This is a genomic window from Streptomyces sp. AA1529 (genome assembly GCF_000280905.1).
In the GTDB taxonomy this organism is placed as follows: domain Bacteria; phylum Actinomycetota; class Actinomycetes; order Streptomycetales; family Streptomycetaceae; genus Streptomyces.
In genome coordinates this window covers 1-50871 of the sequence record NZ_ALAP01000060.1, presented here as the reverse complement: position 1 = coordinate 50871, position 50871 = coordinate 1, and the positions used below count along the sequence as shown (strand labels likewise).

The 50871-nt window shown below is 73.4% G+C and carries 31 protein-coding genes and 1 pseudogene; 16 read left to right on the top strand and 16 right to left on the bottom strand.

All coding sequences use genetic code 11. The features are described from left to right. The coding region (locus A949_RS0117885) for an acyl-CoA dehydrogenase family protein (RefSeq protein WP_026004774.1) at positions 1 to 511 on the top strand (511 nt) is incomplete at its 5' end. A gap of 4 nt (positions 512 to 515) precedes the next feature. Here A949_RS0117885 and A949_RS0117880 read toward each other — a convergent pair. Beyond that, entirely contained in the window at positions 516 to 1151 is a 636-nt protein-coding gene (locus tag A949_RS0117880; protein WP_019357394.1) for a TetR/AcrR family transcriptional regulator, read from the bottom strand. A 161-nt stretch (positions 1152 to 1312) separates the two neighbouring features. On the opposite strand from A949_RS0117880, the gene A949_RS0117875 reads away from it, so the two are divergent. From A949_RS0117875 to A949_RS36595, 3 genes are all read left to right on the top strand, one after another. Continuing rightward, positions 1313 to 2284, top strand: coding sequence for a beta-ketoacyl-ACP synthase III (locus A949_RS0117875; protein WP_026004772.1), 972 nt, complete (start codon positions 1313 to 1315; stop codon positions 2282 to 2284). A 236-nt stretch (positions 2285 to 2520) separates the two neighbouring features. After that, positions 2521 to 2994, top strand: coding sequence for a hypothetical protein (locus A949_RS0117870; RefSeq protein ID WP_019357392.1), 474 nt, complete (start codon positions 2521 to 2523; stop codon positions 2992 to 2994). A gap of 37 nt (positions 2995 to 3031) precedes the next feature. Then, entirely contained in the window at positions 3032 to 3289 is a 258-nt protein-coding gene (locus A949_RS36595) for an NUDIX domain-containing protein (protein ID WP_078565462.1), read from the top strand. A gap of 1 nt (position 3290) precedes the next feature. Here A949_RS36595 and A949_RS0117860 read toward each other — a convergent pair whose 3' ends face one another. Both A949_RS0117860 and murJ read right to left on the bottom strand, forming a co-directional pair. Further along, positions 3291 to 4256, bottom strand: a complete 966-nt coding sequence (locus A949_RS0117860; protein ID WP_019357390.1) for a carbohydrate kinase family protein — start codon at positions 4254 to 4256, stop codon at positions 3291 to 3293. A 60-nt stretch (positions 4257 to 4316) separates the two neighbouring features. Next, a complete protein-coding gene (gene murJ, locus A949_RS0117855; RefSeq protein WP_026004771.1) occupies positions 4317 to 5996 on the bottom strand; it encodes a murein biosynthesis integral membrane protein MurJ in 1680 nt (559 codons plus the stop codon). 232 nt (positions 5997 to 6228) lie between these two features. Here murJ and A949_RS0117850 point away from each other — a divergent pair, with 232 nt between their 5' ends. After that, entirely contained in the window at positions 6229 to 7212 is a 984-nt protein-coding gene (locus tag A949_RS0117850; protein WP_019357388.1) for a GlxA family transcriptional regulator, read from the top strand. Positions 7213 to 7354: 142 nt separating this feature from the next. Further along, the gene (locus A949_RS0117845) at positions 7355 to 7957 is read left to right on the top strand and encodes an isochorismatase family protein (protein ID WP_019357387.1); all 603 of its coding nucleotides are present in this window, start codon (positions 7355 to 7357) and stop codon (positions 7955 to 7957) included. Between the two features lie 43 nt (positions 7958 to 8000). On the opposite strand, the gene A949_RS0117840 is transcribed toward A949_RS0117845, so the two are convergent. From A949_RS0117840 to A949_RS0117820, 5 genes are all read right to left on the bottom strand, one after another. Then, positions 8001 to 9119: a metallophosphoesterase gene (locus A949_RS0117840; protein WP_019357386.1), complete on the bottom strand. Its 1119-nt coding sequence runs from the start codon at positions 9117 to 9119 to the stop codon at positions 8001 to 8003. A 71-nt stretch (positions 9120 to 9190) separates the two neighbouring features. Continuing rightward, positions 9191 to 10624 carry an MFS transporter gene (locus tag A949_RS0117835; RefSeq protein ID WP_019357385.1) on the bottom strand — a complete coding sequence of 478 codons (1434 nt, stop codon included), beginning with the start codon at positions 10622 to 10624 and terminating at the stop codon, positions 9191 to 9193. Further along, positions 10621 to 11223 (bottom strand): TetR/AcrR family transcriptional regulator, encoded by a 603-nt coding sequence (locus A949_RS0117830; RefSeq protein ID WP_019357384.1) that lies wholly within the window; start codon positions 11221 to 11223, stop codon positions 10621 to 10623. Before A949_RS0117830 ends, A949_RS0117835 begins: the two co-directional genes overlap by 4 nt. A gap of 33 nt (positions 11224 to 11256) precedes the next feature. Next, positions 11257 to 11700 (bottom strand): ATP-binding protein, encoded by a 444-nt coding sequence (locus A949_RS33775; protein ID WP_019357383.1) that lies wholly within the window; start codon positions 11698 to 11700, stop codon positions 11257 to 11259. Further along, the gene (locus A949_RS0117820; RefSeq protein WP_019357382.1) at positions 11697 to 11939 is read right to left on the bottom strand and encodes a hypothetical protein; all 243 of its coding nucleotides are present in this window, start codon (positions 11937 to 11939) and stop codon (positions 11697 to 11699) included. The genes A949_RS33775 and A949_RS0117820 overlap by 4 nt, the downstream gene beginning before the upstream one ends. A gap of 181 nt (positions 11940 to 12120) precedes the next feature. Between A949_RS0117820 and A949_RS0117815 the strand changes: the two genes are divergently transcribed. Genes A949_RS0117815 through A949_RS0117805 form a run of 3 tightly spaced genes read left to right on the top strand, consistent with a single transcriptional unit; the run spans position 12121 to position 13456 of the window. Beyond that, a complete protein-coding gene (locus A949_RS0117815; RefSeq protein WP_026004768.1) occupies positions 12121 to 12975 on the top strand; it encodes a helix-turn-helix domain-containing protein in 855 nt (284 codons plus the stop codon). Next, positions 12956 to 13177 (top strand): DUF397 domain-containing protein, encoded by a 222-nt coding sequence (locus A949_RS0117810; RefSeq protein WP_019357380.1) that lies wholly within the window; start codon positions 12956 to 12958, stop codon positions 13175 to 13177. Before A949_RS0117815 ends, A949_RS0117810 begins: the two co-directional genes overlap by 20 nt. A gap of 27 nt (positions 13178 to 13204) precedes the next feature. Next, complete coding sequence (locus A949_RS0117805) at positions 13205 to 13456, top strand: DUF397 domain-containing protein (RefSeq protein ID WP_019357379.1); 252 nt, start codon at positions 13205 to 13207, stop codon at positions 13454 to 13456. A gap of 166 nt (positions 13457 to 13622) precedes the next feature. Here A949_RS0117805 and A949_RS0117800 read toward each other — a convergent pair whose 3' ends face one another. Continuing rightward, positions 13623 to 14003: a hypothetical protein gene (locus tag A949_RS0117800; RefSeq protein WP_019357378.1), complete on the bottom strand. Its 381-nt coding sequence runs from the start codon at positions 14001 to 14003 to the stop codon at positions 13623 to 13625. A gap of 182 nt (positions 14004 to 14185) precedes the next feature. Here A949_RS0117800 and A949_RS0117795 point away from each other — a divergent pair, with 182 nt between their 5' ends. The 7 genes from A949_RS0117795 (at position 14186) to A949_RS0117765 (ending at position 21490) form a co-directional block, all read left to right on the top strand. Continuing rightward, on the top strand, positions 14186 to 14752 hold the full coding sequence (locus A949_RS0117795; protein WP_019357377.1) for a YciI family protein: 567 nt from the start codon (positions 14186 to 14188) through the stop codon (positions 14750 to 14752). 107 nt (positions 14753 to 14859) lie between these two features. Beyond that, positions 14860 to 15381: a pyridoxamine 5'-phosphate oxidase family protein gene (locus tag A949_RS0117790; RefSeq protein ID WP_019357376.1), complete on the top strand. Its 522-nt coding sequence runs from the start codon at positions 14860 to 14862 to the stop codon at positions 15379 to 15381. A 5-nt stretch (positions 15382 to 15386) separates the two neighbouring features. Then, positions 15387 to 16475 carry a serine hydrolase domain-containing protein gene (locus A949_RS0117785; RefSeq protein WP_019357375.1) on the top strand — a complete coding sequence of 363 codons (1089 nt, stop codon included), beginning with the start codon at positions 15387 to 15389 and terminating at the stop codon, positions 16473 to 16475. Positions 16476 to 17503: 1028 nt separating this feature from the next. Next, positions 17504 to 17800, top strand: coding sequence for a hypothetical protein (locus tag A949_RS33770; protein WP_019357374.1), 297 nt, complete (start codon positions 17504 to 17506; stop codon positions 17798 to 17800). Between the two features lie 1110 nt (positions 17801 to 18910). Beyond that, positions 18911 to 19777, top strand: a complete 867-nt coding sequence (locus A949_RS39165) for an alpha/beta hydrolase (protein ID WP_019357373.1) — start codon at positions 18911 to 18913, stop codon at positions 19775 to 19777. Then, entirely contained in the window at positions 19764 to 20366 is a 603-nt protein-coding gene (locus tag A949_RS0117770; protein ID WP_019357372.1) for a hypothetical protein, read from the top strand. Before A949_RS39165 ends, A949_RS0117770 begins: the two co-directional genes overlap by 14 nt. After that, positions 20363 to 21490: a methyltransferase gene (locus tag A949_RS0117765; RefSeq protein ID WP_019357371.1), complete on the top strand. Its 1128-nt coding sequence runs from the start codon at positions 20363 to 20365 to the stop codon at positions 21488 to 21490. Before A949_RS0117770 ends, A949_RS0117765 begins: the two co-directional genes overlap by 4 nt. A 63-nt stretch (positions 21491 to 21553) precedes the next feature. Here the strand turns inward: A949_RS0117765 and A949_RS0117760 are convergent, their stop codons facing one another. The 7 genes and pseudogenes from A949_RS0117760 to A949_RS33745 form a co-directional block, all read right to left on the bottom strand. Next, a complete protein-coding gene (locus tag A949_RS0117760) occupies positions 21554 to 22015 on the bottom strand; it encodes an SRPBCC family protein (RefSeq protein ID WP_019357370.1) in 462 nt (153 codons plus the stop codon). A gap of 299 nt (positions 22016 to 22314) precedes the next feature. After that, positions 22315 to 22446, bottom strand: a pseudogene (locus tag A949_RS39160) (branched-chain amino acid aminotransferase); the annotation flags it as partial. A gap of 139 nt (positions 22447 to 22585) precedes the next feature. Further along, a complete protein-coding gene (locus tag A949_RS35620; RefSeq protein WP_019357369.1) occupies positions 22586 to 24058 on the bottom strand; it encodes an RICIN domain-containing protein in 1473 nt (490 codons plus the stop codon). A 41-nt stretch (positions 24059 to 24099) separates the two neighbouring features. Next, a complete protein-coding gene (locus A949_RS33760) occupies positions 24100 to 27519 on the bottom strand; it encodes a hypothetical protein (RefSeq protein WP_051019544.1) in 3420 nt (1139 codons plus the stop codon). Between the two features lie 354 nt (positions 27520 to 27873). Further along, the gene (locus tag A949_RS39760; protein ID WP_037706715.1) at positions 27874 to 28839 is read right to left on the bottom strand and encodes a type VII secretion system-associated protein; all 966 of its coding nucleotides are present in this window, start codon (positions 28837 to 28839) and stop codon (positions 27874 to 27876) included. 35 nt (positions 28840 to 28874) lie between these two features. Continuing rightward, on the bottom strand, positions 28875 to 29360 hold the full coding sequence (locus A949_RS35615; RefSeq protein ID WP_019357367.1) for a scabin-related ADP-ribosyltransferase: 486 nt from the start codon (positions 29358 to 29360) through the stop codon (positions 28875 to 28877). A 218-nt stretch (positions 29361 to 29578) separates the two neighbouring features. After that, complete coding sequence (locus A949_RS33745) at positions 29579 to 50866, bottom strand: lonely Cys domain-containing protein (RefSeq protein WP_272944206.1); 21288 nt, start codon at positions 50864 to 50866, stop codon at positions 29579 to 29581. Positions 50867 to 50871 lie beyond the last annotated feature (5 nt).

The following is a 50871-nucleotide window of genomic DNA, read 5'->3' as shown; positions in this document are numbered from 1 at the left end:
GGCGCTGCCGACGGCGAAGTACTGGGTGACCAAGCGGTGCGTGCCGCTGACGGGCGAGGCGCTGGAGTGCCTGGGCGGGAACGGCTATGTGGAGGAGTCGCCGATGCCGCGGCTGCTGCGCGAGGCGCCGCTCAACTCGCTGTGGGAGGGCTCGGGGAACGTGCAGGCGCTGGACGTGCTGCGCGCGCTGCAGCGCTCGCCGCAGTCGCTGGACGCGTTCCTGACCGAGATCGGGCGGGCGCACGGCGCGGACCACCGGCTGGACGCCGCCGTGAAGGACGTGTTCGCGCAGTTGGCGGACCTGGAGGGGATCGAGGCGCGGGCCCGGCGGCTGGTGGAGCGGATGGCGCTGGTGCTGCAGGGCTCGCTGCTGGTGCGGTTCGCGCCGACGGCGGTCTCGGACGCGTTCTGCGCCTCGCGGCTGGGGGGCGACTGGGGTGCGGCCTTCGGCACGCTGCCCTCGGGCGCGGATCTGGCGGCGCTGGTGGAGCGGGCGCTGCCGCAGGTGTAGCCGCTCAGTTCCGGGGTGCGGTGCCCGCCGGGGGTGCCGCGCCCAGCATCCGGTCCAGGGCCCGGCGGGTGCGGGCCGGCGCGGTGGCGTCGGCGAAGAGCTGGAGTTCCTGGTTGAGTCCCATGTAGAGCCCGTGCAGTTCGAAGGCGAGCTGCTCGGGGTCCTCGCCGCGGCCGAGTTCTCCCACCTCGACGGCGATCCGCAGGTCGTTCACGAGGAGTCGCCGCCCGCGCAGCATGAACCGGGCGACGGTGTCGTGGACGGGGCCGCCGCGGGTGTCGAACTCGACGGAGGCGGCGGTGAACAGGCAGCCGCCGGGGAAGGCCGTGCGTTCCTGTTCCAGGTAGCGGATCCACGCCTCGCAGAAGGCGCGCAGCCGGACCAGGCCGGGCCGCAGGTCGGCGACGGGTTCCCAGACCAGCCGGGTGAAGAGCCCGGAGGCGCCGTGCAGCGCGGCCAGTTGCAGCGCCTGTTTGGTGCCGAAATGGCCGAGCACGCCCGCCTTGCTCATGCCGAGGTCGGTGGCGAGCCGTCCGATCGTCAGCCCTTCCAGCCCCTCGACGGAGCCGATGGCGACGCTGCGCTCGATGATCCGCTCCCGCGTGCGGCGGGCCTCGGCGGCGGACTTGCGTGGGCTCATGTCTCCATCGTATCCGGCCTCCCCCATTTAACTTCCGATCGATCGGTTGCTATATTTCCGGCGCCGGACCCGCATCGAGGGCCTCCGGCGCCGGACGCCCTCCGCGCGCAGCCGCCGGGGTGCGTCCCGGCTCCCTCCGCCGCAACGAGGAGAACAGCACCGTGCCGGGAACCCGCATCGCCGCACTGGGCCACCACCAGCCCGACCGCGTCCTGACCAACGACGACCTGGCGAGCCTGGTCGACACCAGCGACGCCTGGATCCGGCGGCGCACCGGGATCGCCACCCGGCGCATCGCAGCCGAGGGCGAGACGGTCGCCGACCTGGCCGCCCCGGCCGCGGGCAAGGCGCTGGCCGCCGCCGGACTCGCCCCCGAGGACATCGGCCTGGTGGTCCTGGCCACCTGCTCGGCGCGGGACCGCTGCCCCAGCAACGCGGCCCAGGTCGCCCGCGCCCTGCAGATCCCCTCCGCGGTCGCCTACGACCTCGACAACGGCTGCGCCGGCTTCTGCACCGCGCTCGCCTCCGCGAGCCACTCGGTGCGCGCGGGCGCCGCCCGGCACGCGCTGGTGATCGGTGCGGAGAAGATGTCCGACGTCACCGACTGGACGGACCGCAGCACCTGCGTGCTGCTGGGGGACGGCGCGGGCGCGGCGGTCGTCAGCGCCGTCCCGGACGGCGACGCGGTGGCGGAATCCGGACCGGAGGGCATCGGGCCCGTCGAGTGGGGCTCGGACCCGACGCGGGGCGACCTGGTGCGGCTGCTGGACGACTGGCAGCCGCACTTCGCCCAGGAGGGGCAGGCGGTCTTCCGCTGGGTCACCACCGAACTCCCCGCCGTGGCCCGCCGCGCCTGCGAACGGGCCGGGCTGGCACCCGGCGATCTGGCGGGGGTGGTCACCCACCAGGCCAACCTGCGGTTGATCGAGGCCCTGCTGGAGCGACTGGACCTGTCCCCGGACGCGGTGGTCGCCCAGGACGTGGTCGAGTCCGGCAACACCTCCGCCGCCTCCGTGCCGCTGGCGCTGGCCAAGCTGGTGGAGCGGCGGGAGCTCGCACCAGGCGCCCCGGTGCTGCTGTTCGGCTTCGGCGGCGGCCTGTCCTGGGCGAGCCAGGTGGTGCGCTGCCCCTGACGGCGCCTCCGGCGGCGACTGGCAGGATCGGCCCCATGGACGTCGGAACCCCGGCCCTCCCACGCTCGCCCTGAATCGGTTGCCAGAAGAATCGGACCCCACTACTTTGCTGCCGTCGTCAACGGAACGAGAGCAGGAAGCGGGGCGGGGGACGAACAGCTCGTGCGGACTGACCCCCGCAACGTGGCCCATGACGGGACGATCTGACGGAATCTCGGAAGGCAGGAACAGGTCGTATGACGTCAAGTCTGTCGGCCGCGCGGCCAAGCCGCAGCGGCATGGCACTCGTGTCCGTTCTTCTCGGCGCGATCACGTTGGCGGGGTGCGGCTCCCAGCAGCCGGACATGAAGGAACGGGCCGACCTTTGTGACAAGTACTGCGAGCCGCTCTCGAAGGCGGTCGACGACAAGAGGTGCGACGGAGACGACCTCACGTCCGCCCCCTGCGCCGGATGGGTATCCGCAACGCAGTCGGAGCTCGACGCGCTCGCAGAGGCGACCAAAGCAAAGGACCTCTCCGATCGGGAGAGTGAGTCCTTGTCCAAGGCGCTCGGGCACCTGCGGGATTTCGAGAGCAACGGCTGCGTGGCCATGGGTTCGGCAGCAGGTGGTGGCACCATCCCCCTCGACTGCGTGTCCACGGTTCCGCAGGCGAAGGCTGAGATCGTCGGCCTGGTGACCGAGTTGCAGAAAGACGCGTCGACGGCCTGAGAGCGGCGCCGGCGGCAAGCCGGAGCCCGGCGAGAGCCTGCGCGCCGCGCTGGACCGCGAACTGCGTGAGGAGCTGGGCGTCGCGCCGTCGTCCGCCACCCCGCTCACCGAGGTACGGGCGACGGCGGCGCTGGAGGGCGTGCCGATGCGGCTGGTGGTCTTCCGGGCCGATCTGGCCGGACGGCCGGCGCCTGCCGCCGAGATCGCCGCGCTCCGCTGGACCGGCGCGACGGTCGATCCGGGGCTCGGCCTGGCCCCGGCCGTCCGGCACCACGTCCTGCCGCTGGTGGTGTGAGTCAGTCCGCCGCCAGGTCGGCCGCCCAGGGCGGGTTCGCGCCGCGCACCGAGACGACCGCTGCGGCCACCCGGACGCCGAACTCCAGCGCCTCGGTGACCTGCTGCCCGGTGAGGCCGTCCAGTCTGCCGCCGAGTGCCCCGGCCGCCCGCAGTGCGTGCAGGAAGCCCGCCATGAAGGAGTCGCCCGCACCGACCGTGTCCACGACGGGGGTGGGCGGGGTCGGGACGCGGACCCGGGTACCGTCCAGCGAGGCCAGCACGCCCGCGGCGCCGAGGGTGACCACGACCAGCGGCACACCGTCCGCGTGGAAGGCGTCGGCGCCCTCTTCCGGGGTGGCGCCCGGCCGCAGGTGGGCCAGGTCGTCGTCGGACAGCCGCAGGATGTCGGCCGCCGCGCACCAGCGGGGCAGCGCCGCACGGTAGTCGGCGGGCTCGACGAGCAGCGGCCGGACGTTGGGGTCGACCGAGACGGTGGCCCGCTCGCGTATGTCCGTCAGCAGGCGCTCGACAGCCGCCGCGCCGGGCTGCCGGACCAGGGCGAGCGAGCCGGTGTGCAGGCAGCCGACGGGATCGGCGGTGGCGGCGGCGAGTTCGGCGTCGGTCCACTGCCAGTCGGCCGTCCGCTGCGCGTGGAAGGAGTAGTCGGCGCTGCCGTCCTCGGCCAGATCCGCCACGGCCAGGGTGCTGGGCTCGGGCGCGGCGCGTACCGCGGAACCCAGGTCGACGCCGGACTCCGCCAGCCGGGAGGCGAACAGCCGCCCGAAGACGTCGTGCGAGAGCCGCCCCAGGAAGCGGGTCGGGGTGCCCAGCCGGGCCAGCGCCACGGCCGTGTTGGCGGGCCCGCCGCCGGGGAAGACGTCCAGCGCGAGCGGCGCCGGGGCGGCGTCCCCGGAGCTGCGCGGCTCGGTCACGAACGCGTCGGCGACGCACTCGCCCAGCACGGCGATGGGAAGTTCAGCGGTCATCTCGGCCCTTCCGGTCTCACAACTCGGCGCCTCTCCGGCCCTGTCGGCACCACCGTACGGTCACCGGGTCCGGCGGGAGCGGCCCGGCAGGGTCCGCAGCTCCGGCACCCCCAGCAGCCGTCCCAGCACGAGGTAGCCGGCGGCCAGCGCGAGGATGCCGGCCGCCAGGGACAGCGCCGCGGGCAGCGTGCCCCCGCCGAGGGTGCGCCGCACCGCGTCCGCCGCCACCCAGGCGAGCCCCGCGGCCACGGCCGACGCGAGGGCCACCTTCCGGTACGTCCGCGCCAGTCCCCCCGAGCCGTCGAGCGGGCCGGACAGCCTGCGGCGCAGCAGCCGGAGCGTGAGCAGCAGTCCGGCGGCGTAGGCCAGTGCGTACCCGGCGGCCATGCCGGTCACCGCCCAGCGGGGCGGCAGCAGCAGATGGCAGCCGGTGGCCAGGGCGATGTTCACGGCCGCGATGAACGCGGCCGTCCGGAACGGGGTGCGGGTGTCCTCGAAGGCGTAGAAGCCGCGCAGCAGCAGATACTGCGCCGAGAAGGGGATCAGGCCGAGTCCGAACGCCTGGAGCATCTGCCCCAGGGGGCGAGCCGATTCGGCGTCCGCGGCACCGTGTGCGAACAGCAGCGCGGCGATCTGCGGGCCGAGCGCGAGGAAGAGGAAGGCGGTGGGGACGATGACGGCGCCGGTGAGCCGGAGTCCGCGGGCCAGATCGGCGCGCAGGTCCGCGTGCCGTCCCTCGGTCACCGCGCGGCTCATCCGGGGCAACAGCGCCGTCACCAGCGAGACGGTCACGATGGACTGCGGCAGCATCCAGATCGTCTGCGCGTAGGTGTAGGCCGAGTATCCGGCGCCCGCGTCGGGGAGCGCCTGGTCGGCGGTGTTGGCGTAGTTGGTGACGACGGTGAGCGCGACCTGGTTGGCCAGCACGAACAGCAGCGTCCACTTGGCGGCGTGCGCGCTGCGGCCCAGCCCGGTGCCGCGCCAGTCGAAGCGTGGCCGGAAGCGGAATCCGGCGGCGCGCACGAACGGGACCAGCGCGAGGGCCTGCAGGGCGATGCCACCGGTGGTGCCCAGGCCCAGCAGCCGCACCTGGGTGCCGGTGATGTCCGCGACCCGGTCGGGGACGGTCATCATGCCCAGGTAGACGCCGAACATCGTGATGAGGACGACGTTGTTCAGGATCGGGGTCCACATCATCGCGCCGAACTTCTCGCGCGCGTTGAGGACCTGGCCGAGGATCGCGAACAGCCCGTAGAAGAAGATCTGCGGCAGCAGGAAGCGGGCGAAGACGACGGTCAGCTCGAAGGCCTCGTGCTGCGCGGGGGTGTCCCGCATGAAGAGGCCCACGATCTGCGGCGCCGCCCAGACGGCGAGTGCCGTGCCGAGCGCCAGCACGGTGACCACGAGGGTCACCAGCCGCTGCTCGTACGCGCTGCCGCCGTCGGCGTGCGTGGCCCGGGCCCGCACGAGCTGCGGCACCAGTACGGCGTTGAGGGCGCCGCCGATCAGCAGGGTGTAGAGGCTGGTGGGCACGGTGTTGGCGGTGTTGTACGTGCTGGCCAGCAGCCCGGTGCCGAGCGCCGCCGCCTGCAGCACCTGTCGGATGAGTCCGGTGGCCCGCGAGACGACGGTGCCCGCCGCCATCAGCAGCGACGAGCGGGCGAGTCCCGTCCGGCCGGGGGCTGTCGGGGACCCGGGCGCTGTCCGCGCAGCGGCCACCGGCCGCGTTCCGTCTGCCATCCGGACAATCTAAGGGCAGTTGATCACCTTCCGTGAATCATCGCTGGAGGGCATGGGCGGATCCCCGCTCCCGCCTCAGGGACGGGCCGCGCGCTGCATGTGCCCGTGCAACGGTGCCGGGCGGCCGGCGGTCGAACGGGGGCCGGGCGGTCGGCGGCACCCGGCGAGCGAGGGCCGGATGTGACAGAGAACCGTCATTGCGGACATCGGGACCCGCGCCGAGGATGGGGGCATGTCCACTTCTCACCGCGTCGTCATCGCGGTCTTCCCGGATGTCGACCTGCTCGACGTCACCGGCCCGGCCGAGGTCTTCGCGCTGGCCAACCGGGAGAGCGGGGGCCGGGCGGACTACCGGGTCCGGCTGGCCGGACCGGACGCCGAGCCGGTCGCCACCTCCGCCGGGGTGCGGCTGCTGGCCGATCTGACCTTCGCCGAGGTGGGAGCCTCGGTGGACACCCTCCTGGTGCCCGGCGCCGTGGACCTGCACCCGGACGGCCCGGTGGCCCGGGTGGAGGAGCGCGTCGTGGAGTGGGTCAGGGACACCGCGCCGTACGCGCGGCGGATCGCCTCGGTGTGTGTGGGAGCCCATGTGCTCGCGGCGGCGGGACTGCTCGACGGACGGCGGGCGACCACGCACTGGTCGACCGCGGCGCAGCTCGCCGCCGAGCACCCCCGGGTGCGCGTGGACGCCGACCCGATCTTCGTCCGCTCCGGCCGGGTGTGGACCGGTGCGGGCATCAGCACCTGTATGGATCTGGCGCTCGCGCTGGTGGCCGAGGACCACGGCGAGGACCTGGCACTCGCCGTGGCCCGGCAGCTGGTCGTCTACCTCCGTCGGCAGGGCGGCCAGAGCCAGTTCAGCGTGCCGTTGAGTGTTCCGGCCGCCGCCCGGCGGGAGCTCGACGAGCTGCGCGTGTTCATCGCCGAACACCTCGCGGAGGACCTGTCCGCGCCGGTGCTGGCAGGTCGGATGTGCCTGAGCGAACGGCACTTCGCGAGGGTCTTCCGGCAGGAGACGGGCAGCAGCCCGGCGGCCTATGTGGAGGCGGCACGGGTCGAGGCGGCGCGCAGGCTGCTGGAGACGACCGACCGGTCCCCGGCGCAGATCACGGCGGACACCGGGCTGGGTTCGGTGGAGACACTGCACCGCGCCTTCCGCAAGCAGCTCAACACCACTCCGGCCGCCTACCGCCGCCGCTTCCGCACCACGAGCTGACCGCTCGCTCCCGACCACCGCACCACGCGACCACCTCACCACGGACCGCGGATCCCCGAGCACAGCACCCGAGCAGTCGCCGCGCACACGCGCCGCGTCGGCTCCGCCGTGCGCTCCTCCTACCCGAAAGGAACCTTTCCCCATGAACACGTCCACGACTCTGCGTGACGTCATCGGTCTCGACAACACGCTGCCCCGGCTCGGCGACGCCACCGTCCTCATGATCGACTTCCAGCAGACGTACCGCACCGGTGTCATGGCCCTGGAGGGCGCCGAGCCCGCGCTGGCCGCGGGAGCCCGCCTGCTGGCCGCCGCCCGCGAGGCCGGTGCGCCGGTCGTGCACATCGTCAACGACGGCGGCGAGGGCTCGCCCTACGACATCCGTGCCGACATCGGTGCCGTCAGCCCGGAGGTGGCACCCGCCGGGGACGAGCCCGTCGTGGTCAAGCGGTTCCCCGACGCGTTCCGGGACACCGGTCTGCGACAGACCCTGCGCGAGTCGGGCACGGGTGACGACCTGGTGCTGGCGGGGTTCATGACCCACATGTGCGTCACCTTCACCGCACAGGGCGCCTTCAACCTCGGCTACCGGCCCGCTGTCGTCGCCGAGGCGACCGCGACCCGCCCGCTGACCGCACCCGACGGCAGCACCCTGCCCGCCGCCGTGTTGCAGACGGCGAGCCTGACCACCGTCGCCGACCTCTTCGGCACGGTGGCCCCCACGGTGGAGCACCTGGTGCGGTGACCTTCCCGGCCGGTCGCCGGGCAGCCGGCCGCGGTGTCCGCGGTCAGCCGGTCGCGCCCGCGCGGCCGGCCCCGGCGGGCAGCCGGTCGGTGCGGGTGTGCCGGTAGGCGTGGACGGGTTCGCCCGTGCCCGGGTCGAGGGTGTAGGCGTCCAGCACGACCTGCTGCGCGTTGATGGTGAGCAGCATGAAGCCGAGGGTGTCGTAGGCCTCCCAGAACGCCTTGTTGCTCGGCTCGTCGGCCCGGCCCTTGGTCTTGGCCGCGGCGCCGCAGACGATCTGCTGGGTGCCCTGGTACCGCTCCGCGGTGTCCAGGATCTGCAGGGTGTGGTCGTGCCCGCCGAGCAGGAACTCCGCCTTCCCGGCCACGACGTCCTCGTACAGCTCCTTGACGTGCTTGCCGCTGAGGTAGTCGCCGCAGGAGATGCCCTCGTACTCCCCGGCGTTGCGGTGCGTGCCGTTGTTGCGCAGCGGATGGTGCGCGAAGACGAACTTCCAGCGGGCCCGGGAGGCGGCCAGCGACTGCTGGAGCCAGGCGCGCTGTTCGCGCGCGAAGGGACCGTTCCAGTAGTACTCGGGGTCGGTCTGCAATACGTAGGAGGCCAGCGGTGTGGTGTCGATCGCGAAGAACTCCGCCACCGGCTCGTCGGCGCCGCCGGGCACGGCGACCGAGTAGTAGCGGCCGGGCATGTACCAGCGGGCCGAGTGCGCGTGGTAGGCCACCTCGTGGTCGCCGCGCGAGGGCCACCCGCCGCTGCCGGGGATGATGCCGCTGGTGTCGTGGTTGCCGAGCACCATCAGCCAGGGCACGTCGATTCCGGCGTTGGGGCGTTCGAACTTGGACTGGAACTCGTCGTCGGTGTCGCTCTCGGGGCCGTTCTCGTAGATGTTGTCGCCGAGTCCGATCGCCAGGTCCACGCCGCGGCGGGCACACACCGTGCGGGCGGCGTCGGCGACCTGCCACTGGCCGTCCTCGCCGGTGCCCGCGTCGCCGGTGAGCAGCACGGTCAGCTCGGCCTTGTCGGGTATCGGCAGCTTGTCGACCCCGGCGGCGAGCGCCTGCGGCACCGAGGCGCCGCCCAGTACGGCGGCCGCCCCCACCCCGCCGGCTCCCGCGAGCACCGTCCGCCTGCTGACGCCGGTGCCGGTCCCCTGAGTTCCCATGCGTCTCTCCTCGTGTGTGTCTGGCACAGACACCACCCCCTGCGGGTGAAGGTGACATGTACACGGCGCAGCTAAGACTGGGCGCGGCGAGAAACACTGTCAACTCGTCGGTAACCACGAATTCCCCGGTCGGAGCCGAGGTGGACGGCCAGCAGCAGACCGGTGGCGGCCAGGAGCGCCAGCACGGTCAGCGCCGGTCCCATCGCCGTCAGGAACCCGGCGCCCGCCCCGGACCGCCGCGCGGGCGTCCAGAAGGACAGCAGCGTCGTCGCCAGCGCCACTCCCGCCGCCGGCCCGACATTCATCGCCGTCTGCTTCACCCCGCCCGCCACCCCGGCCTGTTCGGCCGGAGCCCGCCCCACGACCACGGACGTGGCCGTCACCAGCACCGCGGCGAACCCCGCGCCCAGCGCGAAGAACGCGACGCCGATCCCGCCCGCCCCGGCGTCCGCACCCAGCCGGGACAGCAACAGCACACCGGCCGCCAGCGACGCGGCGCCCGCCCCCGCCGTACGGCGCGGCCCGCAGCGCCGCAGCAGCACGGCGCACAGCGGCGCGCCGAACACCATCGTGGCGGCGAGCGGCAGCGTGCGCAGTCCGCAGACGAAGGGGTCGAGACCGAGGACGTCCTGGAGGAAGAAGGTCCCCACGAACAGCGTCCCGAACAGCGCCGCCGAGGAGACCACCAGCAGCGCCAGCGCGGGGGCGATGCCGGGCGCACGCAGCAGTCCGGCAGGCACCAGGGGGTGCGCTGCGCGGCGTTCGTGCCGGACGAAGGCGACCGCCGCGACCGCACCACCGACGGCCAGGCAGGCGTTGACCGCCGTCCAGCCGTCCCGGGCGGTGACGACCAGCGTGTGCACCGCACCCAGCAGCGCGCCGCCCAACAGGCAGGCGCCCGGAAGGTCGAGGGCCTCGCGCGGCGAAGGTTCGGGCCGGCCCCGGCGACCGGCCAGCAGCACCAGCGGACCCACCACCGCCGCGGGGACGTTGAGCAGGAACACCGCACGCCAGCCCGGTCCCGCGACGAGCAGCCCGCCGAGCACCGGCCCGCACGCGGCGGCGAGCCCGATCACGCTGGTGCGGACCGCGATCGGCGTCGCCAGCCGTTCGGGCGGGAACACGGCCCGCAGCATGCCGAGCGTGGCGGGTTGCAGCAGTGCACCGAAGACGCCCTGGACGACCCGCAGCGCGACGACGCAGCCGATGCTCCCGCACAGCCCGATCCCCGCCGAGGCCGCCCCGAAGCCGAGCATCCCCAGCGCGAACAGGCGCTGATGCCCGTACCGGTCGCCGAGCCGCCCGGCGAAGACCAGCAGACTCGCGACGGCGATCAGATACCCGGTGCTCGTCCACTGCACCTGCGCGAACGTGGCGCCCAGCTCCTGCTGCAGCCGGGGCTGGGCGACGGTGAGGACCGTGCCGTCCAGCGCCACCACGGCCGCCCCCGTGACGCTGCCGAGGAAGGTCAGTGCCCGCGCCCGGCGCTCCGGCGGCGCGCTCACCCGCCCACCGGGCCCAGATGGGCGTCCAGGGCCGCCTCCAGCACCTCGTCCTGGCCCGCCGCAGTGGCGAGCGGGAGGCTGCGCCAGGCGCCCAGTTGGGCGATCCCGTGCAGGTTCGCCCAGAGCGCTCCGGCCCGGGCCCGCGGGTCGGCCCCCGCACCGTCCCCGCTCTCCCGGCCCGCGCGCACGACGAGGTCCACCAGCACCTCGAAGAGCGGCAGGCTCACCTCCCGCAGTCCCAGCTCCCCGCTCTCCAGCAGGTCGTGACGGAACATCAGCTCGTACATGCCGCGGTGGTCCCGGGCGAAGGCCAGATAGCCGCGGGCCAGCGCGGCGAGCTGGGCGCGCGGGCCCTCCTGCGTCCGGTCGGCCGAGACCTCCCCCACCACGGCCGCCAGTCGGCCGAACCCCTCCCGCGCGATGGCCGACAGCAGCGCGAGATGCGTCGGGAAGTACCGGCGGGGCGCCCCGTGGGAGACCCCCGCATGCCGGGCGATCTCCCGGAGCGAGACCCCCCGGGCCCCCTCAGCGGCGACCAGTTCGACTCCTGCGCGGACGAGTCGCCCGCGCAGCCCGGCGTCCGTGTTCGGTTCATCCATGGACAGTGTCTACCAGGTATTAGTAGACACTGTCTACGCTCCCCGTCGGTCCTCGTTCTCGCAGGCCAGCTCGCACCAGACCGTCTTCGCGTAGGCGCCCTGCTCCACGCCCCAGCGCAGCGCGAGCGAGTCGACCAGCGCGACCCCTCTGCCGGACTCGGCCTCCGGCGCGGCGGCCAGCAGCAGCGGGAGCGGCCGCGGGTCCGGGTCGGTCACCGCGAGCCGCACCCGCTCACCGCCGCACCATGTGACCCGCACGGTCACCGGGACCCCCTCCCCCACGTGCACGACCACATTGGTGAGCAGTTCACCGACGCAGAGCGCCATCGCGTCCGCCGCTCTGCGGGCACCCCACTGCGTGCAGTGCCCGGCCACCTGGTGCCGTACCGCGCCGACATCCGCGGCCCGCGCCAGCAGCGCGAGCGAGAGCGCGGGACGCTGCGGCGCCTCGGCGATCCGCCAGGTCTGGGTCCTCACCCTCCCGCCTGCCTCTCCCCCGCCGCGGTACGCAGCACCGCCGCGAGAGCGCGGGCGGTCTCGACGTTGCAGTTGCCGAGCGAGACGAGCGGGCGGGGCTGCCGTCCGGCATATGTCACGGGATCGACGCCGAGGGACGGCAGCGTGAGCCCGTGCGCGCGCAGCGCCGCGCCCAGTTCCGCAATGCATTCCTCACCTTCGTCGCCGTATTTCGATCGCCCGTACGCACACTCGTTCATGTGTCGCACCTTCCTTGAGCAGTGTGTGACTGACACCCCACACAATGGCCGGAAGGCGGGTAACGTTGCGGCCGATCGGGCTTCCGCAAGCGAACTGCCCATCAGCTACGACCAATTGCGGACCCCCCGGGAATGGCTCCCCAGCGAGCGAAAACAGCCAGCACTCTCTCGGCGGTGAACCGTGCCAGGACCCAAGGACATCGACGGCTCGGCGGGCGTGCCCACCTTCTACGGCAAGGAACTGCGCTGGAAGCGCGAGCAGGCCGGACTGACCCAACCCCAACTGGTGGAGGGCAGCTTCTACGGCCACAGCCACCTGAGCGAGATCGAACGCGGCGAGCGGCGCATGCCGCCGGACCTCGCCGCGCACGTGGACAAGGTACTCAAGACCGACGGCTTCTTCAGCCGCCGCTGCGAGGATGTGCGGAACGCCCGGCGCAGGGGGCACGCCTGGTATTACGAGAAAGCCCTCGAGGCCGAGAAGAGGGCAGACACCATCGAAGTGTGGGGCCCGAACATCCTCCCAGGCCTCCTCCAGACTCAGGCCTATGCCGCATCCGTGGTCCGAGCGACGCATCCCATGGAAACCCCCGACGAAGTTGCCATCAAGGTGAATGCCCGGCTGGCTCGAACCGAACTCTTCGAAACGGATCACAAGAGGCCGCTGTACTGGGTGATCCTGCATGAAGCACTGCTGCGGCTGCCGATCCTCCCGGCGCCGCAGATGGCAGATCAGCTCGAACACATCGCAGCGTTGGCACGACAGCCGCGCATCGTCCCACAGATCCTGCCGTGGAACTCTGGTCCGCATCCCTTCATGATGGGCCCGGCCATGATCATGACCTTCCCCGATGCCCCACCAATGGTCTATACGGAGTCGCTCCACAGCGGAGACACCATCGACGAACCGGCTCTCGTGAAGGAGTACCGGAGGTCTTACGATCTGCTCAGGGCCGCCGCGCTACCGCCGGAGGCGTCCCTGGCCATGATCCAAACAGCGGCAGAGGGCTTCCGAGATGGCGAACACCGAGATTGACTTGCAGCAGGCTGTTTGGCGCAAGAGTTCATACAGCAACGGGAGCGGCGGCGAGTGCGTCGAGGTGGCTGTCGAAACCGTTGACGCTTCCGTCCCGGTCCGGGACACCAAGACAGCACCTCACGGCCCCGTACTCACTTTCCCCACCGCCCAGTGGGCGCACTTCATCAGCACCCTCCACGAGGGGAACGTCAACGCCTGATCTTCCCGCAGCCAGAGGAGCGCCGAGATGACCGGGCAGCCTCACCCCAACTCCACGCAGTGGCACAAGAGTAGCTACAGCAACGGCGACGGAGGCGAGTGCGTCGAGGTCGCCCTCCCGGCGCACGGTGGTCTCGTCACGGTGCGGGACACCAAGGCAGGGCCGGGAGGCCACGTGCTGACGTTTCCCGCGTCGCAGTGGGGGCGTTTCGTGGCGAGGGCCCGCAGTTCGGCGGGTCACGTGGATGTTCTGAGGGAGATCGAGCCGTTCTCCGACTGACCTGGGCAGTTCGCCGAGCCGGTGGCGCTGGTACGCCGCCGCGACGGCGAGGTCCAGCGCCGCCGTCGGTGGGCGACCGCTCCGGTGGGCCGGGGACCGGTAGGGGCAACGGACCGGCACGCACCGCTGCCGGACGTCCGCCGGTCCACCCGGCCCCGCGCCGTCCTCAGCAGGTGATGCGGCGCTCGGCGCTCTCGTAGATGCCGAGGTTGGAGTCGACGGCCACGACCGTCTTGTAGGTGTAGGTGCCGGAGCCCGTGCAGGTCCACCACGCGATCGGCGAGCCGCTGTAGAGCGGGGTCCAGTCCACCTCCTGCCAGCCGTACCAGCGGTGGCGCTGGAGAGAGATCGTGGCGTCTTCGCAGCTGCTGCGGGCCTTGCTGGCCCCGCCGATGACCTCGCTGATGCCCTTGTAGGGCGCCTTGATGTGGTAGCAGCTCCGGTCCCAGTCCGAGGCGGCGGCCGGCGTGGTCGGCATCAGCAGGGTGGCGGCGAAGGCCAGGGCGACAGCGGCGGACGCCTTTCCGGCGAGCCCGAGAGATCTCATGGCAGAAGCTCCTGTCTGCGGTGTGCAGGTAACCGACGGAGGAACTTTGTCATCGGGGCCGGACAGGATCAATACTCACACCAGTACCTGATGCCCCATCAACCTCACCTGCAACAGCCTGTGTTCGCTGTCAGAGTGGCGGCGCATCCGCCCGAGCACCCCTCGCCGTTGCACACTGTGGCATGGAGTTCTTCTGCTACCACCGCGATCGTCCCAGCTCGACCACGCTGCGGTACCAGTTGCTGGAAGAGCACTGGTCCTACATGGACCGCTACGCAGAGGGCCTGATCGCACGTGGCCCGACCCTCGCCGCCGACGGCGAGACGCCCACCGGCAGCGTCCACGTCGTCGACCTGCCGGACCCGGCGGCGGCCCGCGCGTTCGCGTTCGAGGAGCCCAACCAGCAGGCCGGCATCTATCGGGATGTGCTGCTCTTCCGTTGGCGCAATCTGCTCGGACGCACGATGTGGGAGTTTCCCGGTGGCCGTACGGGCGGCAACCGGTATCTGGTGCTCGGCCTGGGCCCGGCCCGAGGCGAGCACGGCGCACAGCCCGCCGGCCCCACCGTCCCGCCAGGTGAGGACGAGTTGATCGCATTCGGCCCGCTGCTGTCGGACGACGGCACCGCCTGGCTCGGTACGGCGGCCCTGGTCCGGGCGCCGGACCCGGACGCGGCCCGGGCCGCCCTGGCCGACGAGCAGTACGCAGACATCCAGGCCCATGACTGGGAGTTCGGCGGAAGGCGCTGAGGAACGGGCGGCGGGCGGATGTCCCGTAACCGCGGGGCGTCCCGGTGTGTTGGTTCGGGAAGGGTGGCCCGGTCACTGCCGATCGGGTGCCTCACGGAGGGTGTGACATGTCGGAGAGGGAACCGGAAGTCGTGCTGGGGCCGTTCTCGGCACCTGGCGCGCGGGCGACGCCGTGGGCGTCGGCGTTGGAGTTGCTCGGCGGGGCGGAGGTGTTCTGGCTCTCCACGGTGCGGCCGGACGGGCGACCGCATGTGACCCCGCTGTTGGCAGTCTGGAGCCTGGGCGGCCTGTGCTTCACCACCGGGGGTGAGGAGCGCAAGGCGCGGAACCTCGACCACAATCCCCGCTGCGCGCTGACCACCGGCACGAATACGTTGACGGGTGTGGACATCGTGATCGAGGGCGTCGCATCCGTCGTCGAGAAGCGCGCCGAGCGGGAACAGGCGGTCGCGGACTTCGAGTGGAAGTACGACACCCATCTGACCAGCACCGAGGGGACCTGGTACGGGCTGGGCGAGGCTGTGGTCGGTGGCGACGTCAGGCTGTACCGGGTGGCGCCGACTGCCGGTTTCGCCTTCGGCAAGCTGCCGACGTCCAGCCAGACGCGCTACAGCTGGCCGAGCCGGTGACGCGGATGCCCGCACTGCAGCCGAAGGTCCAGGGCGTCCTCGACGAACTCGTCGCCTCGGGAGCCGAAACGGGTCTCCAGGCCGCCGTCCACCAGCACGGTGTGCTGGTCGTCGACGCCGTCGCCGGTGTCGCCGACGACCGCACCGGGCGCAGGGTGACCCCGGAGACCCTGTTCTTCAGCTTCTCCGCGGGCAAGGTCATGACGTCGCTGATCGCCCACCTGCTCGTCGGGACCGGTGCCGTCGGATACGACACACCGGTGGTCGAGCTGTGGCCGGAATTCGGTGCATACGGCAAGGAATCCGCGACGCTCCGACATGTGCTGACGCACTCGGTCGGCGTGCCGGCGATGCCTCGTGATATCGGCCCCGCCGACCTGACCGACTGGTCACGGGTCTGCACCGCGCTCGCCGACGCCGAACCGCGGTGGCGTCCCGGGGCGGAGACGGGGTACCACGCGTTCACGTTCGGCTTCCTCGTCGGCGAAATCGCCCGCCGGGCCACCGGGAAGCCGATGCGGCAGCTCCTGCGGGAGTGGATCGCCGTGCCCCTGGGCCTCGACAGTGACCTGTACTTCGGTGTGCCGGCGACCGAGCTGGACCGGCTGGCGCGGCTCGAAGACGGCGTACCGCCCTCCGCCGCCTCCTCTGACGACGCCGCTGTTCTCACGCCCTGGGAAATGCGACCGGCCGCGGACCTGGGCAACGACCGGGAGATCCTGCAAGCGGACATCCCGTCGCTGGGCACGTTCACCGCGCGGGGAGTCGCCGCCATGAACGCCGCTCTCCTCGCCGGTCGGCTCATCGACACCCGGCAGCTCCGGGAGGTGACGGCAGTGGCCTTCGAGGGCACCGACCAGGTCTTCGGCAACCCCGCGCGGCTGGCCCTGGGGTATCCGCTCGGCCGCCTCGGCGCCCGGCCGGGTGAGACACCCACCGCGTTCGGTTGGGTCGGTGGTGGTGGCAGCTACGTCTGGGCCGACGCCACCACCGGCACGTCCTTCGCCATGACCAAGAGCCGTCTCACTCCCCACTTCGACAGCGCACAGCGGCTCGCGGACCTGACCGCGGCCGAACTCGGCCCGCCCGCTTGAGCAGCGCCGCGGGAGAGCGTGCACTGCGGGTCCCGGGCCATGGGTGCGGCGAGATCCCGGTCGGACAGCACCCGGCGGCCTGCTGCTGTCTCCGGCAGGCCGGGACGGCCGGTGGTACGGGCGGATCGGCGGGCCCGGTTCGCGGCCGGACCGGCGGTGCTGTCGGAGCGTCCGCGCACGCGACGGCGGTCGGTGGCCCGCTTGTTGAGCATCTGTCACACCCATGGGTTCACGGGTGTGACAGATGTACATAGTCCGTTGGACGCGTGCCGTTCTACCGTCGGTGTGCGCGAGATCTCACGCCGGGTGACCCTCGGCTTTCTCGGTCGGCCGCCCGGTCTGCGACGGACGGAGGGAGGTTCCGTCCGCGCTGTCTGTAGCCTCATGCGCACGCCGGTACACCCCGGCGTCGTCGGGCGACGTCCGAAGGCAGCGGCGCCGACCGGGCGGCCAAGCGCCGCACTCCCCGGTTCAGGGGACTGCGCGGCGGAGAGTCCGCGCCCCCGCCCCGAGACCGCGAGCGCGTCGTGCGCGAGCGCGTCGTGCCGGGGCCCGGGAGAACCGGAGGGAAATGGTCCGGTCAGAGCCGTGCCGCGAACTGTGGAAAATGGGCACGGAACTCACGAGTAGTCACCGGAAGCAGAAAGCGAACACGCCCGAATCACCCACTTCCTCCCGGCCCGAGAGCCTTGTCGGGGGGCGAACCGGATGGAAATCGGGCGCCGCCGCCCGCCCGAAGTGAATTGCCCACCCGAGTCGTGTGCAGCATGATGCTTGGTGCAGAGCCCACCAGCGGAAAGCCGAGCACGCGCAGAACGCAGAAGCCGTACAACATTCAAGAGAATCCTCTGACCAAGGTGTTCTCCTGTTGCACGCGGTGAGGCGCCGGCACAGTGCGGCAATACCGGGGGCACCACATGTGCCCATTCCGTACCTGGACCGGACCCTGACGGGTGCGCCGTCGACAGCGCCCCGTGTCCCCGACGTTCCGCGCCGCTGCGATCGGCCTTTCCAGAAAGGAAGGCAACATGCCCATCACGAGGGAATCCCGCGCCGCACGCTGGGCGCAGGAGAACGCCGGGGAGTGGTGCGGGCACCGCGTCCCGGAGGCCGACGAGGCCGTGCCGGTGCTGACCACGCCCATCTTCGCGACCTTCGCGGTCGCCGGTGCGGCCGGGGCCGGCCTGGGCGCCGCCCGGGTCGTGGGCGGGATCACCGGCCACATCGTGGGCGCCGTCCCGCCCCCCGGCAGCAACGAGGTCTCCGGCTACCTGGAGGCCGGACGTCCGGTGAAGGAACTGCTCGCCAACCACCCGGCGATCTGATTCCGGCGGGGCCGGTGCCCGGGCACCGGCCCCGTTCCCCGACATCCTGGAGATGGATGACTTTCGAGATGTCAGACGAACTGGACTCAGTTTTCCGCAAGGTCGAGTTCATGACCTCGCTGGGCGCCACCATCGGCTCCCTGGAGCAATTGTCCGACCCCGAGATACTCGCCGACGACCATCTGCTCGGCTGGAACGTCACCAGACTGCGGGGGCCGAAACTGTGGCGCGATCACAGTGCGCCGGCCGAGAGGATACTGGCCTATCCGCAGATTCTTTCGGTGTTCGGCGCCCGCGCGCTCTCCGGAACGGTCCTGCTGCTTCCCGGAATCAGCCGCTCCCAGCGCGGTGTGCTCTGCGGCTTCATGAGCGCGAGCAGCTACGCGAGCCAGACCAGAATGGTCTACGGATTCGACGGTTCGGATCACTTCGCGTTTCTGAACTACGCCTGCTCGGCCCTGGAGAAACTCTACTCGCACGACCCGCGCGCCCGCGAGGAGATCGCGCTCTTCCTCGCCCTCCAGAGCTCCTTGTCCTATCTGGTGGCCGGGGCCTCCAAACTCATGTCGCCCTCCTGGCGGGACGGCAGCGCCATTCCGGGGATCTTCCGCACCTCCACCTACGGGGACGCCGGGTTCCACGACGCCGTGCGCGACCGCCCCTGGCTGGCCAAGGCCGTCGCCTGGGGGACCATCGCCGGGGAACTGGCCTTCCCGCTGGCCCTGGTGGCCCCCGCGCCCGTCGCGCGGGGCCTGATGGCAGCGGGAGCCGGATTCCACCTGGGCAACGCCCGCTTCATGGGGCTGAACCGCTTCCTCTGGTCGTACTGCGCCACCTACCCGGCCGTCGAGCACGTCGGACGCGAGGTGCGCGCCGCACGGGCCGCACGGCGCGCCTCCGGCCCGTCGCTGCCGGCCGGACGGACGTGGACCGGCCCCGGCCCCGCGCAGCCCGCTGCGGGAGGCGCCGCCGCCCTGCACCGGGCGGCCGGGTGGCTGACCCGCCCGGAGGTCGCCAAGAGCGCCACGGCCGCGGGCGCCGGCCTGCTGGCCCTCGCGGGCGCCGGCGCACTGCACCGCAGGAACCGCCGCCGCCGAACCGTCCGCGCGTGTGTCCCCCGGGCGCCTGGTGCGCCTCTCCGCGCGCTCCGTGCACGTACTGGACCGTACGCGCGGCGACGGACCCACCGTGGTGTTCGAGAACGGCATGGCCTGCCCGTCGACGGAATGGGGCTGGGTGCTGCGGCAGCTCCCCGAGCACGTCCCGTACGTGGCCTACGACCGGCCGGGCACCGGATGGTCACCGTCCACGGGCGGGCCGCGCGACGCCGCGCGGAGCGCCGCGGATCTGCGCGAACTGCTCCACGCGGTGTCCGCACGCCCACCGTTCCTCCTGGTCGGCCACTCGGTGGGCGGCCTGCTGATCCGCAGCTTCGCCGCGCGCCACCCGGACGAGACGCACGGGCTGGTGTTCGTCGACTCCTCACACCCCCAGCAGCTCGAACGTTCCCCGCGGCAACGCCGCACCACGCCCGTCGTCCGCCAGCAGATGACCACCACATGGCTGCGCACCGCGCTCACGCCGGTGCGCGGCAGGCAGAGCCGCGACAGCCCCTTCGACACGCTGCCCGAGCACCTCGTGGGGCCGACGAGGACCTGCCTGGAGGACCCCGGGATGTGGCTGGCGGCCCGCCGTGAGATCGGCCGGTGGCTGGGTTCCTGGGCCACGGACGCCGGACGGCTGACGGAGGCCGGGACCCGGCCGGTGTCGGTGCTGACGGCCGGCCGCACCTCCCGCACCGACCCCGTGCACCTGGACCTCCAGCGGGACCTGGCGGGGCTGTCGCCCGTCTCCCGGCACCGCCTGGTGGAGGACGCGACGCACGAGTCCCTGGTGATGTCCGCCGAGCACGCGGGCGAGATCGTCCAGGCCCTGGCCTGGGCTCGGGAGAAGGAGGGCGTACATGTCCGCGACTGACACGGTCGCCCGCGGCGCCGGGCCCGCGGCCCGCTGGGCGCTGCGCGGACTGCTGACGGGCTGGTTCTCGCTCACCGTCGCACAGCAGTTCAAGAAGCGCCCCCGGAGGCTGACGGCGGTCGACCCGGTGAACGTCCTCCTCCCGGTGTCCACGTTCTTCGCCCCGCACCCGGGTATCGACGACACCCATCTGCTGCTGCGCGAGCAACTCGCGGACGGCACGGTCACCGACTGGGCGGAGGAGGGCGTCGTCGAGGCGCGCACACTCCGCCAGATGCTCTGGCACCCCGTGCGGCGCAAGGAGAAGGTGCTCTTCGACGTCGCGGCCGAACTGAGCCGGATCGTCCGCACGGAGCGGCGGATCGAACATCTGCAGCTCGCCCTGCCGTACCTGAGCCTGCTCAACTTCGTCACGCACCGGTGTCCGCACCCGCCGGACGCGCGGAAGGTGCAGTTCATGCTGGTGACGTCCGCGGGCCGGGAGCAGACCGAGGCGCCGCGGGCCGTCTTCACCTCGGCCTTCCACGAACTGGAGCACGACCACCGGTCCGACGGCCACCCGGCCCCGTCTCCCCGAGGAACCGCATGACCTCCACCACTCCGGACGGCCCCGGGAACGCGGGAAACGCCGGGAAAACCGGAATTGCCGGAAGAGCCGAGACCGGCGAGACCGCCGACGATTCGGTGGACAGTACCCGGATGTCCCTCGTGATGGGTTTCGCGCTGGCCCAGGTGACCGGGACGATGGCGCGGCTCGGCGTACCGGACCGCCTGGCCGGCCGGCCCGCGACGGCGACGGAGCTGGCACGGGAGTGCGGAGCCGACCCGGGCCGGCTGGCCAGGCTGCTGCGCGCCGCCGCGGCGCTCGGACTGCTGTCCGTCTCCGACGGCGTCCACCACCTGACGCCGCTGGGCGAGGAGTTCCGCGCGGGACGGCCCTCGCGCACCATCGTCGAGCTGTACGGCGATCCGGCCGTCTGGGAGGCGTTCGGCGCCCTGGAGGATGCCGTACGCGGCGGAGCACCGGCCTTCGACCAGGTGCACGGCACGTCCTTCTTCCTGGCCTGCGAGGAGGATGCCCGCCTCGGTGACCGTTTCACCGCGGGCATGGCCCTCTCCACCTCGGTGATGATCCCGGCGATCGTCGACCACTGCGACGTCGGTGGATTCCGCCACGTCGTGGACGTGGGAGGCGGGGACGGTGCGCTGCTCGCCGCGCTCCTCCACGCGCATCCGGCGCTGGAGGGCACCCTGTACGAGCGCCCGACGGCGCTCCGCGCGGCGGAGCACACCCTGACCGGGGCCGGAGTGGCCGGCCGCTGCGCGCTGGTGGAGGGCGACTTCTTCACCTCCGTGCCCGCGGGCGGGGACCTCTACGTCCTGAAGAACGTTCTGCACGACTGGGACGACGAGGACTGCGTCCGGGTGCTGCGCCACTGCTCCGACGCTGTGGCGGGGTCCGGCGGCAGCGTGCTGGTGCCCACGCTCCTCATGCCCACAGCGGAGGAGATCGGGTCCGCGCGGGACGCGCTGATGGTGGCGATGAGCGATGTCGAGATGATGGTGCTCACACCCGGCCGGGAGCGGACCCTGGCCGAACACGAGGAGCTCTTCGCCCGCAGCGGGCTGCGGCTGACGTCCGTCGTCGCACTCCCGGGGCTCGCGCATCACGCGGTGCTGTTCGCGGCCCCGGAGCCGGGCGCCGACGGGTAGCGGACGCCGGTGGCGCCGCCGGGCTGCCCTCCGCCTGTCGCCCGCGGGGCCGCGCCGCTCACGTCAGGGCGGGCCGCTGCCGCCTTCGCGGTCGCGTTCGCGTGCGGCGATGCGGGCCAGCTTGGTGAGCATCATGCCGTTGCGGACCGCGACGACATAGTCGACGGGAAGCCCGTGCATCCGCGTACCCGGACCGCGCAGCGGATGCCATTCCAGGACGACGAGGGTGTGCTCGCCCCAGGGGATCAGCTCGATGGCGATGCGGGCGGCACCGAAGGGTTCGGCCCTGGCCTCCAGTTCCAGGCGGCGCTCGGGTTCGCAGATGCGGACGACGCAGGTGTCGTCGAGGGTCAGGGAACCGGCGCCGACGCGGACGCGGAGCCGGGCGCCGACCCGGGGCCAGTGCGGGTCCGCGGCGAGGACGCGCTGGGTTCCGGTGACCCACTCGCCGTACCGGTGCCCGTCGGACAGCAGGCTCCAGACCTCGGGCGGTGTGCTCATGATCAGGCGGCGGTTCCGTGACACTCCGACCAGGCTCCTCAGAACGGCTTCGCCGCGGGCGGTGCGGTTCCCCGGCCACCGCCGTCGGTCAGGTCCGGCATGGGCTCCCTCCTCGCAGGAGCAGCGGTTCCGGTGCACCGCGCAGTGCCCGGTGCACCGCGCGGTGTCGTGCCACTCCGCAGTGCCACGGGAGCCGCCGACCGGGCGGCCGGGACACCTACCGATGACCTTGTGCGCTGCCGTGGGAACAGTCGCGTCGAATGTGGCATCCGGGTGTCGTGCGGTGGGCCGCCCGTGTGGTCCACCGCCCGCGGCGGCCGCTCCGGGAGACACGGCGGTTCCGCCACGTGGGCACGGTGCAGCAGGTCCGGGAAACCGGGCGCGGCCGGCAGCGGTACGGAGCCGATGCGGTGCACCGGGATGCCGGGTGTCCAGGAGTTCAGCACCACCGCTCCGCGCGGCGCCCGCCGGGGTGATCTCACACTCGTGCTGAGGCCTCCGCGGCGCGGGCGCCGCGGAGGCCTGTTGCCGCCGACGTGTTGTCAGCAGGACGAGCGGGGCCGGGGAGTCACGGGGCGAGTCCCCGGCCGCCTGTCAGGTGAACCGCCACTCGTGGTCGTCCTTCGGGTAGCAGTTGGCGACGCCCAGGCGCGCGGCGTCCTTACCGGCTCCGAAGGTCTTGCCCCACACGTCCAGGCACATGTTGCGGCTCTTGTAGTTGCGGATCCAGTACTTGCCGTTGCCCCGCCCCTGCAGCCACCACCGCTGGTTGTCGTCGGCATTCTTGACGCACTTGTACTGCACGACGCCGGTCGCCCCGGGGACCGCACCCTCTCCCGGCAGGTCCAGGCAGAGGTCGTCCTTGACGTTCTTGATCACATAGAGATTGCGGCCACCGGGCCCCTTGCCCTTCTGCTTGACCACGAAGTCCCAGACCTGGTTGTCGGAACTGCGGTCCCGGGCGCAGGGGAACTGCATGAGCTTGCCGCCGGACTTGCCCTTGCCGAAACCCGAGATGTCGGCGCACTGCCCGGTCATGACGTTCCGGATCTGCTTCTTCTTGAACAGCCCCGGGCCGTGGGCCCGATAGAGCGAGCTGGTCTTCTTCTCGTCCTTGTCGGAGTCCTCGTCGGAGTCCTTCTCGTCCTTCTTCTCGTCGGACGCCGACTCGGCGTCGGTGTCCGACCCGGACGCCTCATCCTCGTCCTTGTCCTCCTTCTTCTCCTCCTTGTCCTTCTTGTCCTTCTCCGCCTTTGGTGACGGCGACCGGCCCTGGTAGGAACCGGGGGCGTCCTCGTCGGCGTCCCCCGGGAGGGTCACACCGGAATCGGCCGCCGCGTTCTTCTTCTCGTCGTCATCGTCGTTCGCGCCGAGAGCCATCAACGGCACGGCTATCAGCAGCACACCGCCGATGGCGGCCGCGGCCCGCAGCGCCTTGGTGGGCTTGCCGGAGGGCGGATCCCCGGCGGCGTCCGTCGCGGTGCTCGCGGACGGCGGGTTGCCGCCGGAGGTGGCCACGGCGGTGAGGCCGGTGGCGCCCCCGCTCGGAGGCCCGGAAGCGGCGGAGGCCGCGGACCCCTCGGTGGTCGTCGCCGTCGGGGCCCGGACCGCCGCGGGATCCGCGGCGGTCTCCGACGAGCTGTCCGAAGCCGAAGAAGCGGGGTCCGCGGCCGGGTTCGCCTCGCCGCCGTTCTCCGGGCCGTTCCCCGATTCCCGCTCCGGCTCCGGCGACGCGGAGCCCTCGGGCCCGGCGGCTCCGGAGGCCGCGTCCGGTCCGGGCGACGTTTCGGCTTCCGGAGCGTCCGGCTCACCGGCGGCGGGTCCGGACGAGGACACCGGCCGGGACTCCGGAGCACCGGACGACGTGTCCGAGGCCGGTGCGAAGGACTCCGGCGGCTCGGGAGGCGCCGCCGGGTCCCCTCCCGTGGTGGCAGCGCCGACCGGCCGGCTCGGCTCCTCCCCCTTCGCGCGCAACTCGTCCGGCTCGGGGGTGCCGGCGGCTCCGGGCAGTGGCACGGCACGCCGCACCACCGGTTCCCTGGAGCCGGGTGGCTCTTTGTCGGACATCGTTGTCTCCCTTTCACGCTGATCGGATCGGTCGATGGTCATCAGGAGCCGTCGTACGCGTCCCCGTTCCGTCCCAGCGCCCCGGCGCACAACCCCGGCCACTGGAAGGGCCCCGGGGCCAGCGGATGCCGGCGCAGCGCCTGGTCCAGCCGCTCCAGCGCGGCCCGGTCCTGGTCGTCGAGTTCGGTGCTCTGCCGGAGGCTTCCGGCAGAGCCGGGAGCCGAGGAGACCGGCACTTCGCGCAGCAGCACCAGCGGGGCGCCCTGCTGGGCGCGCACCTCCAGCACCCGCAGCAGGGAGCCGGGGGCGAAGACCACCTCGTCACGCCTGCGGGAACCGGCCCGGCCCCCGGTCAGCTCGCGCACCCGGCGCCCGGTGGCCGACCAGATCGCGTACTGCGGTCCCCCCGGGCGCGGAGCGCCGGTCCCCAGCGGCAGGGCACCGACCGGGCCGGGGTCCCGCAGCAGGTTCCCGGGCACGAGCCCCGCGTCGGCGGTGTCGGTGCCGCGGAAGGCGAGCCCCCGGTGCGAGGGGAGCCGCCGCAGTGCGGAGGCGACGCACGCCGCATAGGACAGCATCCGCTGATCCCCCGCCCGCAGGCCCCGGTCCAGTTCCTCGTGGGACAGCGGGCCTTCGGTGGAGTTGAGGTAGGCGTGCAGCGCGATCAGGTCGTCGACCACGTCCTCCTGCTGCGGCCCGCGCAGCGCGGGCATCCGGGTCAGCGCTCGGGTGACCGCGGAGGCGTGCCGCTCCCACGAGGCCTCCGCCAGGCGCCGGACGGCGGCCCGTTCCCCGGGGGTGCTGGCGTGCCCGGGCAGGAAGGGAACCGGCGGGAGCGGGCCCGCGGGAGCGGGTGCGGGGCCGTCACCGCTGTCCGAGGAGGCCGCGCTGTCCGAGGAGGCGGCGCTGTCCGAGGAGGCTGGGGTGTCCGAGGAGGCGGGGGCGCGCTGTGCGGAGGGCGCGGGCTCCGCGGGGTCCTCGCGGTACTCGGGGTTCGCGGGGTTCGCGGATTCCTCGGTCGGCGAGGCTCCTTCGGGCCCCGCCTGCGTCGAGACCGGTGCGGGCGTGGGGACCGCCGCGGGCTCCGCGGGGTCCTCGGCCTTCCCGGCCTCCGGGGACTCCGCGGACGGCAGGGTGACCCCTTCCCGTCCCTCGGGCGCCGAGCTCTCCGGCGCGGGGGCCGGGTGCCCGTGGACCGGTGGCGGGGGCGGGGGCCCGGGACGGGCCGGGGCATCGGGCGCGGCCTCGGGCCGGACGCCCGCCGGGCGGGCACCCGGGGCACTGCGGCCCGCCGTGACGGGGTCGGCCTCGCGGGAGTCCTGTGACTTCCGCGAGGGGCGGACGGCCGCGCCCGGACCGCTGTCCTCGGCGGCCGGGGGTCCCGCCGGTTCGGGCTGCCGGCTCGGTTCCGGACGCACCACGGATCCGGCCGCGGGCGCGGTCGAGTCGTCCGGGGCCCCGGGCGGGGACGCCGGGCCGGGGCCGGGCGCGGTCGTCGGCGGGGCGGCGGGCATGGGCGGGAACGGCGCGACGGGCGACGCGCCGCCGGAGGAGGGCGCGCTGCCGGAGACCGGCTCCGCGCCGGCCGGGCGTGCGGACCGCTCCGGTACCTCGGCGGCGGCGAGCTGCTCCGGCACCTCTGCGGCGGCCTCCCGCGGCGCGGAGGCAGCACTCCGTTCGGCGTCGGAAGGACGCGGGGCGGGTGCCGAGGTGGTGCGCACCCCCGCCCGGAAGCCGGGCGGAGGGGGGAACTCCGGTGCCTCCTCCCCCGACGGGTTCGCCGCCGGGCGGGCGGCCGCCGTCGACGAGGCGGCGGGCGCGGGACGGTCCGGGGGCGTCTGCGGCATCGGCGGCTGCGGCCGGCCTCCCGGCTGCACGGCCTCGGGCTTCGCGGCGCGCGCGGCGGACCGCGCGGATCCGTTCGCCGGCCCGTTCGCGGATGCGGCCCCGCGGCCGGCCGCAGGGGCGGGCTTCGAGGGCTGGAGACGTATGGACCTCAAGCCGTGTTCGGCGGCTGTCCGGCGCAGTTCACGGCCGCCGTCCTGGCTCGTTCCGTGCACCAGCAGCCGCGCCCGGCCGCGGACATCCGGGTCGAGTCCGGCGAGCAGCGTGGCCAGTGCGGCGGGCAGGGTTCCTTCGAGGACCTGGCCGGGGCGGCCCACCTCGATCGACGGGCCGTCCGCCTCGGTGGGCCTGGTGGCCGCCGGGGGCTGTGCCTCCGTGATGTCGGAGACGTACACACCCGCCCGGGAGACGGTGGCCCGCCAGCGGTCGGAGAGGCGGACGACGCCGTGTTCGGCCAGGGCCCGGTCCACGGTGGTCCGGTTCGCGACGAACTGGCTCCAGCGCAGCGGGCGCGGCATCCGCGGCGGTGCGTTCGGCTCGGCGGGAAGGCACATCACCGCGTCCAGGAACGCCTGCCAGCGAGGTGCCCCGTCCGCTCCGACCAGCACCGAGCGCAGGCTCGCCGGGCCGCCGGTGTTCCCGGGGGCCAGTAGCGGCATCCCAGTGTAGACGACGAGTTCGGTACCCAGCGCGTCGGAGACCGCCTGAGCGGTGGGCAGGATGTCGCGGGGACCGCCCGGGGCCAGCCGCACCTGCCGGCGCACCGGCTCGGGCAGGGCCGCGAGGAGTTCCAGGACGCTGTCCGCCGGGACCTCGCCGGCGTCCGAGGCGCCGAGCAGCACGGTGGGTCCGTGCGGGTCGGCGGGCACCGCGTAGCACAGGTCGCCGAGTCGGGGCGGGGCGGCGTCCGCCGGGCGGGCGAGCACGCCGGCGGGGATGCGGTCGACGGCGCATCCGCCCGCGATCCGGGCGGGCAGCGCGTCCACGGACTGCTGCCAGGCCGGGGCGGGTTGCCGGGCACCGACGAGCCGGGGCTCGGCGCGGGGCGGGAAGCGCCACCAGTTGCCGCGTTCCACGCCGCTCCCGGCGTCCTGGCCGGCACCCGGGTGCCGGGCGGGGACGAACAGTCCGCCGCCGGGCACCACGAGGGAGAGCCCGTCGGGGGCGATGACGTCGAGATCCCAGGAGTCCGCGATCCGGCGGCCGAGTGCGGGCGCGCCGGGCCGGTCGTCCCCGGCGGCCGTCATGACGAGACGCACCGCGCGGACTCCGTCCGCGCGCAGTTCGTCGAGCAGCGCACCGAGCCGGGTCCACAGCTCGGCCGAACGCGCCGCGTCGGCCCCGGTCATGACCGTCACCGTCGAGCGGTCGGCGGAGAAGGCACGGGCGAGATCGGAGATGTCGGTGTCGCCGAGGGAGTCGTCCGAGAGCGTGCGCAGCAGCCGCAGCCCGTCGTACTCCTCCACGAGCAGCCGTTCCCCGGAGCCGGGTGCCTGCTCGGCGGAGGCCGGTGGCGACCCGGCGGTCTCCGGTGCCGGTACGGCGGGCCGAGAGGACTCGGGCCGGTCCTTGCGTCGACCGAGCCACCGCCTCCGACCGCTGTCGCTCCGGTTCACGCCTCATCTCCTCGATCGGGGGACGACCGGCGGGTCGCGGTCCCGGCCGTCCGGCCCGGACCCGTCGGCGACGCACCGTGAACCGGGTCGCCGGTCCGGCCGTTGTCACCTGTTGGAGTGCACATGTTCTGAAGTTCCGTGGGGGCACAGTAGGGAATCGAGTTGAACGGGAGGCCTGCGGGACCGGAACAGTGCGGACGGATGTCGGCGCGCCGACCGGTGTGGAGAGTCCCCGCGATGAGCATCCCCTGACCATGTGATGCGTCCGCCGCCGGGAAAGTTCACACACCGAGGGGACGATCCGAAATCCCCCTCGCGGGGCCGCGCCGTCGGGTGCGGCCCCGGCCGGGGTTGCTACTCCTCGGTCTTGTCGGTCTTGCGCTTCTTGCCCCGGGCCGGCTTGCTGCCCGGTTCGGTCTCCGCAGCGGCCTCCGCCGCCGGCTCCCCGCTCGTCCCGGAGGCCGGCTCCGCCCGCGACCGCGTGTCGCCCTCGGGCAGCGGGAGATCGACGATGCCGTCCGCCGCCGTGTCCGAACCGTCGGGGCCACCGCCGTTCACGGAACCGTCCACCTGGGCGGACTCCGTGGCGACCGCGCCGGGACCGGCCGTCTGCGCCCAGTCGGCACTTCCGGAATCGGGTCCGTCGGCGGACTGTGCCGCCTCCTGCGTCCCGTCCTCGGAGTCCGTCGCGGCAGCCGTCAGCACATCGTCGAGACCGTCCGTGGTCATCACCATGCTGACCGGGCCGGAGCTGTTGATGCAGAGGCTGTGCCCCTCGGGAATGCGGTCCTGGAAGTCCGGTATCCGCACCGTCTCGAAGCTCAACCGCCCGGCGAGGTGCAGATACTTCGGCGAACTGTAGACCAGCACCACCGGGGTGCCGTCCGGGGCGGCGGCACGCACCGGGTCGCCGTCCGCCGTCGTCAGTACCGCCACCTCCGCTTTGGCCAGGGCCTTGGTGACGTCGTCCGCGGGGCCGTACCCCGTGGTCGCGAGCTGGATCGCGGCGTCCACCTCGTCGGCGGGCTCGGGCCAGCCCATCGCGGACGGGGAGGGCCGGTAGTCCTCGTTGTCCTGCCACTCGACGATCTCGCCCTCGGCGTCGGAGCGCCACTGGCCCACCACGGCCCACTCCGGGGGCGGACCCTCCTCGGACCAGGTCGGGTCGATCAGGTACAGCCAGTGGTCGGGCGCGAGCTTCGCGGCCTCGACGAACTCCTCGGGAGGAGTCGGGTCGATCGTGTCGGTGGCGACTCCACCGTCCGGGTCCGTCGCCGCGGGGTCGGTGGCGGCGCGGGCTTCGCCGCTGGTCTCACTCATCTTGTCCTCACTCACTGGTCTTCCCGGCCGTGCGTTCAGGTCTCGTCGCGTTGCTGCTCGTTCCGGCCCTGTCCCCGATTGTCCTCGCCGCCCTCCCCGAAGTGCGGGTTGGGGAGGAAGTCACCGACCGGCTCACCGTTCTCGAGCAGTTGCGCACCCCGGATGAAGCGGCGGTCGACACCTCCGGGGAAGAGCACTTCGAATCGGTCGGGGAAGGGGGACGCGAGACCCAGGGTGGCGTTCACGTCGACTCCGCCCGGCGCCTGGAGGAAGACGCGCCAGCCGCTCCCCGCGGCGGGGCCGGTGTTCGGATCCGCTGTCGTACCGACCCACGCCGAGGCGGCGCCGCCACCGGCGACGACATGCTCGATCGGGTGAAGCAACTCGTCTCCCTCCGGCAGCAGTCCCTGCTCGAAGACCTCTTGCGGCGGCTGAGAACTGAAGGTGTGCAGCGGCCCCTCGTGAACGCGCCACTGGACATCGAGGAGCTGGAGGTCCGGCCCGCCGAGGAGGTGCTGCACTGCCGCGACGGTGACCGGGGGTACCGGTGGCGTCGCGCTCACGGGGCCGGAGGCAGGCCATGCAGCAGGCACCGGCACAACACCGGGATCGTCCGCGGTCCCCTCGACGTCCTGTGCCAGAAGAATCGTCCGCAGCCTGGAGGAGGCGACCAGACCGCGTCCTGCCAGGTACCAGTCCCAGGCAGGGCCTTCACTGTACAGGCGCCCGTCCGCATCCGTCACCTGGCCGGCCGACGGCCCCGCCGGGTTGTACTCACCACGCAGCCCCAGCCCGGGCAGTTCGGCCACGAACATGTGCAGGTCCGGATCGGAGTGCCCCTGCCCCACACCGTGCTCCGCTCCGTGGAGGTGGCCAGCGGGGACGGGAAGTGCTCCCGGGTGGCGGCGAAGCTCTCGTCGAACCAGCCGTCGACCGAGTACGGCACCTCACGCCCGGGGTGCGCGGCCCGCCCGGTGGAGGGTGTCCCGGCCGCCCGTGCGCCGGACGAGGCGGCGGGCCGGGTGCGGTGCCAGCGGCCCGGGGCACCGGTCGACCGGTCCGGGAGCGCGGTCAGCCAGCTCGGCTCGGACGGGTCGCCCTCGGAGAGGAGGAGCGCCCCGCTGTAGCCGATCGCGGTCCGGTTCTCCCGCTCGGAGTAAGCCTGTTGCTCGGCGGTCCGGGACTCCGCGGCCGGACCGCCGGCCAGCAGCGCGACCCACCGGTCCGGGCCGGCCTCGCGCAGCTCCGGGTCGGCGGCCAGCAGCGCGAACAGTTCCGCTTCGGAGACCCGTACGGTGCCGCCCGGCAGCCGCAGGACGGTGCCGGCGCCCGCCTCGTCCGCGTCGGTGCTCACGAAGTACGGGAGGGGGCCGCCGTCTGCGGCCCACGGGGTGAACTCCAGCTCGGTGGTGTTCCCGTCGGGGCCGGGCCGGACCGTGTACATCCGCAGCGGCTCCAGCCCGCCGGGCGTAGGTGTGCTCCCGTAGTTGCGGCCCTGGTGGTTGCCCTCGGAGTCCACGATCCGGGTGGCCGCCGAGAACGCGCCGAGTGCGGTCAGGTGCAGGAGCGCGAGCACCGCGGGGTCGGCCGGGTCCTGCCCGGTGGCGACGGCCTGTTCCTCCAGCCGCGTCAGTTCGGCCTGCTGCTCGGCGTCCCACACGGTGTCCGGGTCCAGATGCAGCGCGGCACGGCCCGGTTCCTCGCGGGCGCGGACGTCCTCCTCCGGGGGTGTCACCACGATGTCCGGTACCGATTCCTCGCCCGACGGCGTCGGCGCGGTCCAGGACTCGGACTCGTGCTCCGGCCCGGACCGGTGCTCCGCCTCGCGGGCGTGCGCCCGGTCGGACTCCGTCCGCGACTCCGACCGGGACCCCGAGCGGGACTCCAGATCCAGATCCAGCTCCGAGACACCGGAGTAGTCGGACGGGTCCAACGGCACGGACGGCACCGGGGGCAGCGGCGACGCCGGGTGTTCCGGCTCGGGCGGGTCGACCGACACGTTCGCCGGCTCCGTCCCCGGCAGGGAGAAGGGCAGATGGACCGGCCCCTCGGGGGTGCGCAGCACCAGGGTGACCGGCCGGAGGGCGAGAGCGGCGGCGTGGGCCGCGGCGCCCATGAGGTTCGAGAAGGCTTCGGGGAGCCGGGCACCGGCGGCTTCCCGTGCATGGGCGAGCGTGCCGCCGTCCAGCAGGGCGGTACGCGCACCGAGCAGTGCGTAGCGGGCGGCCGTCGGGACGTCACCGGGGTCCAGCCAGACCTGCGGGGCCGCGTCGTCCTCGGTGAACGCTCCGGCGAGCAGGGCGCCGAAGTCCTCGGAGGAGACGGCGCTCCAGTCGCGGGGGCCGCTCTCGGCCACGACGGACAGCGCGTCGTAGACGTTCGCGGAGGGCCGGACCGGTGTGAGGCCGTTGCCGAGGACGTCCTCCAGGGTGGCCCGGACCACGGCGTTGCCCGTCACCCAGCGGGTGCCCTCGGGCCCGGAGACCTCCAGCGCGGTGTGCACGGTCAGGGTGTAGCCGAGTACCCCGCTGTCGTCCTGCTCCTCGTCCTCGTTCTGCGACAGGCCGGTGCCGTACTTGAGGATCTCGCGGCGGTAGCTGGAGACGCCGGTCGACTTCCCCGTGGTGATGTTCTCCCCCGCCACGGGGACCGCCCCGCCGAGGGTGTCGGTGTTCCCCTCCGTCAGTCCGCCGCTCAACGGCACGTTCGCCGACGGCGAGTACGTCTGGCTGCCCGAGGACGAGGCGCTGCGGATGTTGACGCGGATTCCCATCAGGACGAGGGTCCGGCTGGAACTCTCGGTCTGCGGCCGGTAGAGGTCCAGCCGGACCGAGGAGGAGCTGCCCGACGGCCGCTTGCCGGTGAAACGGGACGCCTGCGCTGCGGTGAGTGCCACCTTGCCGGAGCCGACGAGGTTCCCGATGCGGAGCATCGTGGACTCCTGGGACTCGGAGGTCTTCGGCAGCCCCCCGTCGCGCAGGGCGGGGTCGACGGCGCGGAGCGCGTCGGCGAGTTGGTCCACCGCGTCGAAGTCACCGACGATGAGCGTCTGCTCGGGTGTCCAGCGGGCGCCGGCGCCCAGCGGCTCCGGCGCCGGTGCCGTTTCCTCCGCCGAACCGGTCGCCGTGTCGGCGGGCGTACCGGTGGCCGTCTCGGCGGCCAGGTCGGTGGCCGGCTCCGGGAGGGACCGGGCCTGGCGGGGGTCGCTCTCGTGCAGCTGGGGGGTCAGCAACTCGGGCGCGGTGGACCAGTCCACGGTGCCGTCCGGGCGCTCGTACGGCGTTTCGTGCGCGGGAAAGCGCAGATGGACGGTGAAGGGCGTGCTGGAGACGGGGGTACCGGGCTGGGGCTCCTCCTGCGACGTGGTGGCCTCGGCGGGCTCGGTGGACCCGGCCGGGTCCGGCTCGGCGGTGTCGCGCTCCGCGGCGGGGGCCTCGCCCACCGGGGCGGCGCGATTCCCCTCGGCCCGCTCGCCGGACGCGGTCAGCGTATCGAGGGGAATCGCCTCGTCTGTCGCGCCCGTCGCAGTGACCGGAGGGGGCAGTGTCCCGTCCTCCGCCGCGGCGTCCGGAGTACGGCCGAGGACGGCCGCCAGCGCGCTCGGCAGTTCAGTCATGCCGTCGGCCATGCGGCTCAGCAGCCGGCGCAGCCCGAGGGTCTCGCCCGCCGACAGCCCGCCCTCGACCAGCAGCTCGGTCAGCTCCTTCAGCGAGACGACCTGGTTGACGAGGAAGCCGGGCAGCGTGTCCGGCAGCAGTTCGGCGGAGGCGGTCGCCCGGAACTCGTACGCCACGTCGAACTGCGCGGCCGGAGCGTAGGTCCGCACCCACTGCTGGCGGGTGGGCGAGAGGGTCAGGGAGGTGGAGCGGGAGCTGTTCGAGGCGAAGGACGCCGAGACTCCGGCGCTGCCCGCGTTGTCCGTTCCGACCACGACGGGGAACCCGGCCGACGGGCTGAGGCTCAGGCTGAAGGTGCCGGACCGGGCGGCCGTGCGCGTCACCGAGCTGGGCGTCGAGGAGTAGATGTTCTCCAGACCGGACTTCGGCCGCAGCGCGCCGCGCACCTCGCCCAGGTCGCGATCGGGCGCCGGGCGGGCGTTGACCGACAGCGTCACCCGGTACAGGCCGCCCCAGACACCGGGAGCGGACTCCCCACGGCCTCGTCCCCGGTACACGAAGGTGATCGGCTTCAGCCACCTGTCGGCGCCCGCGCCGACCAGTGCCCGGGTGCCGATGGCCGAACCGGTCTGCGTGATGCGGGAGTCCAGACCGTAGACGTAGCTGCCGCTGCCCGGGGTGAGCGAACCGGGCGCCACCCGCTCGGCCTCGGCACGCAGCGCCTCGACGAACGCGTCCAGCGGACCGTCCGGCAGGGTTTCGGGCACGGTGGCGGGACCGAGGGCCCGGCCGCCCGAGCGGACGAAGAAGGGCGGGAGGCGCCGGTCGAGGGTCGGTTCGTGCGGAGTGAGCCCGGCCAGCTCCGCCAGCCGCGGGTCCTCCCGGACGCCGGTCTCCGAGACCCAGAAGACGAGGGCGCCCGGCACATGTGTCGCGAGGGTCCGGACGGTCTGCGGGCCGACCCCGAGGGCGTTGGCGAGCGCGTTGACGTGCCCCACGGAAAGGGAGGACAGGTAGGTGAAATCGGCGCGGAAGGCATGGTGCGGTTCCCTGGCCTCGACATTCATCCGGTCGCTGAAGACGGAGTCGGTGTCGCTCACGCTCCACGAGACGGCGAAGCTCTGGCTTCCGCTGCCGGTGACGCTGCCCGACACGTCCCCGTCCGCGCGGGTGACCGAGCCGCTGAAGCCGAGCTGCGCGGTGCGCTTGCCGCCGCGGCCCCGCCAGGCCGCGTCGGTGGCGGTGACGTCGCTCTCCATCCAGTTCCCGGACCCGGTGAAACCCTCCTCCGGCGGGGTGCCGACGCCCAGGTACTGCACGTCGTGCAGGTAGCCGCGCACCTCCCCCTGTACTTCGGTGCCCATCAAGGAGCCGGCCGATCCCGCGTGGTAGCTGTAGCCCCCGCGCGCGATCTGGACCGCCAGGGCGAGGAGGGACGTGCTCGACAGGGCGGCCCGGGCGGATTCCTGGGCAGGGTTCTCGGGGTAGGCCAGGGACTGGCCGAATGTGACGTCCTTCAGCCATTGCGCCGGCTGGGTGACGAATCCCGGCAGCAGCGTCCCGACCTGGCTGCCGTGCTCGGCGGTCCAGTTCAGGATCCTGGCCAGCGCCCCGGGGGCCGGAGCGTCCGCGGTGTCGTCCCCGGGGCTGCGGCCCGTGAGGAGCTGCTGGAAGGCCGAGATCAGCTCGGCGCTGCCGATGGCCGAGTTCACGTGCGCGTGCGCCGGGAGCAGTTGCGCCCCTTCCGGCCGCCGGCCCTCCTCGTCCGGCTGCATCCGGGCCAGCCGGTGGTCCTCGTCGGTGGCGGGACGGATGGTGGCCGCGGGGAGCAGGGCGGGCCGCTCCGCGAGAGTGCGGGCCAGTGGGAAGGTGGCGGCGAAGTTCCCGTCGCTCGGGTCGGAGACCCACACCGGATCGGTGCCCCCTCCGAAGAACAGCTCGGCGTCGTAGGTGACCGGGATGTCGTACTGGGCCAGGCCGGTCTGGGTGTAGAGGAGCTTGTCCAGGGCGTATCCGGAGGCGGAGCCGGCGGTTTCGGTGTGCTGCCCGCCGGCCGAGAGGCTGTAGGGGATGCCGCCCTTCATCGTCGTGTCACCGGAGACCGGTCCGTGTGCCTCTCCCGCGAACGCGCCGGTCAGCGTGTGCGAGGAGGTGAAGGACTCGCCGCCGGCGGTCGCCAGGCCGGTGGCGTTGAGCGAGGACCAGCCCGGGAAGTTGCGGCGGTGCCGGGGGGAGGTCCCCTCCTGCGGCTTCATCCGCAGGACCGCGCACGCACGCCAGTTGTCGTATTCGTGCGGCAGGTCGAAGTACATGTGGTGGCCCGCGCCCACCATGTCGCGCGAGGCGCAGCGCAACCCGACCTGCGAGCGGGCGAGGGACAGCTCACGCTGGTTGGCGGCCCACGCCTGGAGGGTCTTCTTGCGGCTCACCTCGTCCATCCAGTTCAGCGAGGTGCGCTCCACCGGGGGCAGCAGCCCGAAGGACCGCACCTTGTTCTCGATCGCCTCGAACTGGGCCTCGGTACCGGTGAGTTCGAGGGGGGTCACGGACACCCCGAGAGCGCGGAGCCCGAGCACGTCCGGTGGCAGGTGCCGCTCCTGACCCGGCGGGACGGGGACGCCCTCGACCTCGGCCCTGCTCGGTACCCGCAGGAGGTGGCTCGCGGGGCGGCTGAAGGTGAACGGTTCGGAGCGGCCCCCCTCGGCGGAGACGAACACCGCCTCGAACTCGATGTCCGCCTCGACCAGGAGCTGCGGGTTCTCGGTGGCGATGCCGAACCAGTTGTACGCCGTCCCGCCCGAGTCGAAGCCGTGGTCGCGCTGGTACTGGTAGGCGCCGGAGAAGGTCGGGCCGCCGCCGACCCCCGAGCCGTCGGGATCCGCGAAGGCCGGGGCGAAGGAGAAGCCCGGCTGCACGGCGTTGGACACCGTGTAGGAGTTCTTGGCTCCCGCCGTGTAGAGCAGGCTGTTCTCCAGCACCACGTTCTTCGACCTGACCAGCACATCCGGGTTCAGCCACCTCAGCCGCGCCCTGACCTCCAGGAAGCCCATCGTGTCCCCGGCGCGGTCCCGCAGCACCGGTGAGGGGTAGGCACCCGCCAGCATCAGCGGCAGTCCGGAGCGCTGGTTGTTCTCCGAGAGGAACTCGCCCAGGTCATCGGCCGACTCGGAGGAGAGCCTGCGCAGGTGCGGACGCAGCTCGTCGGAGGCGACGATCTCGTCGTGCAGCGCGGCGGGGTCCTGGATGGTGTCCATGCGGATGGGCAGGAAGCCGGCGGAGAGGGTCCGCGGCTCGGCCGGCAGCTCCTCGTCCGACGCGAAGAGCGTGCCGTATGGAGCCGGCTCCGGGGGACGCGTGAGGTAGTCGGGGAACCACGCGGCGACCCGGCCGGGAGCGGTCGCGGGCGGGATGTCGCCCCAGCCGTCGTCCTGGGACGTGTCGTCGGTCGCGGCTTCGGACGCGCTGTCGGACGCCTCGTCGGACACGGTCTCGGACGCGGCATCGGACGCGGCCTCGGGCGCGGATGCGTCCGCGGACGTGGAGGTGCGCCCGGACCCGGTCGGGTCGGCCGCGGAGGACTCCTCCGTCCCGGTCCCGGTCCCGGTCTCCTCGCCGGGCGCCGGCCCGATCGCGCGGGGCGGAGCCGGGGCGTCGAGTGCTTCGACCTTGATCTGCGAGACCATGCCGTAGTCGTAGAGGGACGAGGGCTCCATGCCGAAGGCCAGCGCCGACATCGCCATGTATTCCTTCGCGACCGTCGCCGAGATGCCTTCCTGGTTGTGCAGCAGCGTCAGCTTCGGGGTGATGCCCAGGGATGCCAGCGACGCCAGCACGGGATTCCCCGTGCGGTCCATCGCCCACGTACGGCCGTAGGAGAGCGGGAAGGTCCGCACGGTCTGCCGTCCGCCGTTGCTGCTGGAGGTGACGGTGGTCTTGTTCCGCTCCTCGACCTGGATCGTGCGCCCCTCGGGCACCTCGGACGCCATCGTCGGCGCGAGCCGGGCCTCCCCCAGCTCCAGCCGCCAGGACACCTGGTAGCGGCGGCCCCGATAGGTCACCGTCCGCACCATGCCCTTGGTGCTCAGCACATACGGCAGCGACTCCAGGACGGGACTCTGCGCGTACGCGGTCGCCACCTCGCCCAGCAGCGCCGCGCTGCCCCGCTGGTCCTGCGCCTCCAGATCCTCGGTGGCCGTCCCCACGTCCGCCCGGTGCCGGGCGCGTACGGCGGTGCCGATTCCGGCGTGCAGCCACTCCAGCGTCTCGTCCGGGAACGGCATGACGTGCACCGATCCCAGGAGTCCGCGGTGGCCGTGGCCGAAGTTCGCGACGAAGGTGGAGAACCCGTCGGAATCGGAGCCGGTTTCGGAGAGCGTGTCCGCCTCGGAGGACGCATCCGTGTCGTCTCCGTCTTCCGACCCGGACTCCGCCGCCGATTCGGCGGCCGGCCGGGACTCGGGGACCGGCTCGGAGCCGGAGTCCGACTCGAACCCGGAGGCGGGCTCGTAGTCCGGGGCCGAGCCCGGCTCGGAGCCGGAGTCCGGCTCGGAGACGGCACGCTCGTAGTCGGAACCGGAGTCCGACTCGAACCCGGCAACCGGCTCGGAGACGGGCTCCGGCGGCTCGGGGGCCGGCTCGAAGTCCGACTCGGAGTCGGAGCCGATCTCGGAGTCCGCCTCCGAGTCGGCCTCGAAGCCGGAGTCGCTGTCGTCCTCGGGAACGGTGACCGGTCCGCGGCCGGGCGCCCGGTCCCGGCCGGGGCCCTGTCCGGTTCGCCCGCCGGTGGGTGGCGGCGTGCCGACGGTCTCGGGGTCGGTGTCCCGCTGCTCGTTCCCGGCCGGATCGGAGGCCACCAGCGCGTCGTGCACCCAGGCCGACGACCGCGACTCGTCCCCGGACGGCGCGGCGGGCTCCGGCTCGCTCACCGTGCCATCGGACGTGTCCCACTCCGAGTCCGCCGGGGCAGTGCTCCGCGGGACGCGCGTCGCCGCCGGGACCCGTGCCTGCGCCGGGAGTTCCGGCAGGGGCGCGATCGCCGGCGGCCCGGCAGCGGTGGCCGGGTCCGGCAGCGGCGCCGCGTCCGGCAGCGGGTCCGGTACCGGGCTCGGCGCGTACACCGGCTCGGCCGGGTCGCGCGGCGCGCTCCGCGTCCAGGTGAGCGGGGTGTCCGGGTCTCCCTCCGACGGGCGGAGGGTGAGCACCGAGCTGCCGTCCCGGCCGCTGGGCCGCAGACCGGTCGCGGCGGGCGTCGACCAGACGCCGCGGCCCAGCAGTTGCGCCAGGTCGTCGGCCAGGCCCGGCGCGTACCGGTCCAGCTCCGGAACGTCCAGCACGAGGTCGACCGCCAGGTCCAGGGCCTGCAGGGCGGGGTCGGCGGCCAGCAGGTGCGGGAGCTCGCTGTGCGGGGCGCGGTGCGTCGTCCCGTCCGGCAGGGTCAGCAGGAAGTAGCGCCTGTCGGCCCGGTCCAGCGTGCCCCGGACCAGGCTGGGCGTCGGCCGGCTCACCTCCTCCTCTCGCGGGGAGAGCCAGGGGGCCTGCTGCGGTGCGCCGTTCACCTCGACCGTCGTCAGGTCCACCACCGGCAGCACCGGCAGGCCCGTGAAGTCCCGTGCGGTGCCGGTCTCGTCGCCGCTGCCGAGTGTGCCCGCCGTGGTGGCCTCACCCAGCAGTCCGGCCTGCTGGAGGTGGTGGGCGGCGGCCACGTCCGGGTCCATCACGGCCCCGAGCGGATCGGCGGCGGCGCGGCCCTCGGCGAAGGCCCGGGTGAGCACCCGGCGGAGCTCCTCCTCGCGGGCCGCGTCCACGGTCTCGTCCGGGCCCAGGTGCAGCACCTTGCGGGCGACAGCCGCCACCTCGGCACCGGCCAGCGCGTCGTACGTCTTCACCCGCGCCCAGAACATCCAGGAGCGCAGGTCCTCCCCGGTGAAGGGGGATTCCGGCGCCTGCGCGGTCAGCGTGTCGGCGCCCGTCTCGCGCAGCCACCGGAGGGCCTGCTCCACGGCGGGCATGGACACGAAGGCGCTCAGCGGGACGTCGGGGCGGGCCCGCGTGGCATCCGCCAGCACCGCGCGGTAGCCGGCCTGGTCGACGCCCTGCCGCCCGGCGGGGTGCGCCGCAACCGTCCGCTGGAGGGCGTCCAGCGTGAACGGGCCCCACGCCCCGAGTGCCGGGTCGTTGCGCCACATGCCCTCCAGGGCCGCGGCGCCGCGCAGCAGTTGGTGGAAGTCCGCCGCGTCCTCCACGTCGCGGCCGAAGGTGATCTTCAGTGCGCGCACCAGCTCCAGGGTGCGCTCCCGGACCGCCTCGGACGACGGCCGGGGACCGCTGTGCAGCCCGGCGATCCGCGCCAGTCTGCCCAGCTCCGACGAGGTCGGCTCGGGCCGGAAGTACTGCCACCGGGTGCGCCGCCCGCGCGCGTCGGTGTAGAGCGCGTGCCGCTGCCGGCCCGCGCCGTCCCGGACGACGGCGTGGATGTGGTCCGGGGCCCGCACCGGCAGCCGTCCGCCGTTGGCGGCCCGCTGGCCCGCGGAGATGTGCCGGAGCGGGTTGACGACGAACGGCATCCCGGCGGCCTCGCCCCGGCCGGTACGGCCACGGGCTCCGTCGAGGTCGAGCGGGGCCCCGCCCCAGCAGGACACCAGACTGATCCACCGGGCGCGGCTGCGGCGCAGGAGCCGCGCGGCCCAGCTCTCGATCCCGCCCTCGTCGAGCATGCCGTACGTGCCGTCCGGCCGTGCCTGGGCCACCCGCCCCGGCAGGGAGTGCCCGAACAGGTGCTCGGCCTGGTACTCCGAGCCCTGCAGCGCCGGCCCCCGGAGCGGAATCTCCTCCGACATCTCGCCCGTGGCCGGGTTGTAGTGCACGAACCCGGTCTGCCGGGCCAGATCGCGGCTGAACTCCTCCCGGGCACCCGCCAGGTCCGCCGGGGAGAAGAAGCTCGTGCCGGTCCGCCGGTGGCTGCGCCTGCCGACCGCGGGACGCAGATACGTCTCCCGGTCCCAGTCCGGACCCGCCTCGGCGGGCGCGGGCTGCTCGGTGGGCTCGACGGCCAGCCAGTCGCCTTCCGGCCGCCCCTCCTGGTGGACCACCCGGATCACGTCGGAGCCGGGGCGGAAGTCCACTGTGCCGCTGTGCACCCACACCGTGCGGCCGACGAGGTTCGCGAACAACTCGATCCGCTCGAGGTCGGCCTGCCCCGTCATCCGGGTGGGCCACACGATCGGGACGCGGTGTCCCAGCCCCTCACGTTCCATGTCCGCACGCACGACGGCGGCGGTCTCCTCGATGCTCTGCTCGCGCAGTGCGCCGTCCGGCCACCGCAGCCCGACCAGACCGTCCCGCAGCGCGGCCGAGACGGGATAGCTCCGCCCACCGGACCAGGGGGCCGTCTGGTGCGCGTCGCCTCCCGTCAGGGAGCCGTCCGCCGACGCGCGCAGGATGTCGAACTCGGTGACCGCCTGCTCTCCCCCGTTCAGCCCGGGGATGCGTTCCCCTCGGTGGGTGAAGTACCGCGTCCGGCCCGCTGCGGCCAGTCCGAGCCGCTCCAGGACACCGGGCTGCCCGAGGTGGAAGGCGGCCAGCGCACCCGTCGAATCCGCCTGGCCGGCCGTCCGCGCCTGCCCGACCAGGGTGTACAGCGCGCCGAGCACCGAGTGGTCCACCTCGGCGTCGCCGGCCAGATGCAGCACCTGCCGGGCCTGTTCCTCGCGCGACATCCGGGGCCTGCCGAACCGCTCGGCCGCACCCTCGGCCAACGCGTCCAGCACGTGCCGCGCGTCCGCGACCGACGGTCCGGACACGTCGATCACCGTGTGCCGCGCGGCTTCGCCGGTACGCGACGGCCCCTCGGCGCCTCGCCGTCCGCCGTACCGGGCCCGCACCGGGACGTCCGCTGCCCGCAACGGCCGCTGCCCGGCCGGGAGACCCGCCTGGAGCCCGGCCAGCTCCCGCTCCAGAGCCCGCCGGAAGACGGCGGCCACCTCCCTCGCCCGCGCCGTGCCGATCCGCTCGGCTCCCCACGCCGTGCCGGGCAACCCGTCACTGTGGCCGACGATGTCGACCTCCTGAGGGGAGACCCCCAGTTCGCGGTGCGCCACAGCGACCCGCGCCACGCGGCGGGCCGACTGCTCGATGGACGACCACTCCTTGCGCGACAGGTGGGTGGAGGAGCGCCAGAACGGCACGAACGTGGCCGAGGAGCGGGCGGGCGGCGCGGAGACCGTGCCCGTGCCGCGCGCCGGCACGGTGGCCGGGGCGGCCGGGGTGCTCCCGACCGGTGCGGTGACCGGGGCCGCGAGCACCGGCCCGGCGGACGCCGGGACCGGCGCGGCGCTCGACAGCGGTGCCGGCTCGGCGCGCAGCGCGGACTTGAGGGGCGGGGCGGAGGGGCGCCGCCGCGCGGGGTCCGCGGAGGAGTCCGGGACGGCCGCGGCCGCGTCGTCCGTGTCCGACGATGCGTCCGGGTTCTCCGGGGCGAGGACCTGCGCGTCGAGGACGTCCGGGGCCGCGACACCGGGGCCCGGCACCGCACGGACGGCCGCACGTCCTGCGGAAGAGGGCACCGGCTGCGGGGCGGAGCCGGACGACGTGGCCGCCGGAAGGGCGGGAATCCGCGGCTGCGTCTTCTGCCAGGCGTCCACGGTCGGCGCGGGCGAGCCGGCGGGGCCGTCCGTCAACTCCAGGACGGATGGGCCGCCGGAATCGGCCTCGGTCAGTTTCACCGGCAGGCTCGTCCACCACACGTCCCGGCCCAGCCGGTCGGCCAGCCGCTGCGCGAGTGCGGGGGCGAGTCGTCCCAGTTCCGGGAGAGCCAGCACGACCGGGACGTGTGCCGCGCGGTTCATCAGGGAGCGGTCGGCGGCCACCAGCTCGATGAAGACGTCGAGCGTGACGCGCCGCTTCTCCCCGGCGATCTGCACCGCGATGCGGTCGGGATCACCGGGGTCGGGGTCGGCCACCACGAGGTGGGGGCTGGGCGGCTGGGGGCCCTCGGCCCACTTGGCGGGCTCCCGGCCGGCCGGGGTCCGGATCTCGGACAATTCCACGTGCCTGTGCTGTCGTTCCGGGCCGTAGTTCCGCCCGGAGCCCCAGCCGTCATCCAGCAGGACGACCTGGCGGGTGTCGTCGGCCGTCGCGCCGGCCAGCTCCAGTTCGTGCGCGGCGACCACCGCGGGGTCGGTGGCGTCCCGTCCGGCGGCGAAAGCCCGGGTGTAGGCGGTCCACAGCGGCGCGTGCGAGTACGTCGGTGGCAACTGCAAGGGATAGCCGAGGACTTTTCTGAGCAGGCCGGGCACGTCCACCCCGGGCGCGCGCAGCGTCTCCTCGGCCTTGACCCGGGCCCAGAACAGTCGCGAACGGTCCGCTTCCGTCACCTCGTCCGGCTGAATGTCCAGCGCGACGGCCGCCTGCGCGTCGAAGTCCGTGCTCTTCCGCCACGCCAGGGCGTGGTCGACCGCCGGCGGCGCCGAGACGAAGTGTGCGAGCGTCGCGCCGGGTCCGGCGAACGCGGCCTCGGACAGAACCCTTCGGTAGGCCTCCCGATCCGCGCCGGGCCCGCCGTCGGGGCGCTCCGCGACCACCCGGTCGAACATGTCCATCGTGAACAGGCCCAGCCCGGTGAACCGGTCGTCGGCCTCCCACATGTCGTCCAGTGCCGCGAATCCGCGCAGCAGACCGAGGTAGGCGTCTCTCGGCTCCGTCCGCTCGACGTCCTGGCCGAAGGTCAGCCGCAGGGCCCGCACCGCACGCAGTGTCCGCAGCCGTTCCCATGCCCGCTCATCCTCCGTGTCGGCGTGCCGTCCCACCGCGTCGGCCAACAGGTCAAGTTCGTCGCCCTCGGGCTCCGGCAGGAAGAACTGCCACTCGCCGGGCCGGCCCCAGGCATCCGAATCGAGGACTCGGACGTACCTGCCGTTCCGTTTCGTCACTCCCTGGGAGCGGGTGGCGGCGCGCACGCCCTTGCGGGCCGCGTTCGCGATGCGCTGGCCCTGCGGCTCCTCCGCGAGCGGATCGGGGACGAAGGGCTTCTCGACATGGGTGGTGAGGTTGCTGATCCACGGCACGGACGCGTCCAGGTACGCACCGACCGAGCACCCCCCGATCGAGATCCAGCTACCGGTCACGCTCTTGCGGCGGTACCAGGCACGCAGTTCCGCGGATCCGGCGAGCACGAACCCCCGGCCGTCGAGTGTCATCAGCTGCTGCCCCTCGGGGCCGGCGTGCGTGTCCTCGTGGGTGGCGTCGCTCTCGTCGCCGAGCCCCGGCAGCGGCAGCTCGTCGGAGTACTCCCCGGTGACGGGGTTGCGATGGACGAACGTCGTGATCTGGTCCAGATACCGTTGCTGGTCCTCGAACCCGTTCCACACCATGTCGAAGGTGTCGTGCGAGGAGCGGCCGATCTGCAGACCGGTGGTCCTGCTGATCACGGCGTGGGACCGTACGTGACGGAACCAGCCCAGCGCGTCGCCGTCCCGCGGATCCCATGCCGTACCGGGCAGGCTCTTCACCCAGTCGCCCTGCCGCCGGCCCCATGCGTGCCACGTGTCGACGGTGAACTCACCGTGGGTGTTCTTGCCGAGCAGCACCTTCGCGGTGTGGGCCCACACCGTCCGTCCGGTCCGCTCGGCCAGCAGCCTGGGCAGGTCCAGCAGCAGGGCACCGGCGTCCGGGACGGCGAGCACGATCGGGCTGTCGGGCGGCAGGGCACGCAGCGCCGGGTCGGCCGCGATCAGCTCGACGAATTCCTCGTAACCGACGGTCAGCTCGGAGCCGTCCGGAAGGCTCACCACGACGTGCTGGGGTCCGCCCACTCCCGCCACCACGTAGGGCCTCGAAGCCGGGCTGTCGTCCCAGGGGACCGTCGGCTCCTGGCTCGTGTTGCGCGCGGGAGCCGGGGACACCGCGCCCGTGGGGGATGCCGCCCCCGTGGGCGACGCCGGGACCGTGGGCGAGGCCGTGCCGGCAGGCGAAGCCGGGACCGTGGGCGACGCCGTACCGGCGGGTGACGCCGCGCCCGCAGGCGACGCCGTACCGGCGGGTGACGCCGCCCCCGCAGGCGAGGTGGCGCCCGAGGCGGGTACCGACCCCACCGGCGAAGCCGTACCCGACGGAACCGCCAGCTCCCAGTGGGTGAACCGGATGGCCGTGTTCAGCTCGATGCTCTCTATCGGAGTCCAGTTCAGGCCGGGAATCCGAACCCCGCCCATGGTGAAGTGCTGCTTCCGGCGCGGGTCCAGGACGCCGCGCTCTTCCAGGTCGAAGGCCGCCAGTTGGGCGAATCCGTGGGTCCTGCCCGCCTTCAGGGCGCGGCCGACCAGGGCCAGCAACCGCTGGCGGAGCGCGGCGTCGACGACCGCGTCCTGCTCCAGATGCAGCACCTGCCGGGCGAGATGGTTGAGGTCCAGCGGCGCCCCGTCCCAGCGCCGGTCGCGCCGGTGCATCCTGTTGAGGAGCTCCACCGCCTCCGCCTCGGGGGGCAGCAGCACTTCGAAGGTGGCCTGCCGGTCCCTCGCCGCGTGCAGATCGACCCGCGACGGCAGCGTCCGGTCCCAGACGTCGTCCGGGACGCTTATCCCGCCCCGGGAGGTGATGATGAAGTCGTCGGCCCTGAGCGGACGGACCCCGGCCGGCAGCCCGCGCTGGAGGTCCCACAGTTCGGTCTGCAGACGGCGCCGGAACTCCTCGACGGCCCGGTCCGCCCGCCGCTCACCGGATCGTTGTGCGGCCGCTCGCCATCGCCTGTCCGAACCGCTGCGGACGGCGTCGGCACCGTACGCCGTGACGTCGATGCCCGGCAGCGCCACCCCGAGCTGGTGATTGCGCAGCCCGACCCTGGCCATGTGCTGCGCGAACCTCCCGATACCGGCCCCCCCGTCGGCGAACTGCTCGCCGGCGGGTGCGAACGGCGCCATCATGGCGGCCGGTACCGGCCGTGGCGGCGGGAGGATCGAGACTCCCGGGAGCGGCGGTGCCACCGTCGGTGCCAGGACGGGCGACGCCGGGGCCGACATCGACGCGACGGGCGGCGCCGTGGGCGCCGGCACCGGCGACACCGGGGCGGAGGAACTGGCAGCGGCCGCCCCCAGTCCCGGCATCGGCTGCCCTTGCGAGGAGCGGGTCAGCTCCCGTGCCCGACGTCGGCCGAGCGCCTCCTCCCGGCCGTGGTCCCCCCGCCGGCGGCCGGCGGCCGGGGACCCCTCGCCCGGGCCGACGGAGGAACCGTCCACCGAGGTCGCGAGGGTGTCCGCCGCCGAGGCGACGGAAGAGCCGTCGTCCGAGAGCACGGCCTCGTCCTCGGATTCCGCTTCCGATTCCGGGTCGAAGACGTCCCGCGCGTACAGCTCGTCTGCGGTCACCCCGCCCAGGGCCGCGCGCACCCCGGCGCGTGCCGGGTCCGACGGCACGGACGGCGCGGTCGGCGAAGCGGACGAGGGACCCCGCGAGGTCTCGGGAGCGGACGACGCCGCCGAGCGCGGCACGGACGACGGCGCCCCCTGAGGGCCGCGGCGGCGCGGCAGCGTCCGCCGCCAGCCGCCGTCCGGGAGCACGGACGACCCGAGCGGGCCGGGGCGCACCGTGAGCACCGGCAGTCCGTTGTCACCCGTCTCCGACAGGTCCACCGGCTCTCGCGTCCACCACACCGTCCGGGCGAGCCGGTCCGCGAACCGCCTCGCCGTCCTCGCGGCATCGGCGTCCAGCCCGGTCAGCGCGAGCACGATCGGGGCATCGGCCTCGGCCTTCATCAGCTCGCGGTCCGTCGCCAGCAGTTCGAGGAAGACGCCGAGTGATACCTCGTGGTCCACGTTGCCCAGCCGGACGCGGAAGATGCCCGGACGGCCCGGGTCGGTGACCGCCCGGACCAGGACCGGCTTCGGGGAGGTCGTCACGTTGTCCTGTGGGGAGATCCACTTCGTGTCGCGGAGTCCGTTCGGTGTGTGGATCTGGGACAGGTCGACCCTGGCAGGCTTCGGCTCGGGCCCGAAGTCACGTCCCAGCCCGTCGTACAGATCGGAGGAGAAGTCCTCGACGCGACGTCCGGCCCGCCGGTTGTCCTCGCTCTCCTTCTTCAGCATGTCCAGCGTCTCGGCGGTGTTGGCCGTCCGCAGTTCGGTGTCCGTGCCGTGGGCCCCCAGCCGCGTCAGCCGGTAGGCGGCGACCACATCGGGGTCGGACCCGTTCCAGCCGGCAGCGTACGTGGCGGTGAAGGCGCCCCGCATGTTCGCGCGCAGCGTCTCGTCCGGCGCGACGGACGGGTCGGTGCCGAGCACCTTCGGGATCAGCGCGTCGACGTCCTGCGCTCCGAGCCGCTCCAGCGTCTCCTCGGCCTCGACCCGCGCCCAGAAGAGCCGCGACAGCGCCGCGGGACCCACCTGGTCCTCGGTCCGCCGCAGCACGTCGGCGGCCTCGGCTCGCGGATGCACACCCGGTTGCCGCGTCCAGGCGACCGCCCGGTCCACCGCGGCCGGGAGCCCCGGTACGAAGTCCCGCAACGACGTGCCCGGCGGCTGCGCCCGGGCCGCCGACAGCAGCGCACGGTAGGCCGCCGCGTCCGGATCGGCACCGCCCTCCGGCCTGGCGGCCACCACCCGGTGGAACATGTCCATCGTGAACCGGCCCACGTCGGCGAACCGGTCATCGGCGCGCCACATGTCGTCCAGCGCCGCGAACCCGCGCAGCAGCTCCGTATAGCCGCCGTGGTCGGCCGCCTCAGCCTCGACGTTCCAGCCGAACACCAGGCGCAGTGCCCGCACCCCGCGCAGCACCCGTGCCCGTGTCTCCGCGGGCGCCTCACCCCTGCCGTCGTGCCAGCCGACCGTCTCGGCCAGCCTGTCCAGTTCGGCGCCCTTGGGCTCCGGCAGGAAGATGACGATCCGGCTCTTGCGGCCCCACGCGTCGGTGTGCAGCACCCGGACCCAGCGGCCGTCGATCTCCTCGAGCGCCCCGGATCCGGTGCCGGCGCGTACCGGCATCTCCAGCTCGTTCGCGATCCGTTGCCCATAGGGGACCTGGGTGAGCGGATCCGCGACGAACGGCTCCTCGGCGGTGTTGGCGTCCCGCACGGCCGGTACGGAGACATCCCGGTACTCACCCGTCTGGCATCCCTGGATGTCCAGCCAGCGGCGGGGCCGTTCCGTCACACTCTTGCGCCGGTGCCACCGGGGCCAGCTCTCGCGCTTGAACAGATTCCTGGTGAGGCCGTCGCGCAGGGCGAGGATCAGCCCGCGCGGATCGCCGTGGGTGTCCTCGAAGAACGCGTCGTCCAGGCTGCCGGGCGCCTCCATGGTGAACGGCTCGGAGTACGTCTGCGTCACGGGGTCGTAGTGCACGGCCTCCGTGATCGTGTCGAGGTGCCGGCTCGACTCCTCGAAGCTGTGGTCGACGAGGTTGCGCACGTTGAAGGAGCGTCGCCCGATCTGCAGACCCGTCCGCAGGCTGATGATGGCCTGGGTCAGCGCCTGGCGGAACTCGGCCAGCGGATCGCCCTCGCGCGGGTCGAGTCCCAGGCCGGGGCGGCTGGGCACCCAGTCGCCCGTCGGCCTGCCCCGGTGGCGGACGACGACGACCGCGGACGCGCCCTCCGCCTCGGTCAGCCGGGCCTCGCCGCTGTGCGCGTGCACCGTCATCCCGGTCCGGTCCGCCAGCCGCCGCGGTCCGTGGTGCAGCAGCCCGTCACCGGCGTGGGGGACGGCCAGCACGATCTCGGTACCCGGCGGCAGCCTCCGGGCCCGCACGTCGAGTGCCACCAGCTCGGTGAGCTCCTCGAAGTCGATGAGCAGTTCCCGGTCGTCGTCCAGCCGGACCGCGAACTTTCCGTCCCGCATGTCGGCCGCCACGACATAGGGCCGCGGGTGCTGCCGCCACGGTGTCCTCGTCTTCCAGTGTTCCGCGTAGCCGGGCGTCCCGTCCCGGTCGCGCAGCCGGAGCCGGCTGGTGTCCAGGTGGGCGACCTGCTGCTCGCTCCAGTTCAGGCCGGGGAGCCGCTGCGTCGAGGTGGCGTTGCGGAAGTGGCGCCTGCGGTCGGGGGCCAGGACGCCCAGGCCGCGCTCCAGGTGCAGGGCGGCCAGCCCCGCCATGCCCGTCACCTGGTTCGCCCGCCCCGCGGTCCAGCACAGTTCGTACAGCTCGGCGCGCTGTTCCGCGCTCACGGCCGCATCGTCGGCCAGGTGCAGAATCCGCCGCGCCGCCTTGTCCAGGTCGAGCGGTGCGCCGTCCAGCCGCCGGTCGGTCCGGCGCAGCTCGTCCAGCATCTCGACGGCCGCCGCGTCCCGGTCGTGCTGGAACTCGATCGTCACCTGCCGTTCGATGTCCTCGGTCCCGGCCATGTCCGCCAGCTCGGTCAGCACCGGGTCGCCCTGGTGCACGCGGGCCCGCCCGGTGGCCACCAGCAGGAAATCGGCCGCCTTCAGCCGCAGCTCATGCGGCACACCGGACTGCCGGCTCGTCAGCTGCTCGTCGAGCAGCTGCAGGAACTCCTCCTGGGCGGCCTCCGCGCGCTCGGTCCCGAGCCGCTGCGCGCCGCGGAACGGGTTGCGGCCGGTGTCACGTGGCGCGTCGGCCCCGTACCCGGTGACGACGATCTCCGGCAGGGAGACCCGCAGCGCGTGGTTGCGCAGCCCGGTCATGGCCACCTGGGCCGCCAACTGCCGGTTGGCCGGGGAGCCCTGGGGAGTGGCCGAGCCCGCGACGATCGGCATGACCACTGCCTTCGGCAGCGGCCGCACCGGCCTGGCGCCGACCGGCTCGGTGTGCGGCGCGGGAGCAGGGGCGGGAATCGGCGCACCGCCGGTCATCTCCAGGCCCTGCATCGGTTCGCCGGTGCCGGACCGGGTCATGGCCGCCTTGCGGGCGGTCGCTCGCACGTCGGGACCGGGCTCGGACGAGGCCGACGAGGAGCGGGAGGGCCCCGAGAAGACGGAGGAATCCGAGGACTCCGGGGCCTTGGACACGGTGGAAGCGGCGTCGGACGACGTGGTCACCGTGCGTCCGCGAGCCGTGAGGCCCGGCGAGACGTCCGCCGTCCTGGCCAGGGTGATGACCCGGGTGGCGGCCATGCTTCCCGGCCCGGAGGCGGCCGGTGCGGCGGGCGCCGTCGGGGCCGGGCGCCGCGGCAGCGCGGCGGCGGGCTCGCCCGGCAGCGGCGCGTGTTCGGGCACCGGGTCCGGCACCGGGCGCGGGGCCTCCACCGGCTCCGCCGGGTCGACGGGCACGTTCTCCGTCCAGGCCGGGCCGGAGGCGGTGCCGGAAGCACCGGACGGGTGCCGCGTGCCGAGCAGCGAGCTGCCGTCCCCGCCGCTTCTGGAGAGGCCGGTCGGCAGCGCGGTCGACCACACGTGCCGGCCGAGGTGCTGCGCGATCCGGCTCGCCAGCCCGGGCACCAGTCGGTCCAGTTCGGGGATGTCCAGCACCAGGTCGGTGCGCAGTTCCTTCGCGCGCAGCACGAGGTCCGCGGCGAGGAGCTCGACGAACTCGCCGTGCGTCACCCGCAGGGTCATGCCGCTGTATTCGAGGAGGAGGTGCCGTGTGTCGGCCGGGTCGACCACGGCACGCACCAGGTAGGGCGGCGGCGTGTCGTTGCCGTCCGGGTCCTTGCCGATCCACGGGGCCGGCTCCTGGGTGCCGTCCCCGCTCTCGACCCGTGTCAGGTCCACACTCGGCGCCTCGTCGCGGAAGTCGCGCCCTTCCCCGGACGTGCCGTCGGTGTACCGGGTGGAGGGAAGCGCCGTCCCCTCCTCGACGACCCCGCCCTCGTCGAGGTGGTAGGCGGCGGCCACGTCCGGGTCCGCGGCGTCGCGGCCACGCGCGAACGCCCGGGTGAGCAGGGAGCGCATCTTCCCGACCTGCGCGTCGTCCGCGGTCTCGCCCTGGGCGCCCAGGTGCAGCACCCTGCTGCTGCGGGCCTCCAACTCCTCCTGGCCGAGCCCCTGCAGCGCGTCGTGTGTCTTGACCGCCGCCCAGAACAGCCGGGAGACCTCCCGCGCGCCGGTGTCAGCCGGGCGGAGGACCGTCCTGGTCGCCGACTCGTAGGAGCCCCACTCCCGCGTCAGCCAGGCGGCGGCCTCCGTCACCGTCGGCAGCGGCGCGAACGCGGTCAGCGCGGTGTCCGGAGCGGCTTCCCGGGCGGCCTTCAGCACGGCGCGGTAGCCGGCCCGGTCCACGCCCTGCCGGCCCTGCGGGTGAGCCGCGACGGTCCGCCGGAAGGCGTCCAGGGTGAAGCCACCCGCGGCACCGAACTCCGTCTCCCACATCCGCTCCAGCGCCGCGACGCCCGCCAGCAGGTCCGGGAACCCGTCCGTGTCCTCCACGTCCCGGCCGAACGTCAGCTTCAGCGCCCGCAGCTGGACCAGGACCTGCTCGCGCACCTCGGCGGTCGCCTCGCCGGTTCCGGTGTGCAACCCCAGCTCCCGGGCCCATGGGTCCAGTCGGGTACCACTCGGCTCGGGGCGGAAGATCTGCCAGCGCCGGCGGCGGCCGCGAGCATCGGTGGACAGACCGTGGGACCACTCGCCGCCTCGGTTGAGAGCAACGTAGAGGCCTTCGGCACCGCGCACATAGCGTTGCATGCCGTTGGCCGTCCGCTGTGCCGCGGAGAGGTCGCGGAGCGGATCCACGACGAACGGCACTGGGCCGGACGCCCCGTGTCCCCGGCTGCCGCCGGGAGCGCTGACGTCGGGGGCGACAGCCGCCCAACAGCGCATCATGCCGTGCCAGCGTCCCTTGAACAGCTCGGCGAAGCGGGCGGCCAGGCTCTCGATCCGCTGCCCGTCGACCTCGACGGAGCCGCCCCGCCACAGGGACTGCAGGAGCACGCCGGGGCTGCCGTGCCCCTCTTGATGGTCGGCGTCCTCCTCGGAGAGGCCCGCCGGGGTGGGCAGCGGCTCCTCGGCGAGCCGGGAGCCGGTCGCGGGGTTGAAGTGCCAGAACGTCTTCTGCTGATCGAGCAGGGGGAGGAACTCGTCCAACCCCGGGTCGTGCAACTCGGAATCGAACGATGCGGCTGCGAGGGGCCGCCCCGTCTTCGAGCTGGTGATGACCTGGTTGCGCTGCTCCCAGTACCAGTCCTCGGCCGGCGGTGTGTCGCCCGGGGCCGGAGCCATGGCGGGCTCCACCCCGATCCATTCGCCCACGAACTGACCGGCACGCACGATCATCCGCAGCCTGCCGCTGTCGTAGGAGAAGGTCATCGTCCCGCTGTGTGCCCACACCTGGTGGCCGGTCTCGCCCGCGAGCATCCGCAGCAGCAGCAGGTCATGAGCGGTCGCGAACGGGGTGACCACCACCAGCGGGACGCTCTTGTCGAGCTTCTCCCGCGCCACGTCCGCCGCCACGACCGCGACGGCCTCCTCGATGCTCAACTCCCGGACCGACCGGTCCGGCAGCCGCATCGCGACCGTGCCGAGCCGCCCGTCGGCCACCAAGT

Excerpts from the sequence above, each read along its gene's own strand:
- A949_RS0117805 (WP_019357379.1), top strand. The coding sequence starts at position 13,205 with ATGACCGGGCAGCCTCACCCCAACTCCACGCAGTGGCACAAGAGTAGC.
- A949_RS33770 (WP_019357374.1), top strand. The coding sequence starts at position 17,504 with ATGCCCATCACGAGGGAATCCCGCGCCGCACGCTGGGCGCAGGAGAAC.
- A949_RS0117785 (WP_019357375.1), top strand. The coding sequence starts at position 15,387 with ATGCCCGCACTGCAGCCGAAGGTCCAGGGCGTCCTCGACGAACTCGTC.
- A949_RS0117810 (WP_019357380.1), top strand. The coding sequence starts at position 12,956 with ATGGCGAACACCGAGATTGACTTGCAGCAGGCTGTTTGGCGCAAGAGT.
- A949_RS0117870 (WP_019357392.1), top strand. The coding sequence starts at position 2,521 with ATGACGTCAAGTCTGTCGGCCGCGCGGCCAAGCCGCAGCGGCATGGCA.
- A949_RS0117795 (WP_019357377.1), top strand. The coding sequence starts at position 14,186 with ATGGAGTTCTTCTGCTACCACCGCGATCGTCCCAGCTCGACCACGCTG.
- A949_RS0117840 (WP_019357386.1), bottom strand. The coding sequence starts at position 9,119 with ATGGGAACTCAGGGGACCGGCACCGGCGTCAGCAGGCGGACGGTGCTC.
- A949_RS39760 (WP_037706715.1), bottom strand. The coding sequence starts at position 28,839 with ATGAGTGAGACCAGCGGCGAAGCCCGCGCCGCCACCGACCCCGCGGCG.
- A949_RS0117770 (WP_019357372.1), top strand. The coding sequence starts at position 19,764 with ATGTCCGCGACTGACACGGTCGCCCGCGGCGCCGGGCCCGCGGCCCGC.
- A949_RS0117830 (WP_019357384.1), bottom strand. The coding sequence starts at position 11,223 with ATGGATGAACCGAACACGGACGCCGGGCTGCGCGGGCGACTCGTCCGC.
- A949_RS0117765 (WP_019357371.1), top strand. The coding sequence starts at position 20,363 with ATGACCTCCACCACTCCGGACGGCCCCGGGAACGCGGGAAACGCCGGG.
- A949_RS0117880 (WP_019357394.1), bottom strand. The coding sequence starts at position 1,151 with ATGAGCCCACGCAAGTCCGCCGCCGAGGCCCGCCGCACGCGGGAGCGG.
- A949_RS0117860 (WP_019357390.1), bottom strand. The coding sequence starts at position 4,256 with ATGACCGCTGAACTTCCCATCGCCGTGCTGGGCGAGTGCGTCGCCGAC.
- A949_RS35620 (WP_019357369.1), bottom strand. The coding sequence starts at position 24,058 with ATGTCCGACAAAGAGCCACCCGGCTCCAGGGAACCGGTGGTGCGGCGT.
- A949_RS0117820 (WP_019357382.1), bottom strand. The coding sequence starts at position 11,939 with ATGAACGAGTGTGCGTACGGGCGATCGAAATACGGCGACGAAGGTGAG.
- A949_RS0117845 (WP_019357387.1), top strand. The coding sequence starts at position 7,355 with ATGAACACGTCCACGACTCTGCGTGACGTCATCGGTCTCGACAACACG.
- A949_RS0117800 (WP_019357378.1), bottom strand. The coding sequence starts at position 14,003 with ATGAGATCTCTCGGGCTCGCCGGAAAGGCGTCCGCCGCTGTCGCCCTG.
- murJ (WP_026004771.1), bottom strand. The coding sequence starts at position 5,996 with ATGGCAGACGGAACGCGGCCGGTGGCCGCTGCGCGGACAGCGCCCGGG.
- A949_RS0117790 (WP_019357376.1), top strand. The coding sequence starts at position 14,860 with ATGTCGGAGAGGGAACCGGAAGTCGTGCTGGGGCCGTTCTCGGCACCT.
- A949_RS0117850 (WP_019357388.1), top strand. The coding sequence starts at position 6,229 with ATGTCCACTTCTCACCGCGTCGTCATCGCGGTCTTCCCGGATGTCGAC.